General features: G+C 45.7%; 52 protein-coding genes, 1 tRNA gene and 1 riboswitch (1 of these 54 running past the window's edge). Of the genes, 43 read left to right on the forward strand and 10 right to left on the reverse strand.

The features are described 5' to 3' along the window. The 6 genes from ACYQ2E_RS02980 to ACYQ2E_RS03005 form a co-directional block, all read left to right on the forward strand. A protein-coding gene (locus tag ACYQ2E_RS02980; protein WP_460016572.1) for a triphosphoribosyl-dephospho-CoA synthase crosses the window boundary here: on the forward strand, positions 1-171 show its end. The gene continues 717 nt to the left of window position 1, outside the view; only the last 171 of its 888 coding nucleotides appear in the window; the start codon falls outside the window, past its left edge; it ends in the stop codon at positions 169-171. Between the two features lie 383 nt (positions 172-554). Next, positions 555-2,093 carry a lytic polysaccharide monooxygenase gene (locus ACYQ2E_RS02985; protein WP_460016573.1) on the forward strand — a complete coding sequence of 513 codons (1,539 nt, stop codon included), beginning with the start codon at positions 555-557 and terminating at the stop codon, positions 2,091-2,093. 260 nt (positions 2,094-2,353) lie between these two features. Next, entirely contained in the window at positions 2,354-4,216 is a 1,863-nt protein-coding gene (locus ACYQ2E_RS02990; RefSeq protein WP_460016574.1) for a SpaH/EbpB family LPXTG-anchored major pilin, read from the forward strand. 18 nt (positions 4,217-4,234) lie between these two features. Next, positions 4,235-6,646, forward strand: coding sequence for a lectin-like domain-containing protein (locus ACYQ2E_RS02995; protein ID WP_460016575.1), 2,412 nt, complete (start codon positions 4,235-4,237; stop codon positions 6,644-6,646). After that, a complete protein-coding gene (locus tag ACYQ2E_RS03000) occupies positions 6,647-7,324 on the forward strand; it encodes a pilin N-terminal domain-containing protein (protein WP_460016576.1) in 678 nt (225 codons plus the stop codon). It begins immediately after the preceding gene. A 139-nt stretch (positions 7,325-7,463) separates the two neighbouring features. Beyond that, entirely contained in the window at positions 7,464-9,275 is a 1,812-nt protein-coding gene (locus ACYQ2E_RS03005) for a sortase family protein (protein WP_460016577.1), read from the forward strand. A 105-nt stretch (positions 9,276-9,380) separates the two neighbouring features. Here ACYQ2E_RS03005 and ACYQ2E_RS03010 read toward each other — a convergent pair whose 3' ends face one another. After that, a complete protein-coding gene (locus tag ACYQ2E_RS03010; RefSeq protein ID WP_460016578.1) occupies positions 9,381-9,947 on the reverse strand; it encodes a hypothetical protein in 567 nt (188 codons plus the stop codon). A gap of 167 nt (positions 9,948-10,114) precedes the next feature. Continuing rightward, entirely contained in the window at positions 10,115-10,981 is an 867-nt protein-coding gene (locus tag ACYQ2E_RS03015; RefSeq protein WP_460016579.1) for a hypothetical protein, read from the reverse strand. Positions 10,982-11,120: 139 nt separating this feature from the next. On the opposite strand from ACYQ2E_RS03015, the gene ACYQ2E_RS03020 reads away from it, so the two are divergent. The 5 genes from ACYQ2E_RS03020 (at position 11,121) to ACYQ2E_RS03040 (ending at position 17,186) form a co-directional block, all read left to right on the forward strand. Further along, positions 11,121-12,593 (forward strand): alpha-amylase, encoded by a 1,473-nt coding sequence (locus ACYQ2E_RS03020; RefSeq protein WP_460016580.1) that lies wholly within the window; start codon positions 11,121-11,123, stop codon positions 12,591-12,593. Positions 12,594-12,876: 283 nt separating this feature from the next. Continuing rightward, positions 12,877-13,071, forward strand: coding sequence for a 50S ribosomal protein L28 (gene rpmB, locus ACYQ2E_RS03025; RefSeq protein ID WP_460016581.1), 195 nt, complete (start codon positions 12,877-12,879; stop codon positions 13,069-13,071). A gap of 297 nt (positions 13,072-13,368) precedes the next feature. Continuing rightward, entirely contained in the window at positions 13,369-13,731 is a 363-nt protein-coding gene (locus tag ACYQ2E_RS03030; RefSeq protein ID WP_460016582.1) for an Asp23/Gls24 family envelope stress response protein, read from the forward strand. Positions 13,732-13,734: 3 nt separating this feature from the next. Beyond that, positions 13,735-15,405 carry a DAK2 domain-containing protein gene (locus tag ACYQ2E_RS03035; protein WP_460016583.1) on the forward strand — a complete coding sequence of 557 codons (1,671 nt, stop codon included), beginning with the start codon at positions 13,735-13,737 and terminating at the stop codon, positions 15,403-15,405. A gap of 638 nt (positions 15,406-16,043) precedes the next feature. Further along, positions 16,044-17,186: an MFS transporter gene (locus tag ACYQ2E_RS03040; protein ID WP_460016584.1), complete on the forward strand. Its 1,143-nt coding sequence runs from the start codon at positions 16,044-16,046 to the stop codon at positions 17,184-17,186. 76 nt (positions 17,187-17,262) lie between these two features. Here the strand turns inward: ACYQ2E_RS03040 and mgrA are convergent, their stop codons facing one another. Further along, complete coding sequence (gene mgrA / locus ACYQ2E_RS03045; protein ID WP_460016585.1) at positions 17,263-18,360, reverse strand: L-glyceraldehyde 3-phosphate reductase; 1,098 nt, start codon at positions 18,358-18,360, stop codon at positions 17,263-17,265. Positions 18,361-18,498: 138 nt separating this feature from the next. Between mgrA and ACYQ2E_RS03050 the strand changes: the two genes are divergently transcribed. Both ACYQ2E_RS03050 and ruvB read left to right on the forward strand, forming a co-directional pair. Then, positions 18,499-18,581, forward strand: a tRNA-Leu gene (locus tag ACYQ2E_RS03050). Between the two features lie 84 nt (positions 18,582-18,665). Next, a complete protein-coding gene (gene ruvB / locus ACYQ2E_RS03055) occupies positions 18,666-19,673 on the forward strand; it encodes a Holliday junction branch migration DNA helicase RuvB (RefSeq protein WP_460016586.1) in 1,008 nt (335 codons plus the stop codon). A 16-nt stretch (positions 19,674-19,689) separates the two neighbouring features. On the opposite strand, the gene ACYQ2E_RS03060 is transcribed toward ruvB, so the two are convergent. Beyond that, positions 19,690-20,451, reverse strand: a complete 762-nt coding sequence (locus ACYQ2E_RS03060) for a DeoR/GlpR family DNA-binding transcription regulator (RefSeq protein ID WP_460016587.1) — start codon at positions 20,449-20,451, stop codon at positions 19,690-19,692. 335 nt (positions 20,452-20,786) lie between these two features. Here ACYQ2E_RS03060 and ACYQ2E_RS03065 point away from each other — a divergent pair, with 335 nt between their 5' ends. The 22 genes from ACYQ2E_RS03065 to dnaX all read left to right on the forward strand — a co-directional run bounded on the left by ACYQ2E_RS03065 (position 20,787) and on the right by dnaX (position 42,453). Further along, entirely contained in the window at positions 20,787-21,446 is a 660-nt protein-coding gene (locus ACYQ2E_RS03065; protein WP_460016588.1) for an L-fuculose-phosphate aldolase, read from the forward strand. A 37-nt stretch (positions 21,447-21,483) separates the two neighbouring features. Next, positions 21,484-22,896, forward strand: coding sequence for a rhamnulokinase (locus tag ACYQ2E_RS03070; RefSeq protein WP_460016589.1), 1,413 nt, complete (start codon positions 21,484-21,486; stop codon positions 22,894-22,896). A gap of 47 nt (positions 22,897-22,943) precedes the next feature. Further along, positions 22,944-23,372, forward strand: a complete 429-nt coding sequence (locus ACYQ2E_RS03075) for an RbsD/FucU family protein (RefSeq protein WP_460016590.1) — start codon at positions 22,944-22,946, stop codon at positions 23,370-23,372. 93 nt (positions 23,373-23,465) lie between these two features. Continuing rightward, on the forward strand, positions 23,466-24,962 hold the full coding sequence (locus tag ACYQ2E_RS03080) for a sugar ABC transporter ATP-binding protein (protein ID WP_460016591.1): 1,497 nt from the start codon (positions 23,466-23,468) through the stop codon (positions 24,960-24,962). Positions 24,963-24,970: 8 nt separating this feature from the next. Continuing rightward, positions 24,971-25,984 (forward strand): ABC transporter permease, encoded by a 1,014-nt coding sequence (locus tag ACYQ2E_RS03085; RefSeq protein ID WP_460016592.1) that lies wholly within the window; start codon positions 24,971-24,973, stop codon positions 25,982-25,984. A gap of 83 nt (positions 25,985-26,067) precedes the next feature. After that, the gene (locus ACYQ2E_RS03090; protein ID WP_460016593.1) at positions 26,068-27,159 is read left to right on the forward strand and encodes a substrate-binding domain-containing protein; all 1,092 of its coding nucleotides are present in this window, start codon (positions 26,068-26,070) and stop codon (positions 27,157-27,159) included. A 68-nt stretch (positions 27,160-27,227) separates the two neighbouring features. Further along, on the forward strand, positions 27,228-29,012 hold the full coding sequence (locus ACYQ2E_RS03095) for an L-fucose isomerase (RefSeq protein WP_460016594.1): 1,785 nt from the start codon (positions 27,228-27,230) through the stop codon (positions 29,010-29,012). A gap of 20 nt (positions 29,013-29,032) precedes the next feature. Next, positions 29,033-30,196, forward strand: a complete 1,164-nt coding sequence (gene fucO, locus ACYQ2E_RS03100) for a lactaldehyde reductase (protein ID WP_460016595.1) — start codon at positions 29,033-29,035, stop codon at positions 30,194-30,196. A gap of 149 nt (positions 30,197-30,345) precedes the next feature. Continuing rightward, entirely contained in the window at positions 30,346-30,762 is a 417-nt protein-coding gene (locus ACYQ2E_RS03105; protein ID WP_460016596.1) for a low molecular weight protein-tyrosine-phosphatase, read from the forward strand. Between the two features lie 53 nt (positions 30,763-30,815). Further along, positions 30,816-31,172: a MerR family transcriptional regulator gene (locus ACYQ2E_RS03110; protein WP_460016597.1), complete on the forward strand. Its 357-nt coding sequence runs from the start codon at positions 30,816-30,818 to the stop codon at positions 31,170-31,172. Positions 31,173-31,200: 28 nt separating this feature from the next. Then, positions 31,201-32,541 (forward strand): glutamine synthetase family protein, encoded by a 1,341-nt coding sequence (locus tag ACYQ2E_RS03115; RefSeq protein ID WP_460016598.1) that lies wholly within the window; start codon positions 31,201-31,203, stop codon positions 32,539-32,541. Positions 32,542-32,629: 88 nt separating this feature from the next. Further along, complete coding sequence (locus ACYQ2E_RS03120) at positions 32,630-33,091, forward strand: hypothetical protein (RefSeq protein WP_460016599.1); 462 nt, start codon at positions 32,630-32,632, stop codon at positions 33,089-33,091. Between the two features lie 132 nt (positions 33,092-33,223). Next, positions 33,224-33,991, forward strand: a complete 768-nt coding sequence (locus ACYQ2E_RS03125) for a DeoR/GlpR family DNA-binding transcription regulator (RefSeq protein ID WP_460016600.1) — start codon at positions 33,224-33,226, stop codon at positions 33,989-33,991. A 219-nt stretch (positions 33,992-34,210) separates the two neighbouring features. Then, a complete protein-coding gene (locus ACYQ2E_RS03130; protein WP_460016626.1) occupies positions 34,211-35,227 on the forward strand; it encodes an ATP-dependent 6-phosphofructokinase in 1,017 nt (338 codons plus the stop codon). Between the two features lie 12 nt (positions 35,228-35,239). Beyond that, positions 35,240-35,728: a PTS sugar transporter subunit IIA gene (locus tag ACYQ2E_RS03135; protein ID WP_460016601.1), complete on the forward strand. Its 489-nt coding sequence runs from the start codon at positions 35,240-35,242 to the stop codon at positions 35,726-35,728. A 6-nt stretch (positions 35,729-35,734) separates the two neighbouring features. Continuing rightward, positions 35,735-36,013 (forward strand): PTS galactitol transporter subunit IIB, encoded by a 279-nt coding sequence (gatB, locus tag ACYQ2E_RS03140; protein WP_460016602.1) that lies wholly within the window; start codon positions 35,735-35,737, stop codon positions 36,011-36,013. A gap of 23 nt (positions 36,014-36,036) precedes the next feature. Continuing rightward, positions 36,037-37,386 (forward strand): PTS galactitol transporter subunit IIC, encoded by a 1,350-nt coding sequence (locus tag ACYQ2E_RS03145; RefSeq protein WP_460016627.1) that lies wholly within the window; start codon positions 36,037-36,039, stop codon positions 37,384-37,386. Between the two features lie 20 nt (positions 37,387-37,406). Next, on the forward strand, positions 37,407-38,447 hold the full coding sequence (locus tag ACYQ2E_RS03150) for a galactitol-1-phosphate 5-dehydrogenase (RefSeq protein WP_460016603.1): 1,041 nt from the start codon (positions 37,407-37,409) through the stop codon (positions 38,445-38,447). Between the two features lie 15 nt (positions 38,448-38,462). Then, on the forward strand, positions 38,463-39,419 hold the full coding sequence (gene lacD / locus ACYQ2E_RS03155; RefSeq protein ID WP_460016604.1) for a tagatose-bisphosphate aldolase: 957 nt from the start codon (positions 38,463-38,465) through the stop codon (positions 39,417-39,419). A gap of 65 nt (positions 39,420-39,484) precedes the next feature. Then, the gene (locus tag ACYQ2E_RS03160; protein ID WP_460016605.1) at positions 39,485-39,979 is read left to right on the forward strand and encodes a GAF domain-containing protein; all 495 of its coding nucleotides are present in this window, start codon (positions 39,485-39,487) and stop codon (positions 39,977-39,979) included. Next, the gene (locus ACYQ2E_RS03165) at positions 39,979-40,644 is read left to right on the forward strand and encodes a phosphotransferase (protein WP_460016606.1); all 666 of its coding nucleotides are present in this window, start codon (positions 39,979-39,981) and stop codon (positions 40,642-40,644) included. Before ACYQ2E_RS03160 ends, ACYQ2E_RS03165 begins: the two co-directional genes overlap by 1 nt. An 81-nt stretch (positions 40,645-40,725) precedes the next feature. After that, positions 40,726-42,453, forward strand: a complete 1,728-nt coding sequence (gene dnaX / locus ACYQ2E_RS03170) for a DNA polymerase III subunit gamma/tau (protein WP_460016607.1) — start codon at positions 40,726-40,728, stop codon at positions 42,451-42,453. 270 nt (positions 42,454-42,723) lie between these two features. Here dnaX and ACYQ2E_RS03175 read toward each other — a convergent pair whose 3' ends face one another. Then, positions 42,724-43,464 (reverse strand): amino acid ABC transporter ATP-binding protein, encoded by a 741-nt coding sequence (locus ACYQ2E_RS03175; protein ID WP_460016608.1) that lies wholly within the window; start codon positions 43,462-43,464, stop codon positions 42,724-42,726. 133 nt (positions 43,465-43,597) lie between these two features. Beyond that, positions 43,598-45,178, reverse strand: a complete 1,581-nt coding sequence (locus ACYQ2E_RS03180; RefSeq protein ID WP_460016609.1) for an ABC transporter substrate-binding protein/permease — start codon at positions 45,176-45,178, stop codon at positions 43,598-43,600. A gap of 139 nt (positions 45,179-45,317) precedes the next feature. Then, positions 45,318-45,486, reverse strand: a riboswitch (Lysine riboswitch). A 207-nt stretch (positions 45,487-45,693) separates the two neighbouring features. Between ACYQ2E_RS03180 and ACYQ2E_RS03185 the strand changes: the two genes are divergently transcribed. The 3 genes from ACYQ2E_RS03185 (at position 45,694) to tsf (ending at position 48,689) form a co-directional block, all read left to right on the forward strand. Further along, positions 45,694-46,539 (forward strand): undecaprenyl-diphosphate phosphatase, encoded by an 846-nt coding sequence (locus ACYQ2E_RS03185; protein ID WP_460016610.1) that lies wholly within the window; start codon positions 45,694-45,696, stop codon positions 46,537-46,539. A gap of 194 nt (positions 46,540-46,733) precedes the next feature. Next, complete coding sequence (gene rpsB, locus ACYQ2E_RS03190) at positions 46,734-47,525, forward strand: 30S ribosomal protein S2 (RefSeq protein WP_460016611.1); 792 nt, start codon at positions 46,734-46,736, stop codon at positions 47,523-47,525. 138 nt (positions 47,526-47,663) lie between these two features. Then, positions 47,664-48,689, forward strand: a complete 1,026-nt coding sequence (gene tsf / locus ACYQ2E_RS03195) for a translation elongation factor Ts (RefSeq protein WP_460016612.1) — start codon at positions 47,664-47,666, stop codon at positions 48,687-48,689. A gap of 144 nt (positions 48,690-48,833) precedes the next feature. Here the strand turns inward: tsf and ACYQ2E_RS03200 are convergent, their stop codons facing one another. The 4 genes from ACYQ2E_RS03200 to ACYQ2E_RS03215 form a co-directional block, all read right to left on the reverse strand. Beyond that, entirely contained in the window at positions 48,834-49,385 is a 552-nt protein-coding gene (locus tag ACYQ2E_RS03200) for a TetR/AcrR family transcriptional regulator (protein ID WP_460016613.1), read from the reverse strand. A 762-nt stretch (positions 49,386-50,147) separates the two neighbouring features. Then, complete coding sequence (locus ACYQ2E_RS03205) at positions 50,148-50,948, reverse strand: HAD family hydrolase (RefSeq protein ID WP_460016614.1); 801 nt, start codon at positions 50,946-50,948, stop codon at positions 50,148-50,150. A gap of 127 nt (positions 50,949-51,075) precedes the next feature. Then, positions 51,076-51,801: a signal peptidase I gene (gene lepB / locus ACYQ2E_RS03210; RefSeq protein ID WP_460016615.1), complete on the reverse strand. Its 726-nt coding sequence runs from the start codon at positions 51,799-51,801 to the stop codon at positions 51,076-51,078. Between the two features lie 40 nt (positions 51,802-51,841). Further along, positions 51,842-52,279, reverse strand: a complete 438-nt coding sequence (locus tag ACYQ2E_RS03215; protein WP_460016616.1) for an RNase H family protein — start codon at positions 52,277-52,279, stop codon at positions 51,842-51,844. Between the two features lie 397 nt (positions 52,280-52,676). On the opposite strand from ACYQ2E_RS03215, the gene rplM reads away from it, so the two are divergent. The 5 genes from rplM to ACYQ2E_RS03240 all read left to right on the forward strand — a co-directional run bounded on the left by rplM (position 52,677) and on the right by ACYQ2E_RS03240 (position 57,658). Then, positions 52,677-53,123, forward strand: coding sequence for a 50S ribosomal protein L13 (rplM, locus tag ACYQ2E_RS03220; protein ID WP_460016628.1), 447 nt, complete (start codon positions 52,677-52,679; stop codon positions 53,121-53,123). Positions 53,124-53,140: 17 nt separating this feature from the next. Continuing rightward, positions 53,141-53,533, forward strand: a complete 393-nt coding sequence (gene rpsI / locus ACYQ2E_RS03225; RefSeq protein WP_460016617.1) for a 30S ribosomal protein S9 — start codon at positions 53,141-53,143, stop codon at positions 53,531-53,533. Between the two features lie 197 nt (positions 53,534-53,730). Next, the gene (locus ACYQ2E_RS03230) at positions 53,731-54,447 is read left to right on the forward strand and encodes an epoxyqueuosine reductase QueH (RefSeq protein ID WP_460016618.1); all 717 of its coding nucleotides are present in this window, start codon (positions 53,731-53,733) and stop codon (positions 54,445-54,447) included. A gap of 228 nt (positions 54,448-54,675) precedes the next feature. Further along, positions 54,676-56,328, forward strand: a complete 1,653-nt coding sequence (locus ACYQ2E_RS03235; RefSeq protein WP_460016619.1) for an alpha-glucoside-specific PTS transporter subunit IIBC — start codon at positions 54,676-54,678, stop codon at positions 56,326-56,328. Continuing rightward, the gene (locus tag ACYQ2E_RS03240) at positions 56,321-57,658 is read left to right on the forward strand and encodes a 6-phospho-alpha-glucosidase (RefSeq protein WP_460016620.1); all 1,338 of its coding nucleotides are present in this window, start codon (positions 56,321-56,323) and stop codon (positions 57,656-57,658) included. Before ACYQ2E_RS03235 ends, ACYQ2E_RS03240 begins: the two co-directional genes overlap by 8 nt. The last annotated feature ends 13 nt before the right edge of the window (positions 57,659-57,671 follow it).

The following is a 57,671-nucleotide window of genomic DNA, read 5'->3' on the forward strand; positions in this document are numbered from 1 at the left end:
ATTCTAGGCTGGATGCAGGAACAATCTGCACTTTATTTCAAAAGTGAGAATAAACAAAAATTTACAAAGTGTCTAAAAGACAACATGTTGAAGAAAAATTTGAGCTTAGGCGGAACAGCGGACATATTGATTGTGACTGTCTTTTTTGCCCTCTTAAAGAGGACAATTTAGAAAAAGTGTCCATTTTTCTGAATTTACTCAAAAAGAAGCGAATATTGTAATATTGTATATTTTTTTGCTATAATAAATCTCGCGTCAAATAAAAAAGATTTAAATACAAAACTACCTCAGCAATTTTCCATATTGTTCTGAAATACCGGTTTTTCAGTCAGTACGAATGAAAAGAAGCAAATGACGTCCCTTCTTTCAGATAATTGTTAAGCAGTAGATAAAATGATTTTCATAAAGTAACACCTCTGACATGCATTACCTTATCCAATCATTTTTTTCTTTGGGAAAATTTCTAATGCTATTAGAATCTTTTACTAAAAGAATTGTATTGAATCATAAATTTTTAAACGCACCATTCTATTAACTAAAAAAATGAGGGATATATGAAGAAAAACATTCTGAAATCAACTTTACTTGCAGCAGTTGTTGCAGGTACTGCATTCATCGGTCAAACAGCTTTCGCACACGGTTACGTAAGCGCACCTGCTTCACGTTCATACCAGGGAATGCTCGACCGTAAAGAAGGTACACCAGGCTGGTCAGGTCTCTATGGCGGCGCAGCAGCTGAGCCTCAGAGTATGGAAGGACGTAAGAACTTCCCAGAAGAAGGCCCTGCAGACGGCACTCTGCCTTCAGGCGGTCTTACTCGTTTCGCTGAAATGAACAAGCAGTCTGCTTCAATGTGGAAAAAGCAGAACATCAAATCAGGTGTTAACACATTCACATGGACTTACACAGCGACTCACCGTACAAGCAAGTGGACTTACTGGATTACTAAGAACGGCTGGAACCCAAATGCTCCTATCAAGCGTTCTGACTTGCAGCTCATCGGCACTGTTCAAGGTAACGGCGCTCAGGCAAGCACTAACTTGAGCCACCAAATCAACGTTCCTGCAGACCACAACGGCTACCACGTTATCCTTGCAGTATGGGATGTTTACGATACAGGCGGCGCTTTCTACCAGGCAATTGACGTAAACGTTAACGGCTCATCAAACACACCATCTGCACCAGCTGCTCCAGCAGTACCAGCAGGCTTGAAAGCTGAGCACGTGACTGCTTCAACAGCAAAAATCTCATGGAACGCTCAAGTAGATGCAATTTCTTATGACGTTTACCGTGACGGCGCTAAAGTTGCAACAGTCAACAGCCCAGAGTTTGACGACAAAGGCCTTAAAGCAGGCACTACTTACAGCTACCAGATTGTTGCCAAGAACGTGATGGGTCAGACTTCAGAAAAGAGCGCGAAGCTTTCAGTTAAGACTTCAGCTGCAACAGTTGTTGAGAAGCCAACCACACCTTCAGGACTTCACTCAATGGGTCAGACTGAAGACTCAGTTAACCTGATGTGGTCTGCATCAACACACACACAAGGCATCAAAGGCTACCAGATTTTCCGTGACGGCGTATTCATCGGCGAAAGCGTAAAAGCAGCTTACATGGATACAGAGCTGAACGCAGGAACAGAGTACCGCTACACTGTCAAAGCAGTCGCTAAGAACGGTGAAGTTTCCGCAGCCAGCGCAGTATTGGTTGTAAAAACAGCAGCTGCAGAAGCTCCAGCACCAGCAGAGCCTCAAATCCCTGCAACACCTTTGAACCCAGCTACACCAGTTGAGCCTGAAGCACCGTCAGCACCTGAAGCTAACGCTTGGGATGCAAAGAAGACATACCACAACGGTGACGTTGTTGTCTACAACGGCCACACATACAAGGCAAAATATTGGACACTCAACAACCGTCCAGACCAATCTGCAGCTTGGGAGCAAGTCGTAGAGAAGAACTCAGACGGCAGCGTTGACTACATCAGCGGTAAAGCTTACGTAGGCGGCGACATCGTTAAGTACAACGGCCGCAACTACCAGGCAAAATGGTGGACAACATCTATCCCAGGAAGCGACAACACTTGGAAAGCACTTTAATCAATATCTGAAATTAAGTAAGGTATGAAAATTAGGTCATGGTCTTGTTTATACAAGAACCGTGGCCTATTTTTAGCGTTATGGGAAAAAGCTGCACAGCAGCTGAGAGCTGGAAGCTGACAACAGTCAAATATTCACCAGTTCGATGAAAAAATGCCCATCAAAACCAGAAATTTCCCCCGAATAACTCAGGCCGCTCAGCCACAGGCAAACTCAGCCAGGGCCAAGCGCCACATAAAAAACTATATAAGGAGACAGAAATGAAAAAAGCATCACAAAAAAGTGTCGTCTCACATTTGATGACCTGCTCAGCACTCCTGCTGCTGGCGAGCACGCCGGCACTTGCTCTGGCAGGCACATCATTCCTGCTCGGCACGACACATGTGTCTGCTCAAACATCATCCAATCCCGTTGCAGATGCAACATCAGAGCGCAGCCTCACAATCACGAAATATCAGGCGACAGACGTGAATGACCACGGCCCCGCAGGCGACGGCACAGCACAGCCAGTCGCACGCAAAGCACTCCAAGGCGTTGAATTCACACTTCAGCGAGTTCTTCCCAAATCAGGCGCACAGCTCGTAGACCCGACCAAAGACACAGCCTACACGTTTGACAGCAATTTTTCCGCTCAAGCCGCAACAACCGATAAGAACGGAAAAATCACCTGGAATTTAGGCACAGGAACGGCAAATGACGGAATTTACCTCGTCACCGAAACAAATAATTCAGGCGCCATTGACCCGACAACAGGTAACGCTGTGACAGTTGCTTTCCCGAGCCAGCCATTCTTTGTCTACATTCCTCAAACCCAGCGCGGCACAGCAAATCCGGGCTTGATTTATGATGTCAATGTTATGCCGAAAAACGTCATCAGTAATGATTTAACGCCCGACAAAACCGCTAACGGCAGCAAAGGCAGCTCACTCATGGCTGGAAATAATTTCAGCTGGGAACTGACCACCGGCATTCCGAACGGCCTTTATACCACAGCAAAATCAGAAATAGTCACGCCGGTTTTTGATGCGGCCGGCAATCCTGTGAAAAACGCAGACGGCTCCCAGTTCACCATCGCAACAGCAGAGGGACAGCCCATCTATTTCTCAGCCGGAACAGGCCCTGACGGCACAGCATACCCGGCTCAGGCGAACTACAGCCTTGTGGATAATCTGGACAAGAACCTAAGCTACAAAGAAGCGAGCCTGTGGGTTCACAATGCCTCCGGCTGGACACAATTGGCAGATGCAGACTATACAACAACTTATGATAAAACGTCAAACCGTGTAACCATCGCATTGACAGCGAGCGGAATCAAAGAAATCGGGCTAGGCGCAGTCACAGCGAAAGACGGCTCAAAAGTTTCCGGACCATTTGACAAAATCTCCGGGCATATCATTACCTCCGTTGCACCGAACTGGACAGGCACCGTTTCAAATGACTTTGACGTCAACTATCAGATTCCTGGCGGAAAGCCTCAGACAGATAGGACGACTCCAGGAACAGAGCCGAAGTACTTTGACGGCGGTTTTGACATTCTGAAAGAAGATGCAGCAGATAAAACTCAGCTTGCCGGTGCCGTCTTCATGATTTCCGACAGCCAGGCCAATGTCGACGCCAGCAAATTCCTGGCAACAGACGGCAATGTCTACAGCTATACAAGCTCAAGTGCGCTAGCGGATAACAACGACGGAACAGCCGATGACAGCACAGGCAGCCTGCCGACAGGCGTGAAATGGCTGATTTCAACCTCAGATGCTAATGGAAAAGCCGCCTTCAATGGCCTGCCACTGAAATTCACCGACGGCAACAGCAATAATGTCCTTGACCTGGATGCCGCTTCAATGCCTGCCGGCGGTGATAGCGTTCAGCAGGACTACTATGTGGTGGAAACTATTGCGCCAAAAGGCTATGAACTGATGAAGAGCGCGCAGAAAGTTACTGTCACTTTAGGCACACATGCGACAAACGCAGTCACAGTCGACGATAACAAGTCAACCAATCTGCCATTCACAGGCGGAGCCGGCAATGTGATTCTGATTACCGTTGCAATCGCTGCAATCGGCCTGGGTACTGCCTTTGTGGTCATGGATAAGAAACGTAAAAAAGCAGCAGAAGGAGAATGACGCTTCAGGAGGTTCTAAGTGAATCATACGCATAAATTACTGCAGAACTCCCAAAAAACTGTTGTCCCATTTATTAAAATCATTAGCCTGATTACCTTCATTTTCGGGCTGATAGACGGGACAAGTCTTCTGCTCCCTTCCGATATGAGAAATCAGACAGCCTATGCAGCAAATCCGGCTGAAATTACACCCGATAACTTTCAGACTTATTTCGCCTTGAGCGGCTCTGCAAGCTATGCAAAAGGCACCGTTAACGGCACGCCTGCGGGCATTCTGACACTGACTCAGGCCAGCACCAATCAGGTCGGCATGGCCTACTTGAAGACAAAGTTTGACATGACGGCAGACTGGCAGATTGACGGCTATCTCAACATCGGAAAAAGCGGCGGTGCGGACGGTGTCGGTTTCGGCTGGGCAGCTGAAGCCCCCGGAACTCTTGGAGTCGCAGGCTCTCAGCTTGGAATCGGCGGTCTCGCGCGAACTTTCGGCTGGGCAGGGGACACTTATCCCAACTTTGACAAAGAAAAAGGCACAGGGACGATTACAGACTGGGACTGGAATAATAATCGGCCAGGTACAGTGGTGACAGGTGACCCTCAAAGAATGCTGAAAACGGCACTCCCGGCAGTAGGCGGCACTAAAAATGTCTATTCAGCCGGAGGCTGGAGTTATGCCTCTGTTGGAAATGTCGGCACCTTTAGATACGGCAAAGTTGCCTATAATCTGAATGATTCCCCTCAAGTCAATCTTAATGACTTCTACGACGGCAACTTTTACCCTTTCCATTTTGCCTATACAGCTTCAACAGGAACAATCACGGCCAGTATCGGACCTGGCTCAACAGATGTCGGAAACTCCGGTCTGACCCCGGGCCAGATTATAAACTGGTCAATTCCCGTTTCAAAGTTGGCAAAAGCAACTGGAATTGCAAACCCGAAAACAGCCCTCTCTTTCATCATTTCAGGCTCGACCGGTGCTCAGTACAACCTGCAGCAGTTTGCTCTGACAAAGGTCAGTTTCACCCCCGACCCTCCAATTGTCCCGGACACAGGAACCCTGACGGTGAAATACGTGGACACAGCTGGGAATTCGCTAGCGCCGACACAAACAAGCTCTGGAGATGTCGGCACGTCATACAGCACGAAGCCGCTGAATCCAGTGCCTGCAGGCTATAGCTTCGTCCGCGTGACGAACAGCGACAGCACAGCAACTGTAAATGCCGACCGCACAACAAGCGGCCAGTATATACAGTCAGGAACAACCGTAACTTATGTCTATCAGAAAGTAGCAGCTCCAGTCACAGGAACACTAACAGTAAAATACGTAGACACAGCCGGGAATTCAATTGCACCGACACAAACAAACTCTGGGAATGTAGACACAACCTACACCACCCGTCCGCTGTCCTCACCACCGGCAGGCTATGCCTTCGTGCGCGTGACCAGCAGCGATTCGAGCGCGGCGATTAATTCTGCTGAGCAAACGACAAGCGGAAAATACATCAAATCCGGCACGACGGTCACCTATGTTTATCGGAAAACCTATTCCGCTGTTAACACGCACAAGACCACCGAGACCATCCATTATCTGGATGCAGAGGACAGAACAACAGTTGTTGCACCTGCTTATGAAGCCTCAATAAGCTTTGTCTCCGTCAAAGACAATGTCACTGGAAACATTATTGCCACCTACTTTTATAATAACGGCACAGCTGTATCAGCAGCACCAGCGTTTACAATTGAGGACACAGGCGAAATTACCAGCAGCGGCTGGAAGAAGATTTCCGATTCAGCCTCAGGAAAGCCGACATTTGATGCTGTGAAAAATCCGTCGGTCGATAAAAGTATTGTGCAGTCAACGGACGACCCGGATAACGGCAAGCCACCAGATTTGACTAAAACAGCGGCGCATGTCATCAGTGCAGAAAACCAGCCTGACATCACAATCAATGTTTATTACGCAAAAGTCGGCGATATTTACCTGCTGAAATATGAAGCCGGTACAACAGATGACGTGCCGAATATAGATAGCGATTACCACCTGACAAAAGGAAAGCCCCTGGCAGGCGCAGTTTTTGAGCTGAGAGACGTCACAGACAAGGTTGTCAACAGTGCTGAAACGAACCAGTACGGTCAAATTCATTTCAGCCAAATTCCTTACGGGGATTATACACTGGTTGAAACGAAAGCGCCTGAAGGTTATGAACTACTCAAAAAGTCACATTTTGTCCTTTTGACCTCTGATTACGGTCTTAACGGCGTATCCGTCATTTATGCGCCGAATTCTAAGCAGGCTGAGCTGCCTTTTACAGGTTCAACCCATACGATTCAGCTCCTGCTGATTATTGCAAGTGGTCTGGCCTTGGCCGGTCTCATCATCGTGGCGGTCAAGCTGGTCTTTGTTAAAAAAAGAGAAACGGAGGAAGATTAGATGAAGAAATGGGCTATCTTCTCTAATGCGAATGCGCTGAAAAGCGCCGCAATCCTCTTTACTCTCTTCGCAACTGTCTTCGTGAGCCCTTCGGCATTAGCTTTAAAAATGGAAGAAGGAAGCTACTCCATCAGTATTGTAAAATATCAGCTCTCGCAGGCTCAAGTCACAGAGACAAAATTGCCCGCAAGTCCGACAGGCGCTGCGATTGACCAGGATGAATCCAGAGACTCCAGCGGGCATCAGCTGAAAGTCATGGCCGGTGTTCATTATCAGATTGACAAGGTTGTCCCGGCGAACAATTCGGCCGCACCTTTTGAAATTGCGCCGGACAATCAGTCACAGACTGTTGTGACGGATGCAAACGGGCAGACCAGAATCTCACTCTCCAGCGGAATTTACCGCGTGGCGGAAGTCACAGGGAAAGGCATTATCACAGCCGCTGCGCCCATTGTCGTACAGCTTCCGCTGACCTTGCAAAATGGACAAATAGTAAATCATGTCTATGTTTATCCCAAATCAGGCCAAGTCGAAAAGACAAAAAAAGAAGAAATGCCCGAAAAAATTCCCGAAACAGCAGGCAACATTCAGTCGGCAGTCATCATTTATGTGCTCCTGATTGGCGTTGTCCTGACTGGGATTTACGGCATTTTTATCCGGCCCGGCAAGATAAAATAGAACTCGGAAATGCCGATAGACAGAAACTTTTGAATATCATAAAGGTTAGACAAGAATGCACTTTTTGTCTAACCTGTTTTTGCTATTATTTAATAAATTGTATAGAAAGTACCTGGGATAAAGGACCTAGAGGCCATTTATGAAAACAAGTAAAGAAAAAAAGACTTCATCCAAAAAATCAGTTTCCAGAAAACGCTTCTCACCTTTGCTGATAATCGCGATTTTCTTTATCGCCGGCGGAGTTGCCGCACTGATTTATCCCATTGTCGGGAATTATCTGGCCAATCAACAGCGCTCTCAGGCCACGAGCCACTACAATCAGGCGCTGAGCAAACTTTCCAGAGGAGAGCTGGAAGCACAAATTAAGGAAGCTGAGAAATACAATGCTAATGTTTTGGCCGCTCAGCAGGGCAGTCAGCCGCCTTTCCCAGCAGCTGTCTATGATAAGATTGCCAACCAGGGCGGGATAATGGGGACTTTGGACATACCGGCCATCAGCATTAAAGAAATGCCTTTTTATCACGGCACAAACGAGCTGACGCTGAATCACGGTTTAGGCCATTTCAAGCCCAGCTCGATTCCGATTGGGGAGAAGAACACGCATGCCGCCATTGCCGGGCATTCCGGGCTGGACAATCAGGTGCTTTTTACAAATGCACGCTCGCTGCAGATTTCCGATGTTTTTTTTGTCAATATTCTGGGGAAACGTCTGGCTTATAAAATCGTCAGCATGGACGAAGTCCTTCCGTCAGATGTCAGTGAAGTCAAGGTTGTTCCCGGGAAAGACATGGTCACGCTTGTCACCTGTACCCCGCCGGGAATAAATACTTACCGCCTCCTGATTACCGGCCTGAGGACGCCTTTGGAAAAGGCTGAGAAATTAAAGGTTATTTCGCGTGATACTTTTAGCTATACGCATATTGTGACCGGCTCTCTGATTGCCTCTGCCGCCCTGTTTCTGGCACTTTTCCTAATTTACCGGCTTTTGCTGAGAAGCTATCGGCGGGCAGAAGGCAGCACAGCCAAAGCGAGAGCCAAAAAGCGGCTGAATCGTTTGTTCATTGCAGTCAAAGCCCTGTTCATTCTGCTTATCGTGATGACGGCAGCAGTCCTAAGCTTTGCCATTTACGGCTACACGCAGATTCAGTCGCAGCAGTCCATGCGCGACATCAATATCGGAAATACGACCGGGAAACAGCAGCTCGCCGATTACAATCTGGACAAGATTGACCGGGCAAATTACACCGAGCAGGACATTGCTTCCGTCAATACGGGCTCCTATGCCAACGCAAAAATAAATTTCAGTCAAAGCGTGAACGACTGGGGCATCGGCAAACTCGTCATTCCCAGCCAAAAAATCAGCTTGCCGATTCTAGCTGGTCTTGACAATAAAAACCTGATGAACGGCGCCTCGACATACAGCGCCCGAGAACAGCTGGGAAAAGGCAACTACGTCCTCCTGGCGCACAATGTCATCGGCCCCAAAGAAGCGCTGGACGTTCTCCTATGGCGAATCAAAAATCTGAAAACAGACGATTTGATTTACGCTTCTGATTTCAAAAACGTTTATAGCTACCGCGTGACCAGCAATGAAGTCGTCCCCGATACCAAGGTCAGCGTCCTGATGCAGCCAGAAGACCGTGATGCTGCCGCCATTCTTACGCTCATCCGCTGCGAAGGCGGCATTGGAACGAGCTGGCGGCGCGCCGTTCAGGCAGAAATCGTCAAAGTCTCTCCAGTCAGTCACAGCAACGTGAGACAGCTGGGATTTATCCAGAGCAAAGGCAAGAGCGGAAGAGTTGACGGGAACATTTACCATCAAGCGAGCTATCCCTGGTATGCAAGATGGGCAATGAAGCTGGTTTCTCAAATTCTTCTAGACCCTGTTCAGACAGTCATTCCAATTGTACTGCTGCTGGTTATTCCTATCCTGTTTTTAAACCTTATTTAACCGAAAAAGCCGCGTCCAGTGAGATGGAGCGGCTTTTTCCGTAAAAATTTTCCGGCTGGTGAAAAGCCGAGCAGTAAAAAGATAATCACATCTTGGTTAGTGAAATCAGGATTCGGCCAACTCAATGAAAGAATGCTTCAGCAAAGCCGAGAAATTTTTCCCGAAAATCTCTGGACTTTCTGGTTCACTTGCGCTCAACCAGTCGGAAAGAGAAGAAATTACAGTACAGACGACGCGTTTTGTGACAAAAACCGGCTCGAGGTCAAAGGCTTTCGCAGCATCAGAAAAGTGAGGAGAGAGAAGCTGTGTATATTTCTTTATCAGCAAAGCCATCCACACCGGATTTGAATTCTTGCCGTAAAGGACATGAAGATATTTTCTGTTTTTATAAAGAATCGGGAAAAATTCATCCGTCAGAAAAGTTGATAAATCCTTTCTGCCGCTGGCAATGAAGGACTCCATTTTTTCAAATGCTTCCTGACTTTCATAATCACGAAGTGCAGTCACAATATCATCAACATTACGATAGCGTGTCCTGTTAAGCACTTGTCCGGTAAATCCCATTGCTGCAGTGACTTTTGACAGAGTTATTTCGTTATAGTTCTCATTTTTTCCAGCAACGATGCAAAAAGCGTCAAAAATACGCAAATCATTCTTGTTGTATTTTTTCATGATACCTCTAATCCTTATTTATCATAATTAGCAAAATTGTGAGTAAAAAAGCGATAAACTGAAAACGAGATTTTTATAGATAGAACGTCTAATATTATGTGTATTTTTACTTGTATTGTACATTAATTTGCACAGAATTTCTGAATCTAGGATTACTTGTCATGCTCTTACAGAAAATTCCCGATAACCATCAGAGCAGTCAAAACCATGATTAAAATAATCCCTTTCTGCGAAGCCTTTTCCCGAAGTATAACCCCCGAAAATAAAATGCCGTAAAGAGACGTCATGTTCAAAAATATCCAGGCTAAAGCAGCCAGCCGGTCAGAAGTGACCAGAACAAAAGTAAACTGTGCAGTGATTGTCAGAATCGACCTTAGAGCATAAAGTCCGACATTATTTTTTGAAATACTAAGCTTCATCTGTCTAAAATCTTTGTCAAAAAACAGAGAGACAAATGAGATAACAAAACGAATCACCAAAGTACAGAGTGTAAAAGCGGCCATCTGTTTAAAATCATGATGATAATTCCCGACCAGCAGTGGTGTCAGATAAGCCTGAGCCACAAGCAGCGGAACAATAATCATAATCCCTTTAAAGTATTTCGCCAGACTATTGCCTTTTCGCAGCCACAAAACCACCAGCAAAGTCGTCAGAATCGCCAGAAAATAAGTTTTAACCGAAAAAACGCCAGTAGCAAAGAAAACAGCAATAGGAATCAGAATATCCGCAGCCTTCGCAGCAATCACAGATTCAAAAATCGTCATTTTTCTAAATAAAACTGAGTAACCCACCGCGACAAACTGGACAATTGCACTATAAATGATTACTTTCCAATCCCACAACATTCCTCCGAAAGGAAAATAGAAAGCCAAAATGAGCACAAACACCATTGTGAATAAATTATTGAACAAATTAACCTGTAACACAGAATTTTTCTGAATCCCGATTTGATAACGGTCAACGTTGCTGATTAAACCTCTTGATAATGCTGAGATAATCGCAATGACGATGATTGATAGGCTTGTCAGATGCATGACACTAGAATAACATTTCAGAAATTAAATAGCTAGTCTCAAGTGGCTCAAGCGACACAATATTAAAAAAAGCATTTATTTAAAAAAATATGGTATAAATAGATATTATTGAAATATCAATAAATCAAGAGGAACACAAATGAACACAATTTTACAAGCTTTTGAATGGTACCTGCCCGCCGATGCCAAGCAATGGTCCTACCTGACAGCCCTCGCGCCCAAACTCAAGGAGCTGGGAATTTCCGGCGTCTGGCTGCCGCCAGCATCTAAAGGTGCCGCAGGCATCAATGATGTCGGTTATGGCGTTTACGATTTCTACGACTTAGGCGAATTTGACCAAAAAGGCTCCGTTGCCACAAAATACGGCACAAAAGACGAATACGTCAATCTCATCAATGCTCTGCACGCACAAGACATAGAAGCCTACGCTGACATCGTATTTGACCACATGATGGGCGCCGACGCCTCAGAGACAGTCAAAGCCGTTCAGTACAATTTCTCGAACCGCCTGCAGCCCGAATCCGGCGTTGAAGACGTCGAAGTCTGGACAAAATTCACATTTCCAGGACGCGCCGGCACCTACAACGACTACATCTGGACCGCCAAGAACTTCTCCGGCGTTGACTACGACCAGCGCTCAAAAGAGCACGCCATCTTTGAGTTCCAGGGTCAGAAATGGTCGCCCCATGTAGACGGCGAAAACGGCAACTACGACTACCTCATGGGCGCGAACCTTGACATGACCGTCCCCGAGACCGTAGAGCAGCTCGAAAAGTGGGGACAATGGTTTACGGATACGGTAAAAATTGACGGCTTTCGTCTCGACGCCGTCAAACACATTGATTTTCATTACTTCAAGCACTGGCTGCTAGCCCGCCAAAAACAGATGCACAAAGACGACATCCCATTCGTCGTGGGAGAATACTGGTCCGATGACATTGGAAAGCTCTTGAACTATCTGGACGAATCCGGAAATGTGCTCAATCTTTTCGACGTACCGCTGCACTTCAACTTGTATCAAGCCAGTTCATCCGGCGGCAGCTTTGACATGCAGGAAATTTTTTCGCACACATTGACCGATATTCGCCCAGACTATGCCGTCACTTTCGTGGACAACCACGACACCCAAGAAGGACAGGCGCTCCAGTCCTGGATTGAGGGCTGGTTCAAAGAACAGGCTTACGCATTGATTCTGCTGCGCAAAGCCGGCATTCCAGTCGTCTTCTGGGCAGACCTGATGGGCATCCCCGCTCACAACACTGCGCCAGTCGGCACAGGACTTGAGCGCATGATGAAACTGCGCAGCCACATGAAAATGAAGCAGCAGAGCGACTACATCGACCACCCCGACATCATCGGCTGGACAGCACAAGCAGACTTTGACGGCAAAGAGACCGGACTGGCAGTCATCCTGACCAATGCCGGCGGCGGGAAAAAATGGATGACCATCGGCGCTGAGCAAGCGCACAAGGTTTACGTAGACTTGTTAGGTCACAATTCCGGGGAAATCACATTGAACGGCGAAGGCCGTGCAGAATTCCCAGTCAATGACGGCTCTGTGAGCGTCTGGGTTGACCAGGAACTTTTAGATAAAATTTTGGCGTTAATTTAGGAAACTTTAAGGAAGAGACGTTATAATTAAACTGTAAGTAGATTTATCTGCGACTCCTATATTTTTAAATCTTTTTCATAAATAACTCCTTTCGAAAGCCGCGGCCAAACGCGGTTTTTCAATTCCTTCCGCGCGGATGATTTGGATGCAAGAAATTCAGTCAAATTCGACCCTAGTTTTTGACAAAGTTCGGGAAATTTGGTACACTATTAATGCGCTGTTTTAGCGGGCATTTAAGTGCGCGTTATTTTACAGGAAAATCTGAGGGAAGGAAATTTTAAAAATGTCAAAAGTATGTTATTTTACAGGCCGTAAAACGGTCGCAGGTAATAACCGCTCACACGCGATGAATCAGACAAAACGTCAGGTTAAGCCAAATCTTCAAAAAGTTAAAATTCTTGAAGACGGCAAAATTAAGACGGTTTGGGCTTCAGCTAAGGCGCTTAAGAAGTTGCCTGCTGGCGTGACGCGTGCCTAATGATTGAAATTGAACCGAGAAATCGGTTTTTTTGTTAGAAAAATTATTTTTTGGTCATATTTTACTAATATGGTGAAAATCTTGCCTGTAAAACTTGACATGTCGCCCTGTGTTGTCTTGTTGTTTTTAACAATTTAGCCCAAGATTTGACTAATTTTTCCCGAAATATGGTAAAATAAATTGATTCTATCTCATTCAGGTGACAAGTATGCCTGGGTGCGGTAAGGCGAATGCTTGTGCGGATACTGTTTAAACGACAAAGCACTCGCGTAACGCTATTTTAAAAGGAGTTTTAAAATGCCTGTAACATTTAATACAGCCGGCGGTAAGGTTGAAATTTCAACAGAAGTTATTGCCACTGTCGTTGGGACATCAACGACAGAGATTTTCGGCGTGGTCGGGATGACCAGCCAAAACGCGGTGCGTGACAATGTGCGTCAGATTCTGCGCCAGGAGAATTACAGCAAGGGAGTGGTTGTCAAGTCCGATGAGGAAGGCACGACCATTGATGTTTTCGTGGTCATCAGCTACGGCGTCAAACTTTCCGAAGTGGCGCGCAATATTCAGGAGCGCGTACGTTTTAACCTTGAGAATCAGCTTGGCCTGACGAATGTCAAAGTCAATGTGAATGTACAATCAGTGAAAGTGATGGGCGACTAACAGATGGTAGAGAGAATTACTGGGGACATTTTTGCTGAAATGATTCAAGCGGCGTCAATCCGTCTGGCTTCACAAGCTGAATATGTCAATTCACTGAACGTTTTTCCTGTTCCAGATGGGGATACAGGTACGAATATGTCCATGACAATCGCTAACGGTGCGAAAGAAGTGGCTGAAAAGCCGGCCGACGGAGTGGGCGAGATTTCGCAGATTCTGTCAAAGGGCCTCTTAATGGGCGCTCGCGGCAATTCCGGTGTGATTTTGTCGCAGATTTTCCGCGGCTTTGGACAATATGCAAAAGAGTACAAAGAGCTTGACGGCATCCATTTGGCAAATGCCATTCAAAATGGGGTCGAAGTTGCTTATAAGGCGGTCATGAAGCCTGTAGAAGGCACGATTCTGACAGTTTCACGCGGCGCGGCTGAATTTGCCCGCCGGAAGTCAAATGAGACAGATGATGCAGCCGAGGTAATGCAGGCTGCACTTGAAGGAGCAGAAGCAGCACTGGCTAAAACGCCGGACTTGCTGCCCGTCCTGAAAGAAGTCGGCGTCGTTGATTCCGGCGGTCAAGGCCTGGTTTTCATTTACGAAGGCTTCCTGCAGGTGTTAAATGGACAATATGTGCCTGAAGATTTTGCAGACCAAACAGCCGCAATGGATGCCATGATTCGCTCTGAGCATGAGATGTCCGGCGTTGCAAATGCGTCAACCAGCGACATAAAATTCGGCTACTGTACAGAAATCATGGTCGAGCTGGGCAAAGGCCCGACTGCCAAGCAGAGCTATAATCACGAAAAATTCCAGAATTATCTGGCCGGGCTTGGAAATTCGCTCCTGGTGGTCGATGATGACGAAATCGTCAAAGTTCACGTCCACACAGAAGACCCAGGGCTGGTTCTGCAGGAAGGTCTGAAATACGGCGGTCTGGTCAAGGTTAAAGTTGATAACATGCGCCTGCAGAATGAGGGAGTGGCCAAAAAAGAGGCTGCCGCTTCAAAATCAGCCCATGAGCCGCGCAAAGAATGGGGCCTTATCGCCATTGCGGCCGGTGACGGCTTGGCTGAAATCTTCACCCAGATGGGAGTTGACAAAGTCGTATCAGGCGGTCAGACCATGAACCCTTCAACAGAGGATATCGTCAAGGCGATTAACGAAGTTCATGCTGAGAAAGTGATTATTCTGCCAAATAATAAAAATATCTTCATGGCGGCTAAATCTGCCGCGGAAGTGGCAGAAATCCCAGTTGAAGTGGTCGAATCAACCACTGTGCTTCAAGGTTTCACGTCTCTCTTAAGTTTCAATCCAAGCTTGAGTCTTGAGGAAAATAAAGAGGCCATGACGGAGGCTTTGTCAGAGGTTGTTTCCGGCTCCGTCACGGAGTCGACCCGCGACACGAACATCGACGGCATCGATATTCACAAAAAAGACATTATCGGCATGATTGACAATAAAATCATCGTGTCAACCCGCAACATGGGCGAGGCGCTGTATGCGACGCTTGAGTCGATGATTACCGAGGATTCCGAGATTGCGGCGATTTACATCGGCGAGGACGGTAAGCGCCGTGTGGCGGACAAACTGGTCAAGGAAGTCCAGAAACTTCATCCGGATCTTGAATTTGAGATTCATGAGGGCAAGCAGCCGGTTTATCCTTATTTGATGTCGGTTGAATAAATGAATAGAAAAAAAGTCCTTGATGGGCTTTTTTTGGATTGGGCAAAAAATTGCAAAGTGATTAGTTTTTTTGCTTTTGAATTTCTTTTTGCAAATATAACTTCATACTCTCCAGTATTTCCTTGAGCTGAGGGATATCTTTCTGGATGATGTCAATGATAATCTTAGGCTTTTTTTATGTTTGACATAGCACAAAAAAATGTTAAAATAGACTCATCAAGGGATTGATCGCAAAAAAGGACGAGCTTGCGACTCGTCCGTGTCAATTATCCTCGGTGTTATGGTGGCTCTAGTCTTCAGGACTAGAGTTTTTGCTTAGCCAGACTACAATCTTTGCGACTGTGACGATAAGCCGCACAAGCTCGACTGCAATCAGCAGCTGGTCCATAACACCTTTCCAGAAGGAATTTGCATTCTAACATATTACTACCTCCTCATTTTTTACCTAGAATTTGTCAAGGGGTGTAACACCGTAAGAAAATTGAACACAGGGTTTTTACGCCCTTATATATTAATACGCAAAAAATCAGAAGATGTTTCAGCACAAAATCGTCTAAGTGTCCAAAACCATAAAAAATGGATAAAAATCTGAGCGTGGGAAATCGCGTTTTTTCGTGCGCTTTATGCTAAAATAAACCGTGAACAAAAAACAAAGACTCATCCTCATCCTATTAAGCTTCGCGCTCTACATCTCGCTGGGCTTACCCGACTCCATCGTAGGCTCCGGCTGGCCGGTGATTCGGCAGACTTTCCATTTTTCGCTGGAGTTTGTCAGTGTCATCACGACAGTCAGTCTCCTTTTCTCGCTGTTGTCGAACTTCATTTATGTCAAGCTGTCCGCGCGGCTTCAAGAGGGAACCGTCATTTTCATGTCCATGCTGTCAATTGTGATTGCGCTTTTCCTCATGCTGCTTGCGCCGAACGGCTGGATTTACCTGCTGTCGGTTCCTTTTCTGGGCATGGGTCAGGGCGCGATTGATGTGGCGGTGAACACTATCGTCGCGCGGAACTTTTCGGGCAAAATCATGAATTTTGTTCATGCCTTTTACGGTTTGGGCGTGACCTTATCATCCATGCTGGTGGCCTTTTCCATCCAGCTGACGGCGTCGTTCAGACTGGCGGTTCTACTGATTCTACTGCTGCATTCACTGATTCTGCTGTTCTTTTTGAGCCGGAAATCGACTTTTACGGCGCATGGCGAGACAGAGGGGAAAACCGATTCTGCCAGGGCTAAACTGTCGCTCAGGCATTGGCTCTTTCCGCTCTTTTATTTCCTCTATTCCATCGAGCAGATTTTCTCGCTCCTAATGGCGTCCTACCTCGTCTACCGGCATTATGAGGCGGCCTTTGCGGCGCTGATTACGGGGATTTTCTGGTTCGGACTGATGGTCGGGCGCGTGCTGAGCGGCTTCATGCTGGACTATTTCAAGCCCGAGCGCTTCATCGTGATTTTGCTCTGCCTGTCCTTTGCAGGCACACTTCTGATGGCCGTCTATCCGCTAGGGGCGGCGGTTCTCGTCGGCCTGGGCTTCTCCGGGCTCTATCCGACCGTCATGACCCTGCCGCATCGCTACTTTTCCGGTGTTTTGGCGGGAAAAATGGTCGCCATTAACGTTTCAGCCGCCAGTGCCGGCATGTTCCTGATGCCGATTATCTTCTCCGGGCTCATTGCACTGACAGATTTGAGCATATTCCCCTGGGCTTACGAATTCTTCTTTTTGCTCATGTTCCTCGTGGGCCTGCTAATGCTGCATTTCAACAGAAAACATGAATCCGACTGAAAACTAAAAACGCACAGACCTGCATGAAAAGGCTGCGCGCTTTTATTTTATGTACAGAAAGTATCAAAGCACAGTGTCAGAATCGATTCTCCCAGGCCGTAGCTGAGGATTGACGCTCGGCAACCAGATGCTTCCAGCGGTCGCTCGTCTCAAGAATTTCAGTATCTCGAGCCAGAATTTCGTCAATCCGCAGAAGCTCATTTTCGGTGAATTCCAAATTCTCCAGCGCGGCGACATTTTCAACGATTTGCTCCGGACGGCTCGCACCAATCAGTGCACTCGTCACAGGTGCAACAGAACGCCGCTTGTCTCTGCGGAGCACCCAGGCCAGCGCCATCTGCGGCAGCGTCTGTCCGCGCTCCTCAGCAATATCATTCAGCGCGCGCACTTGGTTTAATTTTACTTCTGTAATGGCTTCCTCCTGCAATGAGGCTCCAGGCTTGCGGATACGTGAATTCTGCGGGATTCCGTCCAAGTATTTTGTCGTTAAGAGTCCCTGAGCTAAAGGTGCAAAAGCGATGGAGCCAATCCCTGTGTCTGTCAGGACTTCTTGAAGTCCGTTTTCAATCCAGCGGTCAAACATCGAGTAATTCGGCTGGTGAATCAGGAGTTTGAAGCCCATCTGCCTGGAGATTTCGTAGGCCTGACGGGTCTGCTCAGGATTATAGGAAGAAATCCCGACGTAGAGCGCACGTCCCGAGTCAAGCGCTGTTTTCAGTGCGCCCATCGTCTCTTCAAGCGGCGTTGCAGGGTCTGGCCGATGTGAATAGAAAATATCCACATACTTCAGCCCCATGCGCTCCAGAGATTGGTCAAGACTCGCCAGCAGATATTTGCGGCTGCCCCATTCGCCATAAGGCCCAGGCCACATCAAGTAGCCGGCTTTCGTGGAAATAATCAGCTCATCACGGAGCCCTGCAAAATCCTCTCGCAGAATCCGGCCGAAATTTGTCTCGGCAGATCCAGGCTCAGGCCCGTAATTATTGGCCAAATCAAAGTGCGTGATTCCCAGATTAAAAGCCGTGTGAATCATTTCGCGCGCATTTTCAAAGTCATCCACATCGCCGAAATTGTGCCAGAGTCCCAGCGAAATCACCGGCAGCAGCAGTCCGGATTTTCCGACGCGCCGATAGACCATTTTGTCGTAACGTTTCTCATTTGGAGTGTAAGCCATATTTACCTCTTTTCTAATGTCATTTTAGCACAAATCCCATAAAATAGCGCTATCATTGAATGAAATCGGACGATATGACGAAAAATTCAAGTTAAGACTTGCATTTCGCTATAAAATCTGGTAGAATTTAAAAGTATTGCGGGAGTGGCGGAATGGCAGACGCGCTAGCTTCAGGTGCTAGTGTCCGTAAGGGTGTGCGGGTTCAAATCCCGCCTTCCGCAGAGTAAGAGCCTTCGGGCTCTTTTTTTGATATTTTTTGTCGTTTGCTAAAGCAAGAGCGTGATTGTGATATAATGAAAACAATCATGAACGAAAATCTAAATCCTGAAATCACCGCAGATGATAGTGAAGAAGCGGCAGCAGAACTCTCTCTGCGCCCCACAACCTTTGCTCAGTATATCGGCCAGACAAAAGTCAAGGAACAGCTGGAAATCTTTATCGCGGCCGCCAAGCAGCGTGAAGAGGCACTTGACCATGTCCTGCTCTTCGGCCCTCCAGGTCTTGGTAAAACAACGATGGCCTTTGTCATCGCCAATGAGCTCGGCGTCGGCATCAAGCAGACCAGCGGACCAGCGATTGAAAAGCCGGGCGACCTGGTGGCCATTCTGAATGAACTGACACCGGGCGATGTTCTCTTTATTGATGAAATTCACCGCCTGCCCACGAATGTGGAAGAAGTCCTTTATAGCGCGATGGAAGACTTTTACATCGATATTATGCTGGGCTCGGGTGACGGCAGCCGCAGCGTCCATCTGGATTTGCCGCCTTTCACGCTGGTCGGCGCAACCACGCGGGCAGGTATGTTAAGCAACCCTCTGCGTGCGCGTTTCGGGATTTCCGCTCATATGGAATATTATACAGATGATGAGCTGGAAACCATCACGAAGCGGACTGCCGAGATTTTTGAGGCGGATATCGTGGATGACGGCGCACATGAAATTGCGATGCGCAGCCGCGGGACGCCGCGTATTGCCAACCGTTTGCTCAAGCGCGTGCGCGACTATGCGCAGATTCGCGGAAATGGTGAAATTAATCGTGAGATGACGGATGAGGCGTTGACCATGCTGGATGTCGATGAGCAAGGTCTTGATTATATTGACCAAAAACTCTTACGCACGATGATTGAGCTCTATAATGGGGGACCGGTCGGTCTAGGAACACTGGCAGTGGCTATCGCCGAGGATGTGGAAACTGTTGAAGACATGTACGAGCCTTATTTGATTCAAAAGGGTTTTATCATCCGCACTAAGCAGGGACGAATCGCGACGGCTAAGGCTTACGAGCATTTGGGCTATCCGGCGCCGCTTTTGTAATGGGGTGTTAAGTGGGTCAGGTCAGCGGATGGGTCAAAATCTTGGTATACTGCTCGTAGTGGGCTTTTAGTTTGTGCGGCAGATTATCGTCGGTGATTAAATAATCAAAGCTGTCAAGTTTGCTCAATGTGTAGATGTCAGATACGCCTATTTTGGTGCTGTCAGCCACGAGGCATTTGATTCTGGAGTTGGTCAGTGCTGCGTTTTGAATGGGGGCTTGAGAGGTTCTGGCGAAGGTGACGTTGTTCTCGTAGAGGCCGTTACAGGCGGCAAATGAAATATCGATATTGATATTGTTAAGTGATTGAGCGGAAAAGTTGCCGACGAATTCTTCGGTGGCTGGATAAAATTCTCCTCCAGTCAGAATGATTCGAAAATCAGTATGACTTTTCAGGTAGTTTAAGGCTAATAAGTTATTCGTAATAATGAATAACTTTTTTTTGTTAATCTGAGAAAGTGCATGATAAATGGTGGTGCCTGCACCAAGGAAGACGGTGTCATTATCTTTGATTAAACTGTTCATTATTGTTCCGATTTGTTTTTTCTGGTTTATGTTTAAAGTGGATTTTTCCTCGGAAGTTTTCTCTTTGTCTAGGAGATTCATTCTTTGGGCGCCGCCGTATATTTTAATTAGTTTATTCTGTTTGGCAAGATCGTTGATGTCACGGCGAATTGTCATCTCTGAAACAGCGAGTTCAGAGGAAAGTTGAGAAACAGTCACGAAGGAATTTTCAGATATTGAGTTTAATATAGCTTGTTGACGTTCGTTTTTTAACATATTAGAGGACTCCATTCTTTGTAGAAATATATATGTTTTGTTGCTCAATTATACAACTTTTTCTTATTTTTGCAAAAGCAAACAACTACTTTACATTATCTTACAAAAAATGTAAATGGAGTAATTATGTGCTGAGTAAAGTCCCAGAGGGGACGTTTTTGTGCAAAAGATTACTAAGTGTAGAATAAACTGTAAACGCTTTACTTTATCCTTGAAAAAGAAAAATAAAATGATATAATCAAAATAGAACATTAACAAACGAATATAAACAAAATAAAACGTAAAAATACAGCTTTTGTTTGTTAAAAATTGTTCGGAGAAAGGAAAATCTAAAAATGTTAATGGAAAAAGCAAGGCGAGAACTCGTAGAGTACGGAGTTAAGCTTGTTGATGCAGGGCTGACCAAAGGTACCGGCGGGAATTTGAGTGTCTTTGACCGTGAGCATGGCTGGATGGCCATTACACCAAGCGGAATTGATTTTCATCAAATTCGGGAAGAGGATATTGTGATTCTTGATTTAGATGGCAATCTTGTTGAAGGAAGCCGCAAAGCCTCCTCTGAATGGGAGATGCATCTCAATCAGTATCGCGAGCGTGAGGATATGGATGCGGTCATCCATGCTCATACGATATACGGCGGAGTCCTGGCCTGTCTGCATTGGGAGCTGCCGGCAGCTCATTATATGATTGCGGTAGCTGGTTCCACTGTTCGAGTGGCCGAATATGCTACTTTTGGAACCCCGGAGCTTGCTCATAATGCAACAGCGGCCATGAAAAATCGTAAGGCAGTTTTTCTTGCCAACCATGGTATCTTAGCGGGCGAAAAAGATTTGCTTAATGCTTTCAATGTGATTGAAGAGGTTGAATTTTGTTCAGAACTCTATGTCAAGGCCTGCGGAATTGGTCAGCCAGTGATTCTTCCAGAGGCTGAGATGACAAAAATGGCTGAAGAGTTTAAGACTTACGGTCAGAAAAAAGATGTACTTACAAAATAGTTGAGTATTTGTGAAAATACGATTCCGAGGAAAAAATATGCAGAAAAATGTATTAGCATTTGACCTGGGAGCTTCCTCTGGTCGAGCTGTTCTGGGGCAATACAAAGACGGCAGTTTGAAAACAGAAGAAATTCATCGTTTCTCAAACGGACCGGTCAATACAGAGGGCACACTCTACTGGGACTTGGATGCTCTCTTCTCTGAAATCATTGTCGCTTTAAACAAAGCAACTGAAAAATGCAGAGTTGACAGTCTCGGTTTTGATACCTGGGGAGTTGACTTCGGCTTAATGAATCAAAAAGGGGACATTATCCAGAACCCTGTCAGTTACAGAGATTCGCGAACGGCCGGCATGATGGACTTTGTAAGCCAAAATTATTTATCAGAAAAAGACTTGTTTGAGCGGACAGGGAATCAGTTAATGGAGATTAACACGCTTTTTCAGCTGATTGCTTTACGTGAGCAGCAGCCTGATTTGCTTGCAGGGACTCTGAAGATTATGAACATACCGGACTTGTTTAACTATCTGCTCACAGGGGAAATCAGGTCAGAGATTAGTATTGCCTCTACCACGCAGATGCTGAATCCTCTCACCAAAGAATGGGATAAAGATTTACTTGAGCAGGTAGACCTGCCCCTTGAAATTTTACCGGCATTGACCAGTGAGGGAGAAGTTCTGGGTAAAGTCAAAGAAATATACGCAAATCAAGAGCAGACGATAAAGGTGATGAATGTTTGTGAACATGATACAGCGAGTGCAGTAGTGAGCGTACCGGCTCTGGAGCAGGATTTTATTTTCATTTCCTGCGGGACCTGGTCATTGGTAGGAACAGAAATCAGCGAACCTATCTTAAGTGAAGACACATTTAAATACAATCTGACGAATGAAATAGGTCAGGGCGGAACAATTCAGCTCCTGAAAAATTGTACAGGTCTCTGGATTATTCAAGAACTGAAACGTGAATTCGCAGAGCGAGGCCACGAGTACAGTTTTCCTGAAATTGCAGAGACGGCGGCAGCGGCAGAACCTTTCAGGACATTTATTGACACGGAAGATCCAAGATTTGCATTACCCGGCGACATGATTGAAAAACTTCAGAAATTCGCTGAGGAAACGGACCAAAAAGTGCCTGACACAGCGCCTCAGCTATTCCGCTGTGTCTACGAGGGACTGGCGCTGAAATACAAAGAAACGATTGACCAGATTACCGCGGTGACCGGCAAGGTTTATCAGACCGTTTATATTGTCGGCGGCGGCTGTAAAGCAGATATTCTTTGTCAAATGGTAGCAGACGCAACTGGTTTGACAGTCAGTGCAGGGCCAGCCGAAGCTACAGCTCTGGGAAATATTGCAATTCAGCTGAAAGCTCAGGGCAGCTTCAAAGACATAAAAGAAATCAGAAACTGGGTGAAAGAAAACGGTGAAATCCGGATTTATCAACCAAAATGAGAGTTATTTTATCAGACTAATTAAATCAAATATATGGAGGAAAAGAAATGTTGAAAGGCATTCCAAAAAATCTTTCACCACAGCTTGTCAAAGTTTTGATGGAAATGGGGCACGGTGATGAAATTGTCATTGCTGACGGAAATTATCCGGGCGCATCAAATGCCAGAAATCTGGTTAGAGCAGATGGACTGGGAGTTCCGGAACTTCTTGAAAGTATTTTAGAATTAATGCCGCTTGATGCCTATGTTGATGAGCCGGTTGCTTTAATGGCCGTGGTTGAAGGCGATTCGACCGTGCCTGAAATCTGGAATGAATACGAGCGTATCATTAATGAAAAAACCAGCAGTCCTATCAAAATTGAACATATGGCTCGAGTGGACTTCTATGAACGTGGTAAGAAAGCTTATGCCATCCTTGCTACGGGTGAAAAGGCTATCTATGCGAATATCATTTTAAAGAAAGGAGTTGTAATCTGATAAATGGAGTCATTGCTTGAAAATTTTTGGCTTTGAATGAAACATTTTCAAACATAATCGAACGTTTGTACGAACGTTATTACAAGGAGAACTATGGATACTATTTTAGAGATGAAGAACATCTCCATCAGTTTTGGCAAGGTTCAGGCACTCAAAAATGCCGGACTTGAACTAAAAGCCGGAGAAGTTCATGCCCTGATGGGAGAAAATGGTGCCGGCAAGTCAACACTGATGAAAGTTTTGACAGGAATTAACAAAAAAGACAGTGGTACGATTATTTATCTCGGCAAAGAAATTGAGTACACCAGTCCTAAAGAAGCGATGGATAACGGCATTGTCATCGTCCACCAGGAGCTGAACATGATTAATCATCTTACGGTGGCGCAGAATATTTTCATCGGGCGTGAAGAAATGCACGGCTTCCTGACAAATGATGACGCCATCAATAAGAAAACAGCTGAATTGTTTAAGCAGCTCAATCTGAACATTGATCCCAAGGCAAAAGTCGGCAGCCTGACTGTCGGAAAAATGCAGATGGTCGAAATTGCCAAGGCCATTTCAATGAATGCTAAAATTGTCGTCTTTGATGAACCGACTGCGGCCTTGACAGAAGTAGAAATAGAAACATTATTCAAGATTATTCGTGATTTAAAAGCGAAGAAGATTGGAATTGTTTACATCTCGCATCGCATGGATGAAATAAAGAAAATCACAGACCGTGTCACGATCATGCGAGATGGAGAATATGTCGGCGTCGTTGATTCGAAAACTTCAACCAAAGACGAAATCATCCAAATGATGGTCGGACGCGTCGTCTTTGAAGATCCGAAATCTGAGTCGGCTGTTCCGGCTGATGCGCCGGTTGCTTTAGAAGTTAGGAATCTTAATGTAGGAAAGTCAGTCATTGATTTGAGCTTCGCGCTGAAAAAAGGCGAGATTCTTGGCTTTTCCGGATTAATGGGAGCCGGACGAACGGAAATGGCGCGTGCTATCTTCGGAGCGGATAAGAAAGATTCAGGTGAAATCTATGTTGAAGGCCAGAAAGTTGAGATAAAAACACCAGCAGATGCGGTTCGTCACAGCATCGGTTATCTGTCGGAGGACCGTAAACGTTACGGGATTGTGACCGATATGAGCATTGCTGATAATACCGTCATGACAAATCTGGAAGACTATACAAAAATAGGTCTTATCAATGATAAAGAAATAGAGCGCGTTGCAGCGGTTTTCATGGAACGTCTTAAAACAAAAGCGCCTGATGCCGAGACACTTGTTCGTAATTTATCCGGCGGCAACCAGCAGAAAGTTGTCATTGCAAAATGGCTGGAACAAGGCTCGCGGATACTTATTTTTGATGAGCCGACTCGCGGAATTGATGTGGGCGCCAAAAGTGAAATTTATGAGCTGATGTCACAACTCGCGTCATACGGCAACTCGATTATTATGATTTCATCAGAATTGACAGAGATCTTGCGCATGAGCGACCGTATTATCGTGATGAGCGAAGGCAGGAAAACAGGAGAGTTGGACATTGCTGAAGCTACCCAGGAAAAAATCCTTCAACTCGCAACATTAAAGGAAGAAGAATAAATATGGATATGGAAATTACAAAAAAAGGTCCATCAACCGTGGACATTGAAAAGAAAAGTCTCTTGAAGAAATTGACAAGTAAAATCGGGACGCAGCAGCTTATTATCCTAATCGTGATGTTCATGCTTTGGGGATTGTTTGCTGCCCTGGCACCGGCTTTCAGATCTTTCACGACTTTATCAAGCTTGTTTGACGCTTCTTACTATGTGGGCTTTCTCGGTATCGGCGTTACCTTCGTCATCATTACCGGCGGGATAGATCTCTCAATCGGTACAGGGATGATGGCGGCTGCAATGACTGGAGGCGTGGCCTACAATGTCTGGCATTTACCGCTTGCAGTCTCACTCTTGGTCATTCTCTTAGTTGCCACTTTGATTGGCTGTATTAATGGTTTTCTGATTGCTAAAATCAAGCTGCCGCCGTTCATCGCAACTCTTGGAACAATGATGGTGGCTGAAGGATTTTCATCCATCATCTCAAATATTCAAACTCAGACCTTCCCATTGCGTTCAAGCGCTAACGGCTGGTACAAATCACTTTTCAGAACAGGGAATAACTTTCCCACAGGTGTTATCCTCTTGCTCGTAATGGCGGTCATCGCTGCGGTTGTGCTGAATAGGATGAGAATCGGACGTTATATTTTTGCGATTGGTTCAAACCGCGAAGCAACCAAACTTTCCGGTATCAATGTTGTTAAGTATGAAGCGTCAGCTTATATTATTGCAGGCTTCTTTGCAGGTTTAGCAGGCATTGCGTATGTCGCAACTTATACGACAATCATGCCTGGTGCTGGTGTCGGCTTTGAAATGCAGGGAATTGCGGCAGCTGTTGTCGGCGGTGTTTCGCTGGCTGGTGGTGTCGGGTCAATTCTTGGTACGATTATTGGTACGTTTATTATGACGATTCTTCTGGTTGGTCTGCCTTACGTAAATTTACAGCCGCACTGGCAATTATTTATTACGGGTATTGTCGTCATTGTCGCAGTTTATGTTGACATATTCCGTCAGCGTAATAAAAAATAAACAATTTTAAATATAGCTGAACGCTTACGTGGGTGCTATTCAAGCCGAGCGCTTGCGCGAATGCTATTCAAAGGAGAAAACTCATGAGAAAAGGAATTTTAACGCTGTTTGCAGCTGCATTAACCACTGCCGCACTTCTTGGTCTTTCGGCCTGTTCAAGTTCTTCAGGTTCCGATCAAAAATCCGGCGGCTCTATCAAACTTCAATTGATTGCCAAAGGCTTTCAAAATGATTATTGGAAAGCTGTGCAGTCCGGAGCCCAGGCTGAAGCCAAAAAAGAAGGAGTAAGCCTGACTTTTACAGGGCCAAAAGATGAGACGGCTGTCGCCGACCAGCTGCAAATGCTGAACAATGCGATTAATCAAAAGCCGTCCGCAATTGGACTTGCTGCTCTTGATACAAATTCAGAGATTGATGCCATCAAACAAGCTCAGGATCTTGAGATTCCGATTATCGGTTTTGATTCGGGAGTTCCGGGAGCACCAAAAGGGGCTGTCAAAGCAACCGCTTCAACAAACAATGAAAAAGCCGCAGCCGCTGGTGCTGACAAGATGTACGAACAGCTGAAAGAAAAGATTGCAGATACTGAGGAGCCTGTTCGCATTGGTGTAGTTTCTGCAGAAGTTAATTCATTGTCGCTGTCAAATCGGACGAAAGGTTTCATTGATGAAATGATTAAGCTTTTGAAGACAGAAGATAAGATTGGAAATAAGATTGCGGTTATAGGCAATTCTAAGTTTGAACAAGGAAGCCCCTCTGGAGCAAAGGCAATTATTGAACTTCGCGTTCCAGCTCAAATGACCGATTCAGCCGGCCAAACAGAAGCTCAAACCTTGCTGAACAAGGCAGATACAATCGGCATCTTTGCAACAAACGAATTTGGCGCAAAAGCAATCATTAATGCTGATAATGCCGCAGGCGGAAAAATCGGTTCGACAGTTGATAAAATTATCGCAGTAGGATTTGATTCCGGTACACTGCAGCGTGATGCAGTTAAGAACGGCAAGTTCCTCGGCTCCATTACTCAAGATCCCATCACAATTGGCAAGGCCACAGTAGAACTAGCTGTAAAAACAGCAAAAGGTGAAAAAGTTGAAGATATTGACACAGGTTCACACTGGTATGATAAAAATAACATTGACAGCGAAGAAATTGCAGCATTGCTTTACAAATAGCTTAATGATTCTAGAGTAAGAAAGAAAAACAACAGCATAATTTTAAAAGAAAGGTGAATAAAATTCATATGAAAAACTATCCAAAACTCGCGATTCGTCCAGTAATTGATGGACGCATGGGAGGAATCCGCGAATCACTTGAAGAAAAAACAATGGCAATGGCTCAATCTGCCAAAGAGTTTATTGAAAGTAATCTCCGATATGCGGATGGAACACCGGTTCAATGCTATGTTGTGAGCCGTACAATCGGCGGACGCGGAGATGCAGGCGCAGTCGAAAACGAATTAGCCGGCCAGAATATTATCGGTTCATTGACAGTTACGCCATGCTGGTGTTACGGCACAGAAACTCTAGACTTGAATCCCAATACGATTAAAGCAATTTGGGGATTCAATGGGACCGAACGCCCAGGAGCCGTTTATTTAGCTGCCGCTATGGCTGGCTACGCTCAGAAAGGTTTACCTGCATTCAAAATTTACGGCCAGGAAGTTCAAGAACTGGATGATAATTCAATCCCTGAGGATGTTCAGGAAAAGATATTGACATTTGCACGCGGCGTCTTTGCGGTCGGTCAAATGAAAGGTAAATCTTATGTAAACCTGGGAGCTTCAGCAATGGGCATCGCCGGTTCACAAGTCGACAGCCATCTCTACAATGATTATCTGGGGATGGGTGTTGAATTCGTTGATATGACTGAAATTCTCCGCCGTATCACCCTTGGCATCTATGACGAAGCTGAATATGAAAAGGCTCTGTCCTGGATTAAAGCAAATTGTCCAGAGGGGCTGGATATCAACGCCGGTAAAGATTTTCCAGAAATTATCAAGAAGTCAAAAGTTGTACCAGCAGACAAAGACTGGGAATTCATTGCAAAACAAGCGATTATTGTGCGTGACATCTTGTTTGGAAATCCGAAATTGGCTGAAATCGGCTGGGAAGAAGAGGCGCGCGGACGCAATGCGATTGCCGGCGGTTTCCAAGGCCAGCGTCAATGGACAGATTGGCTGCCGAACGGCGATTTTACTGAAGCAATCATGGCTTCAACCTTCGATTGGAATGGCCCGCGCCCTGTTACGGCTTTTGCCACAGAGAATGACACACTTAACGGTGCTTCAATGCTCTTCGGCACCCTACTGACCAATAAGGCCCCTATTTTTTCAGATGTTCGCACCTACTGGAGCCCAGAATCAGTCGAGCGCGTAACTGGAAAGAAATTGACCGGAAAAGCAGCTAACGGCGTGCTTCATTTGATCAACTCAGGGGCTTCGGCCCTTGACTGGACAGCTGCAGCCAAAGATGAGAAAGGCAGCGGCACAACAAAAGAATTCTGGAATATGACAGAGGAGGATGTTAAAGCCTGTCTCGAAGCCACTGACTGGTGCCGTGCCAACTATGAATATTTCCGCGGCGGCGGCTTCTCATCGCATTTTAAAACCAACTCTGAAATGCCCGTCACAATGATTCGTATCAACATAATTGACGGTATTGGCCCAACACTGCAATTGGCTGAGGGCTGGACTTGTGTGCTAGATCCTGAAGTTCATCATACTTTGGACATGCGCACGGATAAAACTTGGCCAACCACCTGGTTTGCACCACGCTTAGGTGAAGCCGGCTTTGAATCGGTCTATGATGTCATGAATCACTGGGGAGCCAACCACGGCGCAACAGTTCAAGGACATGTGGGAGCAGATGTTTTAGCATTGGCAGCAATGCTGCGTATTCCTGTTGCCCTGCATAATGTACCAAGCGAGAAAATATTCCGCCCAGCCATGTACGACGGCTTTGGCACAAAGAACTTGGAAGCAGCTGACTTTGAAGCCAGTAAATCACTTGGACCATTTTATAAATAATTGAGAAAGGGGTTATTAACATGTCAAATCGTATGATTCTGAATGAGACTTCCTACCATGGAAAAGGAGCCATTCAAAGTATTACAGAGGAAATTAAAGTCCGCGGATATAAAAAACTTGCCGTCATCACAGACAAAGATCTTATCAAATTCGGAGTCGCAGCCAAAGTCACGAGCATCCTTGATGCAGCAGCGATTGAATACAAAATTTATGACGAAATTGTACCGAACCCTACGATTGCAAATGTAAAAAGCGGTGTAGACTTTGTCAAAAATTACGGCGCAGATGCAATTGTCGCCATAGGCGGCGGTTCCCCGCAGGACACGGCAAAAGCGATTGGTATTATCATCACAAATCCTGAGTTCTCAGACGTTTTGAGCTTAGAAGGCGTTGCTGATACGAAGAATCCTTCTCTGCCGATTCTGGCCGTACCAACAACCTCAGGAACTGCCGCAGAAGTGACCATCAATTACGTCATTACAGATGAAGGCGCTCACCGAAAATTTGTTTGCGTAGATCCGCATGACATTCCGCTGGTCGCCTTTGTTGACAGCGACATGATGATGGGAATGCCGGATTCATTGGCAGCTGCAACAGGCATGGACGCAATGACTCATTCGATTGAGGGATATATTACAAAGGCAGCCTGGGAGATGACAGATATGCTGCATATTCAGGCTGTCGAAATCATCGGCCGTTCATTAAGAAATTCTGTCAACGGGAGCGGTGCGGCTAAAGAAAAAGGCCGTGAGGAAATGGCGTTGGCACAATACATTGCAGGCATGGGTTTCTCAAATGTCGGCCTGGGACTTGTTCATGGAATGGCACATCCTCTGAGTGCCTGGTACAATATTCCCCATGGAGTGGCCTGTGCGACACTGCTGCCTACCATCATGAAGTACAATAAAGCCTTCACTGGTGAAAAATACCGTGAAATCGCCCGCGCTTTGAAACTTGAAAAAATAGACGAGATGACAATTGAAGAAGCGCGTGAAGCCGCTTGTACCGCAATTGATGAACTCAGTCATGATGTAGGAATCCCCAGAACAATTTCAGAACTAGGCGTGAAGATGGAAGACATTCCAGCCATTGCAGAAGACGCAATGCGTGATGTCTGTACACCCGGAAATCCGCGAGAAACAAGTGTCCCTGAAATCATAGAGTTATACAAGAGTTTAATGTAATCTGCTAAAAAAGTAAAAATGAAGATAGTATTTTAGAGCTAAGTCTGAAATACTATTTTTTATTAGACCCCCTCCATAAATAATCTGTTAAAATAAAAAATGTAAAAAAGAATACTCATACTCACTCATAAAAATTAAAGGAAATGAAAATGAAAATCTGCTTCGTCTGCCTGGGAAACATCTGCCGCTCCCCCATGGCAGAAATGATTCTGCGCAGCATGGCGCCGTCCGGCTGGGAAATCGTCTCGCGCGCGACCTCCAGCTGGGAACACGGAAATCCAGTGCATCCAGGCACGCAAAAAGTCCTGCGTCAGCACAAAATTTTCTGTGACCCGCAAAAACGCAGCCGGAAAATCTCAGCCGCAGACTTTGAATATTTCGATAAAATCATCGGAATGGACCAGTCAAATCTAGAAAACCTGCAAGAAATGGCGCCCGCAGGCACAGAATACAAAATCAGTAAATTGCTGACTCAAGATGTTCCAGACCCATGGTATACCAATAATTTTGAAGAGACCTACGAACTAGTCAACGACGGCTGCGAAAAAATTGTACAGGAGATGTGAGCTTTTCTGACATAAGACTTTGACAGCGGCTGTATTTATGTTACAATGGCCTCATGACAAGCAGCGAACTGATGAAATCACGCCGAATTCTGCCCATGAGCACCGTAATGGCACTGACAGACCTGAGCGCGCGGCAAATTCGATATTACGAAGAACAAAACTTCGTGTCGCCCGCGAGAACAGCTGGCGGGCATCGTCTTTACTCGCTTGATGACATTGACAAATTGCTTGAAATCAAAGATTATCTCGAAGAAGGCAACAACGTCGCAGAAATTCGTCAGATTTTGAAAAAGCAGAAACTCCGCCGCCGCAATTCGCCGGACAAAGACCAGTCACTGCAGGAAGAACTAAAAATTCAGTCAAGGTTCTACGAACCGCCCACCAACATATTCGGTCAGCCCCGAATTTAAAACACAGAAATAAGATTGAGAGAAAACCATGCCCATTACTGCCGCTGATATTCGCCGCCAAATTAAAGAGAAAAACGTCACCTTCCTCCGCCTCATGTTCACAGACATCCTAGGCACACTGAAAAACGTCGAAGTCCCCGTCACAGACGAGCAGCTCGACAAAATCCTCAGCAACAAAATGATGTTCGACGGCAGCTCCATCGAGGGCTTTGTCCGCATCAACGAGTCCGACATGTACCTCTACCCGGACCTCGACACCTGGATTGTCTTCCCCTGGGACAACGAGAACGGCAACGTGGGCGGCCTCATCTGCGACATCTACCTGCCCAACGGCAAGCCATTTCCCGGAGACCCGCGCGGCAACCTCAGACGCAACATCACCAAAATGGAAAAAATGGGCTTCTCCAGCTTCAACCTCGGCCCCGAGCCGGAGTTCTTCCTCTTCAAGCTGGATGAGGACGGCACCCCTACCCTGGAGGAAAATGACAAGGGAAGCTATTTCGACCTCGCACCCACAGACACGGCCGATAATACGCGCCGTGAGATTGTTAACATCCTCACAAAAATGGGCTTTGAAGTAGAAGCCAGCCACCATGAAGTCGCAGTCGGCCAGCACGAAATCGACTTCAAATATGAAAACGTCCTGCGTGCCTGCGACAACATCCAGATTTTCAAACTCGTCGTCAAAACCATGGCGCGCAAGCACGGCCTGCACGCGACCTTCATGGCCAAACCGCGCTTCGGCATCAACGGCTCCGGCATGCACTGCAACATGTCCCTCTTTGACAAAAACGGCAAGAACGCCTTTGCGGACCCTTCGGACGCACTGGGCCTCTCACAGACCGCCTATCACTTTCTCGCCGGCCTCCTGAAACATGCCTACAACTTCACCGCCGTCATGAACCCGACCGTCAACAGCTACAAACGCCTCGTTCCCGGCTACGAAGCACCCGTTTACGTTGCCTGGGCCGGCAGTAACCGCAGCCCGCTGATTCGCGTTCCCGCCAGCCGCGGCGCCTCAACCCGCCTCGAATTACGCTCTGTTGACCCAACCGCCAACCCCTATCTGGCCCTGGCCGTCCTACTCTCAGTCGGACTCGAAGGCGTCGAAGAAAAATACCCGGCACCGACTCCCGTAGAACAGAACATTTACAGCATGACACCCGAAGAGCGCGAAGCAGCCGGCATCACCGACCTGCCATCCACACTGCACAACGCCGTCAAAGCCATGCAGGAAGACGAAACCGTCAAAGAAGCTCTCGGCCACCACATCTTCAGCAACTTCATTGAAGCCAAGCGCATCGAATGGGCCAGCTACGCACAAATCATCAGCCAGTGGGAAATTGATAACTACTTGGAACTCTACTGATTAACTTACAGAAAAAGCTCGTTTGGGCTTTTTTAGTTTCTGAAACAAATTCTTTGAATTCTTGTGAACTTTGTTGTATTCTGAGACTATGATAAAAATAAAAGAAGAACTCCGCTCGCGTCTGAGCGAGATGAAATATGGTGAAATACAAGCTGTGCCGATGATTGACCGTGGTTCCTATCGCGAGCTTGATGCGGACGAAAACCTGGATTCGTCGTCGGCCGACAGTGAAAAATATGAAAGCGACATTTTTGAGGAGATTGTCCCGGAAGTCAAAGCCGCCGATGAGGATTTTATCTTTGTCCAGCGCATCAGCCCGGATGAAGCGCTCAAACAGACAGATTTCGAGCAATATTTTGTAAAATTAACTGCGCCGCACCACCTGCTTTTGATAAATTGCCTGGAGCTGGGAACCTCGGAAATCAAAGGCTTTCTTCTGGCGCTTAAAGAAAATGGGATTTTAGAAAAGTCAAAAATTTTTCTGCTGGACCTGCCGCAGATTGAGTATCTGATGCTGCGCGACAGCCTGACTGCCCGGATTGATATGTGAAGGTGAAGTTTGTGAATCGACCTATTTATTTGGTCGATTTTTTTTCTGTTTAAATAAATGCAAAATAAAAGCAAGAAAATGGTTGACATATTAACGAATAACCTTTATGATATTAGGTAAAAGGAAGAAAAAATGAACGCAGAAGAAAGAAAAAAAGAAATCATTGCCTTATTAAAGGCAAAAGAAAATCGCTCTGTGAGAATTCAGGAGCTGAGTAAACTTTTAAAGGTGACAAGAGAGACAATTCGAAAGGATTTGTACAATTTAGCAGAAGAAGGGCTGATAAAGAAAACTCACGGCGGTGCTATTCTGGAAAGCAAGAACAGCGAAACTGAGTATGAGAAACGTCGAGAGGAAGCAAACGAAGCCAAGCGGAAAATCGCCAAAGCGGCAGTGAGCTACATTGAAGAGGGCGATATTATTTACCTGGATTACGGTACAACAGTTTTTGAACTGGCAGAAGAAATCGTCAATTTAAAAAAAATAACAGTGGTGACGAACTCCCTGCCTATCATCAATCGACTGCTGGAAAACAGTTCCATTGAAATCGTCGTATTGGGCGGGCAGGTAAGAAGGAACGAAGCTTCTTTGTACGGAAATTTTGCCAAGCAGAACATTCGCAATATTTATGTCAATATTGGCTTTTTCGGTTGCAGCGGAATTGATGTGAGGGCGCAAATTACCAATCACCATATCGATGAGTCAGTTATTTCCCGAGAGATGATTAAAAGAAGCCAGACCAGTATATTATTGGCAGACCAGAGCAAGTTCGGCAATATCTCATTGAATCAAATTGCCAATTTCAAAGATATTGATACGATTATTACTGAAAAATCGGGTAAAGTGGCCGAGGAGAAGGAGATTATCCGTCAGGGAGGAGAAATTTTTTACGCTGATTAATTAAAGTAAAGTAAATTTTTTGGCAATGTTTAGCAAAAGAGTGGATTTCAAGTGAGATTCGCTCTTTTTATTTTGCAAAATTAACATAAAGCAAATAAAAAAGTAAACAAAAGATAATAAAACGAACAAAAAGCAAAGTTTTAAGTTGCAAAATCATAAGAAATATTGCATAATGTGTGAAAGCGGTTGAGAAACCGCAAATAATATTTGGAGGTAATGATGAAGAGAATTGCAGTCATGACATCAGGGGGGGATGCGCCTGGTATGAATGCGGCTGTTAGTGCAGTCGTGAGAAAGGCCATTTCGATGGGAATGGAAGTTTACGGGATAAACTCAGGCTATAAGGGAATGGCCGCCGGAGAAATTTTCCCTCTGTCATTAAAAGATGTAGCAGGCAAAGCAGGAATGAGCGGAACTTTTCTCTACACAGCCCGATATCCGGAATTTAAGACCTTAGCAGGCCAGCAGGCCGGAATTAAACAGCTTCGAAAGTTTGGAATCGAGGGCGTGATTGTAATCGGAGGAGACGGCTCTTACCAGGGGGCGATGCGATTGACAGAGCACGGATTTCCGGCAGTCGGGCTTCCGGGAACAATTGACAATGACATTGCAGGAACTGATTTTACCATTGGTTTTGACAGCGCAGCAGCGACAGCACTTGAAGAGATTGATAGAATTCATGCGACGGCTTCAGCATTTCAGAGAACATTTATTGTTGAAGCCATGGGACGAGATGCAGGAGATATTGCATTATGGGCCGGAATTGCCGCTAGTGTCGATAGGATTATCATTCCGGAAGAAAGCTTTGACTTCAAAGAAATTGCGCGTGATATCAAGGCTGGCTATCGTCAGGGAAAGACGCATTATATCATTGTTTTAGCGGAAGGCGTGATGCCGGGAAAGGAATTTGCAGAAGCTTTGAAAGCAGCGGGGGATAAGTCGGATTTGAGAGTTTCGGTGCTCGGTCATATTCAGCGCGGAGGTGTTCCGACTTTGCGGGATAGAGTCATTGCTGCTCGGATGGGCGCGCATGCAGTTGAACTTCTTCAGGCAGGCTTAGGCGGCCTTGCGGTTGGGATTCATAACGAAAAACTGGTGGAAAATAAAATTTTCGGCAAACGGGAAGAGGGGGCACTCTTTGATGTTGACGAGAACGGCAGTATCATTGTTAATTTTCCGCATCAGGCAGATTTAAATCTCTATCAGCTAAACATTGAGCTTAATAAAAGTAGATAAGGAAAGGAAAAAATGACGGACAACATGTGCAATCAGCCTAAATTAGTCACTTCGGATTTTATGTTCTGTGATTTTGAAGCTGAAAACCAGGAAGAATTTTTTAAAAAGATAACGCAGCTTTTGGAAAGCAAAGGAATTGTAAAAAAGGAATTTGAGCAGGCGCTTCTGGAGAGAGAAAGAGAATTCCCGACAGGACTCCCCGTCGGTCACGGCGTTGCAATCCCGCATACAGACGGAACATATGTTCTTGAAGATAAGCTGGTTTTTATAAAGCTTAAGGATTCGATTGAATTTAACGAAATGGGAGGAGAGGATGAAGATATCATATCCACTAAAATTATCATCATGATTGTTGTCGGAAACGGCAAAAATCATTTACAGATTTTGACAGAACTCATTGCGGCAATCCAGGCAGAGGGTTTCATTGACGGTTTAATTTCTGCAGCGGACGGCAATGCAATGAAAAAAATTGTCGAAACATACATAAAAAGTGAGAGGTAAAAAACGATGAAGAAAATTATTGTAGCCTGCGGCGGTGCAGTTGCGACATCAACAGTGGCAGCAAACAAAATCAGGGATTTGCTCAAAAAGAACGGTATTTCTGCCAATGTTGAACAATGCCGCATTGCGGAATTAGACGCGCAGAAAGAAGGTGCGGACTTGATTGTGACAACGGCAAAAATAAAAAAAGATTACGGCGTACCTGTTGTTCACGGGCTTGCTTTTGTCACCGGCATTAATTTAGAGGGGACAGAAGCAAAGATTTTGGAAATATTGAAGGCTTAAGGAGAAGATAAATGGATGTATTTTTGAGTATTATTCAATACCTGGTCAACCTCGGGGCAACTGTTATGCTGCCGATTGTCATCGTGATTCTTGGTCTGCTGCTGCGCATGGGGTTTGGAAAAGCTTTATTTTCAGGAATAAAAATAGGCATCGGCTTTGTCGGAATTAACCTGGTCATTAGTTTACTGACAAATAATCTTGGCAGCGCTGCAGAGGCAATGGCCCGGAATTTTCATTTGGGTCTCAGCGTTGTGGATATTGGCTGGCCGGGGACTTCTCCGATTGCTTGGGCTTCAAGTATGGGGCTGGTTGCGATTCCTATTGCGGTGGCGGTAAATATCATCATGCTGGTGACGCGGGCCACAAAAGTTGTCAACTTTGACATCTGGAACATTTGGCATATGGCTTTTACGGGCGCGATTGTTGAGACTGCGACGGGCTCATATTTATGCGGAACGGCGGCAATCTGCGTTCATGCTGTGATTGCGTTTAAGCTGGGTGATATGTGGGGGCCTGTTACAGACGGCTTCTTCGATTTGGAGGGAATTGCAATTCCTCATGGGACTTCTGCCTATATGGGTGTCATCGCAACGCCGGTTGATGATTTGATTGAAAAAATTCCCGGTTTGAATAAAATCAATATTACGGCTGAAAAAATTCAGGAAAAGTTCGGTGTCCTGGGCAATCCTACAATTATCGGGGCGATTCTGGGATTCATTATTGGTCTGCTGGCGCGATACGACATTGCCAAGTGTCTGCAGCTTGCGATTCAGATGGCAGCGGTGATGGTGCTGATGCCGATGGTGGTAAAGCAGATTATGGAAGGACTGATTCCTGTTTCGGAAGCCGCTCGAGATATTCTTAATAAAAGATTCCGCGGGAGTCAATATAAGGTGGGAATGGACCCGGCGCTGTTATTAGGCGATGAGTCAGTTATTGCCGCGGGTCTAATCTTTGTTCCGCTGACTTTATTGATTGCAGTCATCGTGCCTGGGAATCATGTTCTGCCTTTTGGAGATTTGGCGACAATTGGCTTCTTTATTGCCATGGCCGTCGGTGTTCATAAGGGAAATATATTCAGAACAATTTTTTCAGGCTCCATTATCATGTTTATCACAATTTGGATTTCAAATCAGATGTATAGAATTGAGACGGAACTGGGACACCAGACAGGAATCATCGCGAGCGGAAAGGTTGTCAGTTCTTTGGACCAGGCAGGCAGTCCGATTACCTATTTGCTGACAAAAGGGCTGACTTTCAAGACTGGCATTGGTTTCTTTGTCATTGCTGCCCTTTACATTTCCTGCTTTATTTACACATTTATTAAATATCGAAGAAAAACGCTTTATGTATCTGAAAACAGCAGCGATTAACTGATAGAAAAGAGAAAAATATGAAAGCATTAACAGTAACAGGTCTGGAAAAATTTGATCTGCAGGAAATTGAAGTTCCAAAAGTAACTAAAGGTAAGGTTAGAATAAAAGTCTCTTATGTAGGAATTTGCGGTTCAGACCTGCCGAGATACTTCCAAGGCGGCGTCCATCAGTTCCCGCAGATTCTCGGTCATGAATTTTCAGGCGTGATTGACAAAATAGGTCCTGGTGTCGAAAATCTCGAGCCAGGCAATCGTGTGGTGGCAGCACCATTGATTCCGTGCGGAAAATGCGAGATGTGCTTAAAAGGACAACCGGCTTTATGTACGCATTACAGTTTCATCGGCTCAAGAGAGCCAGGTGCCATGGCCGATTATGTGGTTGTCCCGGCAGTAAACTGCTTAAAGATTCCGGATTCTCTGTCAATGAAAGAAGCTGCAGTGCTGGAGCCGCTGACAGTTGCCATTCACGGCGTCGAAAGGGTCAAGGTTCATACAGGAGCCACAGTAATGGTGCTTGGCGCGGGGACAATCGGCTTATTGACTGTATTGACCTTAAACGCAATCGGGGCAGGAAAGATTATCGTTGTAGATTTGAACGATTATAAACTAGAAGTTGCGAAAGAAGTGGGAGGAAGCGTCGTTATCAATCCGAGCAAAATGCCGCTTGAAGAATATTTTTCAGAGCATGAAGTTCCAGAAGTTGTTTTTGAAACCGCAGGAAGCTCGGTGACGCAAAAACAGGCCTTGCAGTACGTTAAGAAATTTGGAAAGACCGTATTTATAGGCACGAGTACAAGAGACGTTAAGCTGGAGCCTGAACTCTTTGAAAAAATCCTTCGAGGAGAGTTGGAAATCACAGGCTCGTGGATGTCCTATTCCGCCCCTTTTCCAGGATACGAATGGGAAGCAGGCCTTCAATTCATGACAAAGGGCAAAATTGATGTCAGGCCTTTGCTCAAAGGAATCTACAAGCTCGAAGATAAAGCCCTCCCATTTGAGAGAATGATTGAAGCAAATACAGATGCCATCAAGCTGATGTACGAAATTAACCCGGAATGAAAGGCCAGAACAAACATGAAAAAAGACCATTTAAAAAAATTACTCAATCAAGCAGGAATTATTGCCGCACTTGCAATTGATCAGCGAGGCGCTCTGAAGAAAATGATTGAAAAACATCAAGAAGTCCCAGCAACAGATGAACAAATCAGAAACTTCAAAACAATTATTTCAGAAGAACTCACGCTCTACGCCTCGTCAATCCTACTGGACGCCGAATATGGAATCAAAGCGGGAGAAAAACGGCACAAAAACTGCGGCCTGCTGCTTTCCTATGAAAAAACAGGATATGATAACACACGCCCCGGACGTTTTCCCGATGCTTTGGACAACTGGTCAGTACGCCGATTGAAAAAAGCGGGGGCCGACGCCTGCAAATTCCTGCTCTATTATGATGTTGATGAAGAACGGGAAATCAATGCCCAGAAAGAAGCCTTCATTGAGCGCATTGGCTCAGAATGCATTGCCGAAGAAATCCCCTTTTTCCTCGAAATCGTAACTTATGATACAAAAATCAAAGATACTTCAAGCGCAGAGTATGCAAAAATCAAGCCGCATAAGGTGATTGACATGATGAAAGTATTTTCAAATACACGTTTTGCAATTGATTGTCTAAAAGTTGAAGTGCCTGTAAACATGAATTTTGTAGAAGGATTCGGCGGCGAAGAAATTTATAGCAGAACAAGCGCAGCTGACCATTTTCTAGAGCAGAGTCAAGTGACAGATTTGCCCTTTATTTTCTTAAGCGCAGGCGTCAGCACAGAGTTATTTAATCAGACACTATACTTTGCCAAAGAGAGCGGGAGCTCATTTAACGGCGTTTTATGCGGCCGTGCAACATGGGCAGACGCGGTGGAAGTCTTCATCAGCAGGGGAGAGGCTGCAGCGCGTGACTGGTGCCGAACAACAGGACGTGACAATATTGAGGCGCTGAATCAAACCTTGATTCAAACTGCGACGCCGTTAATCGTGTAAAATATGTCAGAGAATTCTGAAAATCTGCCTTGTATTCTTGGCAGATTTTCTGTTATAATAAAGTCATGGAAAAGACAGAAAAAATCAAGATTTACGAGCCTCTAACAGCCATGCTTGAGGGCTTACTGAGCGCTCAGAACTATACAATTTCAAACTTATCAAACGCCAGCGCCATGCTCTGGGATGCGCTGCCTGAGCAGGTTTTCGCTGGTTTTTACCTCTACGACGGTGAGAAACTAATCCTCGGGCCGTTTCAAGGTTCGGTCAGCTGTGTCGAGATTGAGCTGGGCAAAGGCGTTTGCGGAGAATCCGCGGCTGAGCGCAAGACTTTGGTAGTTGAAGACGTTACGAAGCGCCAGAACTACATTTCCTGCGATTCGCGGGCGATGTCGGAAATCGTTGTGCCCATGGTAAAAGACGGTCAGCTGGTGGGTGTGCTGGACCTCGACGCCTCTGTGACAGGCTTCTACGACGAGACTGACGCTAAATATCTAGAAGAGTTTGCCGCGAAGCTGGTTGAGCTCACCGACTTCGAGTTTTTCAAAGTGGGTGAAAACTGATGCCGGAAATTGTTGATAATTATGTAAAATCTCGATTTCCGGATATGCCGGGAAATGCTGTGAATCTTGGAAACATCGGTGAGCCTAAAGTTTTTGCGCGTGATTTGGGACATTTCCTGTACGGCCTACAAAAGCTTGATGCCACAGGCGCGCCGATTCCCAGCTTTGAGAACAAGTTCGCCGGTTCAAATCTGGAATTTTTCGAGGCAGAAATTGATGACCAGCTGCAGAAACACAAAGCGCTTGTGCCTAGAGACTTTATGCTCGTAACCTTTGACAGAGCAGTAAAAAATCCCTGGAAAAAGAAGCCCGTCTGGCTTCACGGTAATTTCTCCGCGAAGAATATTTTAGTCACTGACGGTAAACTGTCCGGCGTTTTAGCCGCAGACAAAGCTGTGGTTGGAGACCCGGCCTGCGATTTGGCAATTGCCTGGTTTTTATTTGACGAACATGTCCGAAAAATTTTCTTCGGGACTGCAGAAGCTGACCCGGCAACGATTGCACGTGCCCGGATTTTCGCGCTGCTGCACGCCTTGAGAACATACAATTCCGGCAATATTGACGAAGAAATACAGGCGCGCGATGCCTTGGCAGAAATTCTCCAGGACCTTGACTACAAAGGTGAAGACGAACTCTTCGACGCACATCTGCCGAGAATTGACTGAATCTAGTTAAAATCAAGCATATTCACAGAGAATGGCCGCTTTCCCATTGCTGTTGGGCGAATGCTATTCCAAGGAGATAAAATGGCATATCAAGCACTTTATAGAAAATACCGCTCACAAACCTTTGACAGCATGATTGGTCAAGAGGTTGTGACCACCACACTAAAAAATGCCATCATGAATGACCAGATTTCGCATGCCTATCTGTTTTCCGGACCGCGCGGGACGGGCAAGACTTCGGCGGCCAAGATTTTCGCCAAAGCCATCAACTGTCCGAACCAGAAAGACGGCGAGCCCTGCAATGTCTGTGATATCTGTACCGCAATCACCCGCGGTACGCTGGAAGACGTAATCGAGTTGGATGCTGCGTCAAATAACGGAGTCGACGAAATCCGTGAAATCCGCGACAAATCAACCTATGCGGCCACAATTGCCAAGTACAAGGTTTATATCATTGACGAGGTTCACATGCTCTCCACAGGCGCTTTCAATGCGCTCCTGAAGACGCTGGAAGAGCCGACGCCGGGTGTGGTCTTCATTTTGGCAACGACAGAGCTGCAGAAGATTCCGGCAACCATCATTTCGCGTGTCCAGCGTTTTGCTTTCAAGTCGATTTCAACGGCGGATATTTGCGGGCATCTGGCGGAGGTCTTGGATGATGAAGGCATCAGTTATGAGGAGAAAGCGCTGGATGTGATTGCGCGTTCGGCCGAGGGCGGCATGCGTGATGCGCTGTCTCTACTGGACCAGGCCTTGTCATTTTCTGAGGGAAAACTGCAGGAAAAGGATGCGCTGCTGGTGACAGGTGCCATTTCTGATGAGGCGCTTTTGGCCTATGTGGACGCTTTGTCTAAATCTGACAGCCGGGCTGCTCTGACTGAACTTGACAAGATTTTTGCGGAAGGCAAGAACATGCTGCGCTTTGCAGAAGACCTGCTGAGTCATTTTCGCGATTTGCTTTTTGTAAATGAAGAAAAGTCTGAAATCCCGCATGATACGCTTTATCGCTGGATTGACACTGCCATTGACTCGATGAAAATGATTAAAGAAACCACGCAGACAAAAATTGCCGCTGATGTCATGACAATGAAACTGGCCGAGAATTTTCTTTCGCGGCCTGCGGCGATGCCTGTTAATGGTGCACAGAGCCATATAGACAGACCTGCGCAAGCAGCTCGTCCTCAGGCCGCGCAAAATCTGCCTGAGCAGCCGAAAGTTCAGGCTCAGGAAAATACGGCAGAAGCCAGCTCATATCTGGAACCATTGCCGGAGGCACCCCTGGAAAATCGGTCTGTTTCTAAGCCGAAAGTTCAGAAAAAAACTGTACCTTCAGCTCCAGTCAGCCACGAGACGATTTTCAAGGCCTTGGATGAGGCTGTCGAGGAGCCTGACGCTATCAAACAGATTCGCTCGGCCTGGCCTGAAGTCATCTCCAGTCTGGGAAGTCCGCGTGACATGGCGCTGCTCAAGGTCAGCAAGCTGGCCGCCGGCTCCAGTCGCCATCTGCTCTTGACGGTCGAGCAGGACAATCTGGCGAAGCTCATCACCAGCAATGCCTCGCTGCTGGATTCTGTCGGAAATTCGCTTTCGCTGATTTGCGGTTTTAGCCCTGAAATCATTGTTTTGGCCGAAGCAAACTGGCGTGAAATCCGCGCGGAATATGCTGCAAATTTCAAAAACGGGAACACCGCGTCTGGGGCGCAGATACAAGCTGAGGCAGAATCTGAAACTTCAGAAAAACCGGCCGGCAAAGGTGTGGAGCTGGCCCAGGAACTCTTTGGTGATAAAGTGGTTACAATTGACGATTAAATAATATAAAATTATTAACACTAAAAAGGAGAACCAAAATGGACTTCAGAAAAAAAGCTAAATTCCTCATCGCTTTAGCAGTTTTGTCGTCCGCCGGAAGCATTTCTGCCGCGGCAGCGCACTAATCTACAATGATACGGACCAATTCGGCGGGCCTGTGAAGATTAGTGAATAATAATCGATTAGGCAATTTTTTTCCAGAAAACCGCACATTAAAAATCGTAAACGAAAACCAGCCGCACATTCGGCTGGTTTTCAAATTCGCTCAAATCAATCCAAATAACGCGACAAGAACTCACGCGTCCGAACCTCCTGAGGATTGCCGAAAAGCTCATCCGGCGTGCCCTGTTCAGCAATCACGCCTTGATCCATGAAAATCACGCGGTCAGATACTTCACGCGCAAACTGCATTTCGTGCGTAACGATGACCATAGTCAGGCCGCTTTCAGCCAAATCTTTCATCGTCCGAAGCACCTCGCCGACCATTTCAGGGTCGAGCGCAGAAGTCGGCTCGTCGAAAAGCAGCACATCAGGATTCATTGAAAGCGCACGCGCAATAGCGACACGCTGCATCTGCCCGCCGGAGAGCTGAGAAGGCTTAGCCTTGCCGAATTCAGCCATCCCGACTTTTTGAAGATTCTCGGTCGCAATTTTTTCAGCTTCCGCTTTAGGCCGCTTCAGGACAGTAGTTTGCCCGACCACAACATTCTGAAAAGCCGTCAGATTCGCGAAAAGATTGAAACTCTGGAAGACCATGCCCATGTGCGTGCGGTACTGAGCCAGATTGTAGCCCTTCTGCAGAACATTCGCACCGCGGTAGATAATTTCGCCGTCCGTCGGCGTCTCCAGCAGATTAATCGAGCGCAGCAGCGTCGACTTGCCGGAGCCGGAAGAGCCGATAATCGAGATGACCTCGCCCTTGTGAACGGTCATATTAATGTCCTTCAAGACCTCGTGCTCACCGAAGGACTTTTTTAAATGCTTAATTTCTAAAACTGTTTCATTTTCCATTTTCTTACCTAACTGAGCTCAGCACGCCTGAAGCTAGGAAATTAGATGAAATTAGAACCTGCCTTCGGCAGAACCTGATTTCCCTAAATTTCTACGCTCCATAACGGGCGTGCTTCACATCTTTTTCCTTCCTTTAAATCTGCATCTGGTTGGCGCCAGAGGTCTGCGGGGTCATCGTCGTTTTACTCGTTCGATTGAGCAGGTGCTCGACCCCACGCAGAATCCGCGTAATCGAGAAAGTCATAATCAGATAAATCACAGAAATGATGAAGAAAGTCTGGAAATACTGATAATTCTGCTGCGCAATCGTATTACCCATGAAGTAAAGCTCGCTGACCGAGATAACATTCAAGACAGAAGTGTCCTTAATGTTGATGACGAACTCATTGCCGACCGACGGCAGAATATTGCGAATCGCCTGCGGCAGAACAATTTTGTACATCGTCTGCCAATGTGTAAAGCCAAGCGCATGGGCCGCTTCAAACTGCTCTTCGTCGACCGCGTAAATGCCGCCGCGCACAATTTCCGACATATAAGCCCCAGTATTGATAGAAACGATTAAGAAAGCCGCAAAAAGACGATCAATATTAAGATGCAGGAACTGAGCCGAGCCATAGTAAATCACCATTGCCTGCACCATCATAGGCGTACCGCGGAAAATTTCAATATAAACATTCAAAATCCAACCGACAATGCGCTGCACCCAGCGGGCCAGAACATTTGACGCCTTGTTCATCGTACGGAAGACACCGATTAGAAGACCAATCCCGAAACCAACGATGGTACCAATGATGGAAAGCAGCAGTGTCATGCCGACAGAGCTCAGAAGATGCTGCCAGTTCTGCTCCCAGATAAACTTGACCTGATTCCAGAAACCAGAGATTTTGTCAGGATGCGACTGGAGCTTGACCATATCGTCCATCAATTGCTCCTGGTCAGACTTCGGCCAGCTTTTAAGATAACTATTGATAGCCTTGAGGCTTGAATCATTCTTGCGCAGACCGACCGAGCAGACCATCTCAGAAGCATCCATCGTGAAGCCGTTTTTCCCGGAAAGGTCGAGGAACTTAAAGTTAGGCTGCTTGATTTCAGCCGTCAAGCCTTCAACCCGCTCAGCCACATAACCGTCAATCACGCCGGAACTGAGCGCCACACGCATGGCAGAGAAATCACCCATGGCCGGCTGTTTGCTCACACCTTTGAGCTGGTCAATCAAATCATAGTGGAAAGTCCCTTGCTGCGCAGTAATTTTAGCACCGGCGAAATCCTCAATTGTTGTCGCATTGGCGTATTTACTGCCCTTTTTGACAATGACACCCATGGTGCCTGTTTCGTAAGCCGTTGAGAAATCAATCGACTGCTCACGCTCAGGCGTAGGACTCATACCAGCAATAATCGCGTCAATTTTTCCAGAAGTCAGAGCTGGAATCAGCCCGTCCCATTTTGATTTGACAATGACCAGCTTGCGTCCGAGCTTATCAGCCAGAGCTTTCGCGACCTGAACATCGTAGCCGTTGGCATATTGGTCGGAACTCTCAATCGGATAAGCCCCGTTGGCAGCCGTATCCTGAGTCCAGTTGAAGGGCGGATAGGCCGCCTCCATCCCCACGCGGAATTCTTTTTCAGAACTGGCCGCATTTGCCTGTGGAGATGCAAATGTCAGAGTTCCAAATAAGGCGAATAACGCGATGAATGCTGTAAGTAACTTTTTCATAAATTACCCCTTTCTTTGAATAGCGTCCACATAAACTGAGTGCACACCTTATTTTATTTATGCAATAATCACATTACACAAACAAAAAATCTAGTTCAAAGAGCTAGATTTAACAGATACAAGTTATTGAAAAAATTTTTTCCAACAAAGCGCACCGCTAAATAGCGACAGTCTAACGGATATTCTCCGTTAGCCCAAGTCATCCAGCTTGCCAGCCAGACCTTTCGGCAACCTTGCCTTTCACGAGTAGTCATCGCCTTGCGGGCTCGAACACGTTACTCATCGAAGTTGCAACCTCTTTGATGTTTTTTAGTCTACCATAACTTTTTGAAGCTGTCAAGGGAAAACTGTAAAAATATCTAAAAATTATTTTTATTCTCGATTTTGCGATAAATATTCAGATGGAAATAAGACTGAAAATTGCGCATTTTACTAGTATTTCATCAATTTTCTGAAAACAGGAAGAAAAAAGTAATAATCTTGTGAAAACTGAATAATTACTATATAATAACGTCATGGACATTATCAAAGCAATTATCCTCGGCATCGTCGAAGGAATCACAGAGTGGCTGCCAATCTCGTCAACCGGACACTTGATCATTGTTGAACACTTTCTCAGCCTGAGCCAGTCAGACGCCTTTAAACTGATGTTTGATTACGTGATTCAGCTTGGGGCAATTTTATCAGTTGTCGTCATCTATTTTCATACGCTGAACCCATTTTCGCGGACGAAGACACACAAAGAGGTACAGAGAACCTGGCAATTGTGGGCAAAAATTCTAGTCGCCTGCGTACCGGCTGTAGTGATTGCACTGCCGTTGAATGACTGGTTTGACACCAATTTCAACAAATATCTGCCCGTAGCCATTATGCTGATAATTTACGGCGTAGCCTTTATCCTGATTGAGCGTTACTGGGTGCCCAACCACGAATTCACCGTCACACGGGTCGGCCAAATCAGCTACCGCATGGCCCTGATTATTGGCGGCTTCCAAGTCTTAGCACTGATGCCCGGCACATCGCGCTCCGGCGCAACCATTGTTGGAGCCCTTCTGATTGGTATCAGCCGTACAGCCGGTGCAGAATTCAGCTTCTTCCTAGGAATTCCTGCCATGATTGGCGCGAGCGGCCTGAAACTATTTAAATACTTCACGGGCGGAAACAGCCTTAATTTGTACCAGTTCTTTATCTTACTCATCGCATTCGTGGTAGCTTTCGGCGTCTCAATGTTTGCAATCCGCTGGCTGATGAATTACGTCAAAAGCCATGACTTCACATTCTTCGGCAAATACCGGATTGCTCTCGGCCTGATTTTGATTATCATTGCAATTGTTTCGGCAATGATGGGACAATCAGTTTAGATTTGAAATTACGCGAAAAATGAGCGCTCAGCCAGGGCTTAAATTTTGACAAAACAGGAAAAAATAGTATAATAAGACGTTGCCTTTTGGCGACCATTTCACATATTGGACGGACGCGGTCGTAGTGCTCAAAAAGTAGCGGCCCCGGCTGATGTCTGATAGAGGAAAAAACTATATAAAAAAGGAGAAATAACATGCCAGTTATTTCAATGAAACAGCTGCTCGAAGCTGGTGTCCACTTTGGTCATCAAACTCGCCGCTGGAACCCGAAGATGAAACCATACATCTTCACAGAACGTAATGGTATCCATGTCATCGATTTGCAGAAGACTGTAAAACTTGCTGATGATGCCTACAACTATGTTAAAAATGCAGCTAGCCAAGGTGCAATCGTTCTCTTTGTTGGTACTAAGAAGCAGGCCGCAGAAGCTATTGCAGAAGAAGCCACACGTGCAGGTATGTTCTACATCAACAGCCGCTGGCTGGGCGGAACGCTGACAAACTGGAACACTATCCAGAAGCGTATTGCAGAGCTTAAGCACATCAACAAAATGGAAGAAGACGGCACATTTGACGTCCTGCCTAAGAAAGAAGTTGTGCTTTTGAACAAAGAGCGCGAGAAACTTCAGCGTTTCCTCGGCGGTATCGCAGACATGCCGCGTATCCCAGATTTGATGTATGTGGTTGACCCTCATAAAGAGCAGATTGCTGTTAAAGAAGCAAAAACACTGGGAATTCCAGTTGTTGCCATGACAGATACAAATGCAGATCCAGATCCGATTGATGTCATCATTCCAGCAAACGACGACGCAATCCGTGCCGTTAAGCTGATTACAGGCATGATTGCAGACGCCATCATCGAAGGCCGTCAGGGTGAAGATGCTGTCGCTGAGTCTGACAATGCTGAAGAGGTTGAAGAAGCTGATACTGATGCTTCGGAAGAATCACTTGAAGCACTTCAGAATCTGGTTGAAGGTAAAGAATAAAAATGAATTGAAGACAGGCAGGACTTTAGGCTCAGAGAAATTTAGTTTTTCGGGTTTTGGTTCTGCTGAGCTCAATCTAAAGCTATGTTAGGCGAGGCGCCCGCCTCGTCTATTTTTTAAAAAGGAGATTTAACTACAATGGAAATTACCGCAAAAATGGTAAAAGAGCTGCGCGAGAAGTCCGGCGCCGGTGTCATGGATGCTAAGAGAGCCTTGGTTGAAGTTGACGGAGACATGGAAAAAGCTATGGAGCTGCTTCACGAGCGCGGCATGGCAAAAGCTGACAAGAAGGCGGACCGTGTGGCTGCAGAAGGCTTGACAGGTATTTATGTTGATGGCAACGTGGCCGCATTGGTCGAAGTAAACTCGGAGACTGACTTTGTTGCCAAGAACCAGCAGTTTGTTGATTTGGTCAATGAGACAGCTGAAGTGATTGCCAAGGGTAAGCCTGCTGACAATGCTGCTGCACTTGCACTCACAACAGCTGAAGGCAAGACTCTGGAAGATGCTTTCAAGACTGCAACTGCTACAATCGGCGAAAAGATTTCATTCCGCCGCTTTGAAGTCGTTGAAAAGACGGACGCACAGAAATTCGGCGCTTACCAGCATAACGGCGGCCGTATCGGCGTTATCGTCGTTATCGAGGGCGGCGATGAGCAATTGCCGAAAGCTATTGCCATGCATGTGGCCGCAATGAAACCAACGGTACTTTCACACGAAGAGCTCGACCTTGACTTCGTTCACGAAGAATTGGCGCATCTCAACCACGAAATTGACGAAGACAACGAAAGCCGTAAACTCGTTGACAAACCAGCTCTTCCGCACATCAAGTTCGGCTCAGCTACAGAATTGACTGACGAAATCCTTGCCCAGGCAGAGGAAGACTTCAAGAAAGAACTGACAGCTGAAGGCAAACCAGAGAAAATCTGGGGCAACATCCTGCCAGGTAAAATGGCGAAGTTCATCACAGAAAACACCAAGATTGACCAGCAATATGCGCTTCTGTCACAGCTTTACGTGATGGATGACAGCAAAACAGTTGAGAAATTCCTGGAATCAAAAGACGCCAAAGTCATCAAGTTTGTCCGCTTTGAAGTCGGCGAAGGCATCGAAAAGACAGTGAATGATTTCGCCGCTGAAGTGGCTGCTCAGGCCGGTATGTAAGCCAGCCTCTAAAAAATAGATAACAAGTAAAATGCATCAATTCTGGTGCATTTTTTCTGCGCAAAGCAGGTCAGTTTAACACAAGAAAGCAAAAAATCCGCTAAAAAATAGCGGAAACAGGATAACATTACATGGTTAAACTAATTAATCAATCGCTTCAAATCCAACCAGTGAAACAAAGAGGTCGGCCATCACAGATGGTCTCTCTCTGCGTTTGCGGCGAATCCAAGCTTGAGTCATGCCGAAAACAGCATTGGCATAATAAACTTTTCCATAAGTTTCTTCCAAGCGGCTAAGCTGGTGAGAAGGGCCGATAGAAGTAAATATCGTATCTTCAATAAGTTTGACCAGCTTCTGCAAAATGAACTCATGAATTTCTTTGCTGCCGTTTTCCGAAAGCAGAGCAGCATAAATTTCATTGTTATCAAGAAAATCATAGGTCTCATACAAAGTATCACGCAGATTAGTTCTATTCTTTTCAAACACATATTGAATTGTATTAAAAAGAATCTGCTGATAGTATTCAATCATATCATACTTATCTTGATAGTGTGTGTAAAAACTGCTTCTACTGATTCCAGCCTCTTTTACAAGTTCAGTTGTGGTAATCTGTTCAAAGGGTTTCTCTTGAAGCAGAGTTGCCATTGCATTTTTCAGCTTTTCTTTTGAACGTTGACGTCTAGTGTCAGTTGACATATTTCCATCTTTCTAGCATATTAATATATGCTCATAATTGTTTGAAGAATTTGAATGATTCACATTACGTTTTTGCAATTTTTATATTTCCAACTCTGATTTTACTAAAAATAGTATCTTTTGTCCATAAAAAAGTTGTCGAAAAACACAAAAATAGACAAAAAACGCACTTTTGTCTAAAAAGTATTTTAAATTTTACATGCCTTTTTGCAGTTAGGACGTGCAGTAATTCGTGAAATAAAGCAAAGTGTCCAAAAAATAAATAGCAATATATTATGTTAAATCAAGCAGCGACCTGTGACGTAAACATCAATTAAAGACAGGGAAATTCACTACTTGACCCGATTACCTTATAGGAAGTTTAGCAGGTGATGTGGACAGTTTATGAACAAGGTGACAAATAAAACTTAAAGAAGAAAGCTGGCCAAAGAAAATTTTTCACATTTTAACAAAAGGTCTGAAAGTGATTGAATACTCCTAAACAAATTTACGATTAAAATTTTCGCCAAATTTTGGTCGGCCGAAAAATTTTCAGAAATTTTTTTGGCCGAAATTTTCTCTAATTGAAAAAATTATTAATCACAAGGAGCGCTCAAAAAAGCTTACTTATATGCAAGTTTTTAAAGCAAAATCATTAAATTGATAGCGCAAAAGTACAATTTTCAGGCATCTATCAATAATAAATAGAGCCTGTAAAAGCTGTTAAATCAGCAGGTTACGAAAGATAGAGGTTCCGTTAGTGAGTTAAACTTATTTTACACATTACAAAAATAATTCCTGCAGTTTTTTCGCAACGCCGTCTTCTTCATTTGTCCAGGGCAAAACTTCATCAGCGTGTCCGACGAGGCGCTCCGACGCATTCTTCAACGCATAGCCGGTTTGTGCAAGCTGAAACATTTCCACATCATTGAACTCGTCGCCGAAGGCAATCAGCTGGCTGCGCTCATAACCCAGCGCTTTGAGGACGTGTTCGAGGCCGTAGGCTTTGTTCACACCGTGAGGGACGACTTCGAGAATGTCATTCGGCCCGCCCCAGGCAGAGACGGAGATTTCGTTGTGGTAATGCGCCTGCAGGGCTTTGGCTTGGCCGATACGGTCGCTGGCCCTGGAAGACAGCAGGACGCAATGCGGGTCAGTGGTTAAGCGGTCAGCTCTCAAGTGATTATAAGCTTCAAAATGGTCAACGCCGAACACAGCAGGGTCGGCTTCCTGGAAATTGTTCAGGAAGAATTTGCGCCGATATTCGGCGGCCACAAAGTTGAGGGCAAAAGTCTGCTGGTGGCGCAGCAGGTCAAAGACGAAATCCTTAGGAATGTAGCGTTTATGTGTGTATTTCCAGTTTTTATCATCCGGCAGGCCGACAAGCGCGCCGTTGAAATTGACCATTGGCGTGTGCATGTCCAGCTGCCGGTAAATATCAATGGCCAGCCGATAAGGGCGTCCCGTTGCAATGACAACGGTGTGCCCCAGTGCCTCGACCTTTTTTATGGTCTCAATCGTAAAATCGCTGACCGTTTTGCCGTCGTCGCGAAGTGTCGTCCCATCCAGATCAAGGGCAATCATCTTAGAATTTGAGTGCATAGTCTGAATATTATATCACAAATTTCCAATAAAAAGCCTGTTCAAAGACAGGTTAAATACAGATTGATGAAGAACGCTCAAAAAGTAGGCGCCGTAAGCGATACCAACCTTAATTGACAGTTCCGATTTTGTTCAGCGGCCAGAAACGAAAGAGAACTTTTCCAGTAATCTGTTTCTTTTCGAAACTGCCGACTATTCGGCTGTCAGCTGAAACAACACGATTGTCGCCCATGAGATAATACTGCCCTTCCGGCACTTTAACTGTGAAATTACCAGTAGGATTACTAATGGATTCAAAAGTAAAGGCTGCTGCATTATTGGCCGTATTTGCAAAAGAATCACGATCCCGTTGAAGAGTTGCACCTTTAGCACCGGATACAATCAGGCTTTTCTCATAGAGGGCGGCCAGTTTCTTTGTGTCAAAGAGATTCTTATATTTTTTCAGCCAAGGCTGTGAATAAAGCTTGCCATTAATTGTCAGTGTGTCATCTTTGAAAACGAGTGTATCGCCAGGCAGACCGACAACGCGCTTAACGATGGTCTTGCCGCTGGTTGAATTCAGGTCGTTGAGTTTTGACTGAGCTAAGGTTTCATTGGCCACTACGACGTCGCCGCGGGAGAAGCCGCCGACTTTGGCGACAACCATTTTCTGGCGGTCAGCCAGCGTCGGGTCCATTGACGGACCGTCCACAGTCACGCTTCCCCAAAGAAAAACACGGCTCAGCAATATAACCAGAACAAAGAGAATGAGAGGTCCCCATTCACGGATGAAGCTTTTCTTTGGTTCAGCTCGCTTTGTATGCGAACGTTTAGCTGTTGCGGATGAATTTTCCATAGAATCTCCTTTTGGAATGGCGTTGTCACAAGACAATGTTTTATTTTTTCAATAAACCAACAGCCTGTTTTGCCAGCTGGTCAACTTTTTCGTTTTCGGCCACACCGCTGTGGGCAGGGACTTTTTTAAACTCGAGAATCAGGCCCTTGTCGCGATAGAGCTGAATCGCCGCGACATACTTGACGGCAACCGGTTTTTTCGCTTTCCATCGGCCTTCGGCCCAGTCTGCCAGGCCAGTGTAATCATGGCAGATGACAATTTTGTCCAACGCCGTGAGTTTTTCCTGGTCAATCAGTGCTTTGATACCGCGAATAACTGCTTGGCACTCGCCGGCGACATTTCGCGCGCTGGCAAATTCAGGGTCAGAGCCAGAAACACTGCCTTCCAGCAGATTTTTGACGGAGTAGCCGCCGCCGTAAACGCCGGTTGCGCTGTTGAAGGAGCCGTCAGTGTACATTTCAAAAACGCGTGGGGTCATATCAATAATTCTACCACAAATTAGTCTTTTTTCATAAAAAAAGCAAGAAGACAAATTAGAGGAATCGAGTTCAGCACGCCAGAAGCTAGTAAGCAGATTCTTGGCGCTTTAGCGCTTCGAAGTCGCTTTCCCCACTACCGTGGGGGAAAATAGATGAATCGGAACCTGCCTGCGTCAGAACCGCGATTTCCTGATTTTCTACGCTCCAAAACGGGCGTGCTTCACACCTTAATTCTTGACACAAGCCTAACACTTATGTTAAGATAGTACACGGTATTTGTTTACCCCATTTTTGTGGCCCCGGAAACCCAAAAATATCTCGCAGCTCTTCAATGAGGCCGGAACTCCTGATTGTCGAGAAGCCTGTAAACAAAGAAAAACTAAGGAAAATAGAATGATCAACAAAACGACATTTATGGGCAATGCTCAAAATGCGGATCGTAAATGGTATGTCGTCGATGCGACAGACGTTCCTCTTGGACGTCTAAGTGCAGTCGTTGCCAGCATGCTCCGCGGTAAGAACAAACCAACTTTCACACCTCACGCTGATATGGGCGACTTCGTCATTGTCATCAACGCTGAAAAGGTGAAGCTGACAGGCAAGAAGTGGACAGATAAGAAATATCGCCGCCACAGTCTTTATCCTGGCGGATTGACGACTGAAACAGCGCAGGAAGTGCTGAACAAGCATCCAGAGCGTCTGGTTGAGCACGCTGTGAAAGGCATGCTTCCAAAGAACACACTCGGCCACAGCCAATACATGAAACTTCATGTTTACATCGGCGCTGAGCACAATCACGCTGCACAAAAACCTGAGCTGCTTGACATCTCAGGCATCATCTAAGAAAGGACGTACATAAAATGGCACAAGTTCAATATGCCGGCACAGGCCGTCGTAAAAATGCAGTCGCTCGCGTACGTCTCGTACCCGGCACAGGTAAAATCACGGTCAACGGCCGCGATGTAGAAGAATACATTCCAGCAGCTGAAATGCGTCTGGTTATCAACCAGCCCTTTGCAGCTACGCAGACCGAAGGCGCCTACGACACACTCGTAAACGTTAACGGCGGCGGAAAATCCGGCCAGGCTGGCGCAATCCGCCACGGTATCTCTCGCGCACTGCTCGAAGTAGACCCAGACTTCCGTCTGTCACTGAAGCGCGCAGGTCTCCTGACACGTGACGCTCGTATGGTTGAGCGTAAGAAGGCAGGACTTAAGAAAGCACGTAAGGCTTCACAGTTCAGTAAACGTTAATTTCTTGCGGCAGAAGATTTTAGAAACATTTCCAAAATTTTGGGAATGTTTTTTAATTGGAATTTCCACACACATTGGCTACAAGTGAGCGAAAAGAGGAGCCGAACGGCTGCTCCGATTATATTTGTATTGCAACTAATCCGATGAGTTTAGTCAAATCTTAAAATTATCCAGACAGAATGGTATAATAAAACGAAATGATTAACTCAACAGAAATACTTGAAAATAAAAAAGACCAAAAAGTAAATTATGACCAAATTCTCCGTAAAATGATTGAATCCTGGGAGGAACAAGAGGTTCGTCCAAAATTAATCATTCACTCTTGTTGTGCGCCCTGCAGCACTTATACACTGGAGTTTTTGACACAATATGCCGATGTGACCATTTATTATGCGAATTCGAACATTCATCCGCAGGCTGAATATGAGCGGAGAGCCCTGGTGCAGAAAGAATTTGTGGACGAGTTTAACCGGCGGACGAACAACCATGTCGCCTTTATTGAAGAAGAATACCGGCCGAACGAATTTATTCAGATGGTGCTGGCCAAAGGCTTGCAGAATGAACCTGAGAGAGGACTGCGCTGCAGCGCCTGTTTTCAGATGCGCTTGGATTTGGTGGCGAAAAAGGCCGTGGAATTGGGCTATGACTACTTCGGCAGCGCATTGACCATTTCGCCGCAGAAAAATAGCCAGGTGATTAATGAAATCGGGCTAGACGCGCAGCGGCTTTTTGACGTGAAGTATTTGCCGAGTGATTTTAAGAAAAATAAAGGCTACGAGCGCTCGCTTCAGATGTGTAAGGAATATGATATTTATAGACAATGTTACTGTGGTTGTATATTTGCGGCTAAGAAACAGGGAGTTGACTTGAAGACGGTTAATCGTGAGGCGAAATTGTTTTTAGCTGATAAATAAAGGGGCGACGGAGTATTTTAGCCTAATCAGCAGTGAAAAGTTTGGATTGGACAGTTCAGGCTTTTTTGTTTTAGATATTTATGAGAAATTTCTCAAGACTTGGTATTTTTTTCCAGATTCATCGCTTTTATCTCTAAAGCCTGATAAGGCATTGAAAAACTCAGTTTTTAGTCTAGAATAAAAGTAGTTGTAATCGATTACAAAAAATAGAAAGTGAGGTTTTCATACATGATGGAAAAAATTCAAAGATTCGGTAGCGCCATGTTTACACCTGTCCTCCTGTTTTCTTTTGCAGGTATCATGGTTGCGATTACTGTAATCTTTACAACGCCTACTCTTGTGGGAAGCATAGCAAACACGGGAACGGGCTGGTACCAGTTCTGGATGGTTGTTCAAAACGGCGCCTGGTCTGTTTTTACTCAGATGAATCTCCTATTTGTCATCGCGATTCCTATAGGCCTGGCTAAATACGCACAAGCCCGTGCAGCGATGGAGTCTTTTATCACTTATGTAACGCTGAATCTCTTCATCAGCCAGATTTTGGGCTTTTGGGGAAAGACGTTCCATGTGGATTTTGATCAGACGCCTGGAGCTGGTACAGGACTGGCAGAAATTGCGAGTGTTAAGACATTAGATACAGGTATTTTAGGTGCGATTGTCGTTGCGGCAATTGTTGTCTGGCTGCATAATAAATTCTTTAATAAGAAATTACCGGATTGGCTGGGTGTGTTCCAGGGTTCTTCATTTGTAGTCATTATCGCCTTCTTCCTGATGATTCCGTTTGCCTTCCTGCTTTGTCTGGTCTGGCCGCCCATTCAAGGGTTTATCAGTTCATTCCAGGGCTTCATGAAAGGTTCCGGCTATGTCGGCGGATTCGTCTTTATCTTTCTGGAACGTTTTCTGATTCCTACAGGACTGCACCACTTTATTTATATGCCATTCAGCTTTGGCCCAGCGTCTGTTCCGCAGGGGCTCGTCGCCTATTGGGCACAGCACATTTCACAGTTTGCAGATTCGACTAAATCGTTGAAGTCACTGTTTCCGGAGGGGCAGTTTGCACTTCAGGGAAATTCCAAAATATTTGGTGCTTTGGGAATATCATTAGCGCTATACAAGACATCTTTCAAGGAAAACAAAAAGCGCGTGTTAGCATTATTGATTCCTGCGACTTTAACCGCGATGCTGGCAGGCATCACAGAGCCGCTAGAGTTCACATTCTTGTTCGCCGCTCCGATTCTCTGGCCGATTCACGCCTTTCTGGCGGCTTCTATGGCAACGATTATGTATGCCTTCGGTGTTGTCGGAAACATGACAAACGGAATCATTGAACAGCTTGCTCTGGACTGGATTCCAATGTTTCCGCATCATGCAGGGACGGTGCTTATACAGTGGCTGATCGGGCTCATCTTTGCCGGAATTTACTTTGTTGTCTTCAGTTTCATGATTAAAAAGTTTAATTTACCAACTCCTGGCCGTGAGAAGGATAAGGCTGGTGAGGACATTCAGCTTCATTCAAAAGCCGATTACAAGGAAAGAAAATCTAAAGGAAAAACTTCTAAAGAAAAAGACCCTTACGAAGACCAGGCAAGGAATTACCTTAAATCTTTCGGAGGAACAGAGAACATTGCAAACGTCACAAATTGTGCTACCCGTTTGCGCGTGACAGTTATTGATGAAGAAAAAGTCGAGCCGGACAGTGCCTTCATGGATGGCGGAGCCAAGGGCATCATTCACCCCGGTGGAAAAATGATTCATGTTGTTGTGGGACTGGATGCGCCAAATGTCCGAGAAGTCTTTGAGAAACTTATGTCAGAAGAGGCAGAAAATTTTGCCGCTGCTGATAATACTTCAGAAAATGAGGAGAATACAAAAAATGGATAAAAATAAAAAATACTCAATTGTCATTGCCGGCGGCGGGTCAACATATACCACAGGCATTGTCTTGATGCTTTTAGCAAACTTAGACAAATTCCCAATTCGGCAAATCAAATTCTACGATAATTTGGAATCGCGGCAAAGACAAATCGGCGATGCCTGTGCCATTCTGATTAACGAGCGTGCCCCAGAAATCAACTTTGTTCAAACAATAGATCCTGAGGAAGGCTTTACAGATGTTGACTTTGTCATGGCCCAAATCCGTGTGGGACTTTATGCCATGCGTGAACAGGATGAAAAAATTCCGCTGAAATACGGCGTCGTGGGTCAAGAAACTTGTGGGCCTGGCGGTATTGCATATGGCCTGCGCTCGATTCCAGGCGTGCTGGAAATATTAGGCTATATGGAAAAATATTCTCCTGATGCCTGGATGCTTAATTATTCAAATCCTGCGGCCATTGTGGCTGAAGCAACTCGCCGTCTTTGTCCGAATTCCAAAATTATTAATATGTGCGACATGCCGGTAGTGATTAAGGACCGCATGATTGAAGTACTTGGCCTCAAATCAAGAAAAGAACTTGTTGAGCGCTATTATGGCCTCAACCACTTCGGCTGGTGGACAGCGCTTCATGATACCGAAGGCAATGATTTAATGCCTCAACTGAAAGAATATGTGGCTAAAAATGGCTATTCGCTCCCGGCAGAACTTGATCATCAGGGGTTGGATGAAAGCTGGATGGAAACTTTTGCAAAGTCCAGAGAAGTCTATGAGATTGATCCGGATACTTTGCCGAATACCTATCTGCAGTACTATTTCTTTGGGCAGGACATGGTTGCGCACACGAATCCGAATTATACACGAACCAATCAGGTCATTGACGGCCGTGAAAAAACAGTTTTCAGCATGTGTCACCGGATTGTTGAAAGAGGCAGCTCTGAAGGAGAAAATCTTGTTCTGGATGAGCACGCTTCCTACATTGTGGATTTGGCCCGTGCGCTTGCTTATAATACACGCGAAGAAATGCTCCTGATAGTTCCAAATGACGGTGCGATTTCAAATTTTGACCCGACTGCCATGGTAGAAGTACCTTGTATTGTGGGCTCCGACGGACCAGAGGCAATCACTCAGGGACAAATTCCTCGCTTCCAGAAAGGGCTGATGGAGCAGCAGGTAGCTGTTGAAAAGCTGGCAGTAGATGCTCTGCTTGAAGGCTCTTATCAAAAGTTATGGCAGTCGCTGACATTATCCAAAACCGTGCCGAATGCTAAAGTTGCCAAACAGATACTGGATGATTTAATTGTCGCAAACAAGGACTTCTGGCCAGAATTAAAATAGTATTAGACGCCTT

The organism is Lactovum odontotermitis (genome assembly GCF_054658595.1).

Coding starts and splice junctions, on each gene's coding strand:
- ACYQ2E_RS03060 (WP_460016587.1), bottom strand. CDS start 20,451: ATGTTAAAAAACGAACGTCAACAAGCTATATTAAACTCAATATCTGAA.
- mgrA (WP_460016585.1), bottom strand. CDS start 18,360: ATGGCTTACACTCCAAATGAGAAACGTTACGACAAAATGGTCTATCGG.
- ACYQ2E_RS03130 (WP_460016626.1), top strand. CDS start 34,211: ATGAAGAGAATTGCAGTCATGACATCAGGGGGGGATGCGCCTGGTATG.
- ACYQ2E_RS03205 (WP_460016614.1), bottom strand. CDS start 50,948: ATGATTGCCCTTGATCTGGATGGGACGACACTTCGCGACGACGGCAAA.
- lepB (WP_460016615.1), bottom strand. CDS start 51,801: ATGGAAAATTCATCCGCAACAGCTAAACGTTCGCATACAAAGCGAGCT.
- rpsB (WP_460016611.1), top strand. CDS start 46,734: ATGCCAGTTATTTCAATGAAACAGCTGCTCGAAGCTGGTGTCCACTTT.
- ACYQ2E_RS03175 (WP_460016608.1), bottom strand. CDS start 43,464: ATGGAAAATGAAACAGTTTTAGAAATTAAGCATTTAAAAAAGTCCTTC.
- dnaX (WP_460016607.1), top strand. CDS start 40,726: ATGGCATATCAAGCACTTTATAGAAAATACCGCTCACAAACCTTTGAC.
- ACYQ2E_RS03020 (WP_460016580.1), top strand. CDS start 11,121: ATGAACACAATTTTACAAGCTTTTGAATGGTACCTGCCCGCCGATGCC.
- ACYQ2E_RS03215 (WP_460016616.1), bottom strand. CDS start 52,279: ATGACCCCACGCGTTTTTGAAATGTACACTGACGGCTCCTTCAACAGC.
- ACYQ2E_RS03070 (WP_460016589.1), top strand. CDS start 21,484: ATGCAGAAAAATGTATTAGCATTTGACCTGGGAGCTTCCTCTGGTCGA.
- ACYQ2E_RS03000 (WP_460016576.1), top strand. CDS start 6,647: ATGAAGAAATGGGCTATCTTCTCTAATGCGAATGCGCTGAAAAGCGCC.
- ACYQ2E_RS03160 (WP_460016605.1), top strand. CDS start 39,485: ATGGAAAAGACAGAAAAAATCAAGATTTACGAGCCTCTAACAGCCATG.
- ACYQ2E_RS03065 (WP_460016588.1), top strand. CDS start 20,787: ATGTTAATGGAAAAAGCAAGGCGAGAACTCGTAGAGTACGGAGTTAAG.
- ACYQ2E_RS03075 (WP_460016590.1), top strand. CDS start 22,944: ATGTTGAAAGGCATTCCAAAAAATCTTTCACCACAGCTTGTCAAAGTT.
- ACYQ2E_RS02985 (WP_460016573.1), top strand. CDS start 555: ATGAAGAAAAACATTCTGAAATCAACTTTACTTGCAGCAGTTGTTGCA.
- ACYQ2E_RS03080 (WP_460016591.1), top strand. CDS start 23,466: ATGGATACTATTTTAGAGATGAAGAACATCTCCATCAGTTTTGGCAAG.
- ACYQ2E_RS03185 (WP_460016610.1), top strand. CDS start 45,694: ATGGACATTATCAAAGCAATTATCCTCGGCATCGTCGAAGGAATCACA.
- ACYQ2E_RS02990 (WP_460016574.1), top strand. CDS start 2,354: ATGAAAAAAGCATCACAAAAAAGTGTCGTCTCACATTTGATGACCTGC.
- ACYQ2E_RS03235 (WP_460016619.1), top strand. CDS start 54,676: ATGATGGAAAAAATTCAAAGATTCGGTAGCGCCATGTTTACACCTGTC.
- ACYQ2E_RS03085 (WP_460016592.1), top strand. CDS start 24,971: ATGGAAATTACAAAAAAAGGTCCATCAACCGTGGACATTGAAAAGAAA.
- ACYQ2E_RS03015 (WP_460016579.1), bottom strand. CDS start 10,981: ATGCATCTGACAAGCCTATCAATCATCGTCATTGCGATTATCTCAGCA.
- ACYQ2E_RS03105 (WP_460016596.1), top strand. CDS start 30,346: ATGAAAATCTGCTTCGTCTGCCTGGGAAACATCTGCCGCTCCCCCATG.
- ACYQ2E_RS03120 (WP_460016599.1), top strand. CDS start 32,630: ATGATAAAAATAAAAGAAGAACTCCGCTCGCGTCTGAGCGAGATGAAA.
- ACYQ2E_RS03150 (WP_460016603.1), top strand. CDS start 37,407: ATGAAAGCATTAACAGTAACAGGTCTGGAAAAATTTGATCTGCAGGAA.
- ACYQ2E_RS03200 (WP_460016613.1), bottom strand. CDS start 49,385: ATGTCAACTGACACTAGACGTCAACGTTCAAAAGAAAAGCTGAAAAAT.
- ACYQ2E_RS03240 (WP_460016620.1), top strand. CDS start 56,321: ATGGATAAAAATAAAAAATACTCAATTGTCATTGCCGGCGGCGGGTCA.
- ACYQ2E_RS03165 (WP_460016606.1), top strand. CDS start 39,979: ATGCCGGAAATTGTTGATAATTATGTAAAATCTCGATTTCCGGATATG.
- lacD (WP_460016604.1), top strand. CDS start 38,463: ATGAAAAAAGACCATTTAAAAAAATTACTCAATCAAGCAGGAATTATT.
- ACYQ2E_RS03030 (WP_460016582.1), top strand. CDS start 13,369: ATGCCTGTAACATTTAATACAGCCGGCGGTAAGGTTGAAATTTCAACA.
- ACYQ2E_RS03180 (WP_460016609.1), bottom strand. CDS start 45,178: ATGAAAAAGTTACTTACAGCATTCATCGCGTTATTCGCCTTATTTGGA.
- ACYQ2E_RS03035 (WP_460016583.1), top strand. CDS start 13,735: ATGGTAGAGAGAATTACTGGGGACATTTTTGCTGAAATGATTCAAGCG.
- ACYQ2E_RS03095 (WP_460016594.1), top strand. CDS start 27,228: ATGAAAAACTATCCAAAACTCGCGATTCGTCCAGTAATTGATGGACGC.
- ACYQ2E_RS03125 (WP_460016600.1), top strand. CDS start 33,224: ATGAACGCAGAAGAAAGAAAAAAAGAAATCATTGCCTTATTAAAGGCA.
- rpsI (WP_460016617.1), top strand. CDS start 53,141: ATGGCACAAGTTCAATATGCCGGCACAGGCCGTCGTAAAAATGCAGTC.
- ACYQ2E_RS03230 (WP_460016618.1), top strand. CDS start 53,731: ATGATTAACTCAACAGAAATACTTGAAAATAAAAAAGACCAAAAAGTA.
- ACYQ2E_RS03005 (WP_460016577.1), top strand. CDS start 7,464: ATGAAAACAAGTAAAGAAAAAAAGACTTCATCCAAAAAATCAGTTTCC.
- ruvB (WP_460016586.1), top strand. CDS start 18,666: ATGAACGAAAATCTAAATCCTGAAATCACCGCAGATGATAGTGAAGAA.
- tsf (WP_460016612.1), top strand. CDS start 47,664: ATGGAAATTACCGCAAAAATGGTAAAAGAGCTGCGCGAGAAGTCCGGC.
- ACYQ2E_RS03135 (WP_460016601.1), top strand. CDS start 35,240: ATGACGGACAACATGTGCAATCAGCCTAAATTAGTCACTTCGGATTTT.
- rpmB (WP_460016581.1), top strand. CDS start 12,877: ATGTCAAAAGTATGTTATTTTACAGGCCGTAAAACGGTCGCAGGTAAT.
- ACYQ2E_RS03010 (WP_460016578.1), bottom strand. CDS start 9,947: ATGAAAAAATACAACAAGAATGATTTGCGTATTTTTGACGCTTTTTGC.
- gatB (WP_460016602.1), top strand. CDS start 35,735: ATGAAGAAAATTATTGTAGCCTGCGGCGGTGCAGTTGCGACATCAACA.
- ACYQ2E_RS03110 (WP_460016597.1), top strand. CDS start 30,816: ATGACAAGCAGCGAACTGATGAAATCACGCCGAATTCTGCCCATGAGC.
- ACYQ2E_RS03115 (WP_460016598.1), top strand. CDS start 31,201: ATGCCCATTACTGCCGCTGATATTCGCCGCCAAATTAAAGAGAAAAAC.
- fucO (WP_460016595.1), top strand. CDS start 29,033: ATGTCAAATCGTATGATTCTGAATGAGACTTCCTACCATGGAAAAGGA.
- ACYQ2E_RS03090 (WP_460016593.1), top strand. CDS start 26,068: ATGAGAAAAGGAATTTTAACGCTGTTTGCAGCTGCATTAACCACTGCC.